The sequence below is a fragment of the Phytohabitans maris genome (genome assembly GCF_031085175.1).
Classification (GTDB): domain Bacteria; phylum Actinomycetota; class Actinomycetes; order Mycobacteriales; family Micromonosporaceae; genus Phytohabitans; species Phytohabitans maris.
The window spans coordinates 56956-99179 of record NZ_JAVHUY010000039.1; the positions used below are offsets into that span (position 1 = coordinate 56956).

Below are 42224 nucleotides of genomic sequence, written 5' to 3' on the forward strand. Positions count from 1 at the left end.
GTCACCGCGTGCCCGCGGGACAGCGCCTCCCGGGCCAGCTCGCGACCCAACCATGCCGTGCCACCCAGGACCAGGACCTCCATGGGACCAGACAACCAGCCGGGTACGCGGCGGCCCAGACCTGTTCACCCAGAGCGCAAGCCCGGGGCCTACAGGCGTGCGATCAGCAGGGCGGCGACGAGCAGCGAGAACCAGTGCAGGGCCTGGTCGGCGACGTACATGCCGCAGACCGGCGAGGTCTGCTCGGCGAAGACCGGGGATCGGGTCAGCCGCAGCAGCTGGCGCACCGGGGTGCGGCGGTCCAGGATCGCGTGGCTGACGACGGAGAAGCCGAAGCCGGCGACCACGCCGGTCGCCGATAGCGGCAGCTCCAGCGTGAACGCGGTACCGGCGAGCACCACGCCGGCGGTCAGGTGGTACGTCAACAGGTGGCCGACCATCGCCCGCAGCCCGGCCTGTCCCTTGGCGGCCTTGTTGTCGGCCTGCTTGTCGGTCTGCGCGATGTGGTCGCCGAGCTGGTGCCCGATCAGTAACGCGAGAAGGGCCACCCCGAATGTGGCCTGGATGGTCAGTTGCTCGGCGTTCATCATGGCATCCTGCGCGACGGCTCAACTTCGATCAGCGTGCTACCTGACAGTTCCCTGGATTGTGGTAAAGGTCGCGCAGGTTTGAAGTATCGGGCCGGTGGGGACAGGGCCGCATGACACAGACGGCTGCCGATCGATTTCCCACCCGGCACCTGCCCCGGGTGACCGTACGAGAGCTGCCCGACCCGCCCCGGTCGCCGTGGCGGATCATCGGACCCGGGGTGGTGGCGGCCGGCGTGGGGCTGGCTTCCGGCGAGTTCGTGCTCTTCCCGTACATCGCCTCGCAGGTCGGGCTCGTCTTCCTCTGGGCGGCCGCGGTCGGCATCATCACCCAGTACTTCCTCAACATGGAGATCGAGCGGTACACGCTCGCGACCGGGGAGACCGCGCTGACCGGCTTCTCCCGGTTCTGGCGGCACTGGGGTCTGGTCTTCGCGATCATGGTGTACTTCGCGAACCTGTGGCCCGGCTGGTCCACCAGCTCGGCCACCATGGTCACGTACCTCTTCGGCGGCGACGCCACCTGGATCGCGGTCGGCATGCTGCTGGTCATCGGCGCCACGCTGACGCTCGCGCCGGTCGTCTACAACGCGCTGGAACGGGTCGAGTTCGTCAAGGTCGCGCTCGTCGTGGTCTTCATGGTGGTGGCGATCGGGTTCGCCATCTCGGCGAGCGCGTGGGGCGACCTGCCGGACTCGGTCACCGCGCCGGAGTTCCCGACCGAGCTCGGCTTCGCGCTCATGCTCTCCGCGCTCGTCTTCGCCGGTGCCGGCGGCGGCCAGAACCTCTGCCAGAGCAACTGGATCCGGGACAAGCGGTACGGCATGGGCGCCTACGTCCCGCGCCTGACCAGCCCGGTCACCGGCCACGAGGAGGCGGCCGCCGGCGGTGGCGGGTACGTCTTCGAGCCGAGCGAGGACAACCTGGGCCGCTGGCGCCGGTGGTGGAAGCTGGCCAACCAGGAGCAGCTCGCCACGTTCGTGCTGATCTCGTTCGTGACGATCGTGCTGATGTCGCTGCTGGCCTACTCCACCGTGTACGGCGTACCGGGCCTTTCGAACAGCGTCTCGTTTCTGGAGGTGGAGGGGGAGCGGCTCAAGCAGATCGTGGGCGGCTGGTTCGGCGTACTCTTCTGGGTGGTCGGCGCGCTGTCGCTCTTCGCCGCCGCGATGGGCATCGTCGACTACACCAGCCGGCTCGCGGCCGACGTGCTGAAGACCTCGTACCTGCCCCGGGTGTCGGAGAGCAAGCTCTACTTCGGACTCGTCTGGGGCCTGGTGGCGATCGGGTGCGGCATCCTCGTCGCCGGTTTCGACCAGCCGCTGCCGCTGCTCGTCATCTCCGCCTGCGTCGGCGGGCTGATGATGTTCTTCTACTCGATCCTGTTGCTGGTGCTCAACCGCAAGGTGCTGCCCAGCCAGATCCGGCCGCGTGCCTACCGGGTCGCGGCTCTGATGTGGTCGGTGGCCCTCTTCGGCGTCTTCTCCGCGCTCACCGTCTGGCAGCAGGGGGACAAGCTGCTCGACTGGCTGCGCTGACGCTCCGCGTTCGTGATCGAAGCTCCCGCCACGTCGTTAGAACGACATGAGGGGAGCTTTGATCACGAGCTAGACGATCTCTTCGGGCCGGGGCTTACGCACCACGTCCCGGTACTTGGGATGGCTGGCACCGTAGAGCGCGAAGTTGAGCTTGGCCTCGCTCAGCGTCAGATCGCCGTTTGGCCCGCCCACCGCGACGAACGCCCCCGGATCCGCCTGCGCGGGGTCGGTCCAGAAGCAGACCGGGCATGTCACGCACCCGGTCCGGTAACCACAACATGGACAGCGGCTTACCACCGCAGCCTGACCCTTACCACCCACGCGCTCTAGCCTTTCACGCCACCCGCCCCCGGCGTAACCCGGGGACGGGTGATCGTATGGCCGATCTTTCAGCTACAGGTGGCGCCGTTCAGGGTGAACAGGCCGGGTCGCGGGTTGGGTCCGCTGGTCGTGGCATTGAAGCCGAACGTTTTCGACACGCCCGGTTCGATGCGGCGGTTGTGCGACTGGTTCCGCGCGGTGACCACGGCGCCGGACTGGGTGGTGTCGGCCAGCCACGACTGGGTGACCTTCTGTCCACCTAGGAACGCCCAGCGCAACGACCACCCGTCGATCGCGGTCGTGCCGGCGTTGGCGACCGTGACCTGCGCGGTGAAGCCACCGGTCCAGGTGCCGTGCACGACGTAGCTCACCCGGCAGCGGGTCGCCGGGGTCGAGCCGGCCGCGCCCTGGTCGGCCAGGAACGAGGCGACCCAGGCCAGGGCCGAGTTCCAGTTGATCGCCACCTCGTTCGTCGCGTACGACTCGATGTGGTCGACGTAGCAGAACATCGGCGCGCAGCCGTCCAGCAGCTGCTTGGCGTACGGGTCGTCGAGGCTGGCGTTCGCCCCGCCCGCGATCGAGCCGGCCGGCGGGTGCGGCAGTGCGGCGTCCGCCTGGTTGGCGAAGATCCGGCTGTGCTGGTTCTGCGACGCCTTCTCGCCCCAGCCGGTCACATAGGACTGGTTGAGCGCGTTGCGGCCCAGGACGTAGTCGATGCCCTGGATCGTGCCGTCCCGGTACTTCGCCGCGCCGGAGAGGTCGTACGCGGTGGCGAGCACCACCATGTTGTTGAGGATGTTGCTGTTGGCGCCCCAGAAGTAGGCGCCGCGGTGGCCCGGCATCGGCAGGCCGTACGCCTGGCCGGCCTGGGTGGCGAGGTAGGCGTCCGCGGCGGCGAGCACCGAGGCGCGCAGCCGGTCCCGCTCGGCGGCTGGCAGTCCACTCGGGACGGTGGCCAGGTCGAGCCGGCCGAGCGCGGCGGTGCTGCCCCAGCCGAAGCCGGTCAGGCCGAACACCTCGTCGCTGGTGTGGTGCGGTGAGGCGGTGACGTCCGCCAGGTACCCGGCCTCGCCGGTGGTGAGGTACAGCTCGGCGGCCGCCCAGTAGAACTCGTCGGTCACGTCACCGTCGCTGTACGTGCCGCCGCCGTTGCCGTCCTGCGGGTCGGCGTACACGGCCGGGTTGGCCTCGGCCGCCGCGTACGCGGTCTTCGCCGCCGCCAGCGCCCTGTCCGCGAACGCCGCGTCGTACGGCGCGAAGAGGCGGGCGCCCTGCGCGGCGGTGGCGGCGAGGTTGAGCGTGGCTGCGGTGGACGGCGCGTGCAGCTCGCGCTGCTGCGGGTCGTCCTGCGGGGCCATCGGGATGCCGGTCCAGTTGGCGTCGTGCATCTTGTGGTGCGCCATCCCGGCGAGCGGCTCGCCGGCCGGCACCTGCATCCGGAGCAGGAACTCCAGCTCCCACCGCGCCTCGTCCAGCACGTCCGGCACGCCGTTGCCCCGCTCGGGTACCCGCAGGGTGCCGTCGGCCAGACCCGCGCCACCGCCGGCGCTCGGGGCGGTCTTGGTCCGCTCGAACGTGCTCAGCAACTGGGCGGTGGCGATGCCGCCGTTGACCACGTACTTGCCGTGGTCGCCCGCGTCGTACCAGCCGCCGCGCACGTCCAGCCGGTAGTCGCAGACGCCGGCCTGGCAGGGTACGTCGGTGTCGCCCTTGTTGGGGGCCACGCCGAGGTGGCCGGCGGGGCGGGCGTACTCCGCGCCGATCAGGCCACCGTCGATCTCGATGCCGCTGCGCTGGGCGTAGAAGAACTGGAGCGAGTCGGACCGGAGCTGCTTGAAGACGTCAGACGATATGTCGAACGGGTGGCTGGTCTCGCCGTCGGCGGTCAGCGTGTACCCCGTTCCCGCGGTCGTGAAGGAGCCGAAGTCGACGGTGTGGACGTTCTGCGCGGAGGCCTGGTCGGTGCCGCGCGGCGTGGTCTGGCCGCTGGCCACGACGGTGCCGGCGCTGTCCTTCAGCTGCCAGGGCAGCGCCTCGGTGGCGGTGGTGACGAGCGTCGCGCCCTTCGGGCCGGACGGGAGGTAGCCGACCTGGTTGACCCGGACGCGTGGCCCGGTCTCCGGCACGTACGGCGGCTCCTCCTCGCCGCCGAGCAGGGAGACGTTGTCGAGGCAGAAGGTGTACGCGGTGGCGTTGGCGCCGACCTGGAACGCGACCTGCGCCTGGTCGGTGTCGACCGGTGCGGTGAAGGTGAACTCCAGGCGCTGGCTCTCGGCGGTCAGCTGCACGTCCCGGCTCAGGTACGAAGTGAACGGGTCCACGCCGAGCTGCACGGCGGCCCGGACGGTGGCGCCCGGCGTCGCGCTGGCGTCGAAGGCGAACGTGTACGCCGCGCCGGCGATCAGCGGTACGTCGTTCTGGCCGACGCCCGCGTCCCACGGGTTGGCCAGGCCGCCGGGCACCTCGGAGCAGAGCTTGCCGTCGACCACCGCCGTGGAGGTGGTGCCGTACGAGTACCAGCCGCTCGTGCCGTCGTCGAAGTCGCCGTTCTCCACCTGCTCCGGCGCGCCCCCGTTGCCGCCGCCGGACTCGCTGGTCAGCGAGACGTCGTCCAGGCAGAACGTGAACGGGTCGGCCGAGCCGCCGAGCTGGAACGTGAAGACGCCGTTCGCGGAGTCGAGGGAGCCGGTGAAGTCGTACCCGAAGGTCTGGGGTGTGGTGGTGAGGGCGACGTCGCGGGACAGGACGGTGGTGTAGGGGACCTCGTCGAGCTGGACGTTCGCGCGGACGGTGACCGGCGCGGTGGCCCAGGCGGTGAAGGTCAGCCGGTATGCGTCGCCGTCGACCAGCGGGATGTCGCCGTGGCCGAGGCTGGCGTCCCAGGGGTTGGCCTGGCCGCCCGGCACCTCGGCGCAGAGGCGGTCGCCGGCGGCGGAGATCGGGGTGTTTTCGGTGCTCCACCAGGGCACGGTGCTGCCTTCGAAGGTGCCGTTGTCTATGTGCTCGACCTCTTCGGCGTAGGCCGTGGCGGTGAGTCCGGTGGCGGTGAGGAGGGCGGCGGCGAGGACCGCGAGGAGGCGTCGGGGCACGGCGGATCCCTTCCAGATGTGGGAGCGCTCCCATTGGGCATCGATGTTGCCAGCGCGTTTCGGTGATGTCAATCGATGTCTTGGCCCGCCCTGGCGTCCAGCGCGTGACTGCCCGGCCGGCCCCGGAACAAAAAGGAATTTAACCCCGTAGCGGGCGGGAGCGGTGATCTACTAGAGACATCCAAACGTCGCCCTGGCAGGCTCCCAGCCATGACCCTGAAGCTGCGCTACGCGGCGGTGAGTGATACCGGCCTGGTTCGGCCCGCGAACCAGGACTCGGTGCACGCCGGGCCGCGCCTGCTCGCCGTCGCCGACGGCATGGGCGGGATGGCCGCCGGTGACCTCGCCAGCCGCATCGTCATCGAGTCCGTGGCGCCGCTGGACCGGGAGATACCGGATGACGGGTTGATCGACGCGTTGCGCGAGGCGCTCGCCACCGCCAACGGCCGCATCCGCGAGGCGGTCGCCGAGGATCCGAGCCGCGACGGCATGGGTACCACGCTCACCGCCGTGCTGTTCACCGGCACCGCCCTGGCCCTCGGGCACGTCGGAGACTCCCGCGCGTACCTGCTGCGCGAGGGGGAACTGCAGCAGATGACCAGGGACGACACGTTCGTGCAGATGCTCGTGGACGAGGGCGTGATCACCCCGGAGCAGGCCAGCCACCACCCGCGGCGGGCGGTGGTCACCCAGGCGCTGCAGGGCGGGGACGCCACCCCGGCGTACACGTTCATGCGCCCCACCGCCGGTGACCGGTGGCTGCTGTGCAGCGACGGCCTGTCCAATGTGGTCACCGCGGAGACGATCGGGGAGACGCTCGGCGGGTACCCGGATCCGGGCGAATGCGCGCGGCGCCTGGTCGACCTCGCACTGCGGGCCGGCGGGCCGGACAACATCACCGTCGTGATCGCCGACGTGGTCGAGGAGGGCTGATCCTCCGGCGTCGCCGACGCTTCTCCTTTGGCTTGGCCCGACGGTGCTTCTTGCGGCGCAGCCGATGCGCGGCCCTCGCGCCGTGGCCCGATGCGGCGCGGACGGGATACGGTTCCGTCCATGCATCCCGGCTCGCCGCCGCCACCCCCGCCCAACAACCAGGTGGGCGCCACCCTGCCGATCCTGGTCGGCGGGCTCGCGCTGCTGCTGCTCGCCGGCATCATCGCCGGCGCGATGATCATTTCTTCCGACCTGGAGAACGGTGGCCCGGGGCTCTCGGCCGCCTCTTCGTCACCGTCCTCCGTGCCCTCCGCCACGTCTTCACCTTCCGCTCCGGCTGCGCCCGCCTCGGCGTCGCCGTCCCCGACACCGTCCACTTCGGAGGACCCGCTGCACGACTCGTGCCTGATCGGCACCTGGCAGGAGACCTCGCACGACACCGACACGACGATCGACGGGGTGAAGATGCGCCTGCACAGCTGGGGAGCCGTCCAGCACTTCCGGGCCGACGGCACGCTCGAGGTCAGGTACGGCGACCGCGGCATCAACGCCCGCGCCAAGGTCAACAATCGCACGTACGAGGTGATCACGACCGGCCGGATGACGTACAACTGGCAGACCAACGGCGGCCAGATCCTGTACAGCAACTCGAAGGCGACCGGCACCGTGATCTGGCGGCAGAGCGGCAAGGAGACCGGCCGCGCGCCGCTGAGCGGCAGCATCGACCCCGAGCGCTACACGTGCGGCGGCGACTCGCTGCGCCAGTTCGGCCCGACCTGGACCATCGAACTCCGCCGCATCAACACCGCCCCCCTGTGAAGCTCCACCGGCGGGGCGGCGGGGCGGCGGGGCCGCGGGGCCGCGGGGCCGCGGGACGCGACGGGCCGCGGGGCCGCGGGACGCGACGGGCCGCGGGGCCGCGGGGCGCGACGAGGCGCGATCTATTCCAAGAAGAGGTGAGCTACCGCGACGTCCGCGGTGGTCCACACCCAATGCCACTCAGCCCAAGCCCGATCACGGGCCAGCCCGTCCTGGCCGGAACGGCTTGACACCCCAAACCCGGCGGACACGCGGCGATCGTGGTATTCCGGTGCCTCCCCGAGGGCACCTGGATACCACGATCTCGACGACCGCCCGGTGCTCGTCGGCCAGGCCGATCGGGAGGAGGGTGAGGCGGCTTGTGCACCACGCACGACCGGGACGGTCGCCTGCTCGATCGACAGTGCCGGATACGCACGCGCCGATCCCGCCGAGCCAGCCCACCCCGACGGCGTTCAAAGGGCGGACGGAACCTCGACCCCGAGAGTTCAGGGCTCAACAGCGGAGCGTCCCGGCAGATCGTGGTACGGATCCGCCCGCCCGAGGGCACCTGCGTACCACGATCTCGACCACCCGCCCGGTGGTGACCGCGGGCCGCCGGGCCGGGCGACGGCCTGACGCTCCCGAGCGTGCCCAGCTCACAGCCTTGATCGGATTGGCGTGAGTGGCATGGGTCAGGACCGCCTCACCCTCCGCGTGACAAGGCGGCCGGTCCGCCGCTGAGCGGATGGGCAGACCCCGCCCTGGACCGGCGGCCGGCGGCCGGGTACCTCGGCGGTCGGGCCCCACCACGACCCGAGGTTGCCAACCGCGGAGGGTGAGGCCGCGGGAACGCACCCCAGGAAACGCTCCACGTTTCCCCGGGACCCCGCGCAACTACCGCGGACATCGCGGTAGCTCATGTCCTTGGAATGGGTCCTTTGGATCAGCGGGCGCCGCAGGGGGCGCGGCGCCCGGGATGTGTCAGCGGTCGAAGCGGCAGCAGGCGATCACCGCGGCCGACTCGCCGGGCAGGTCGGCCGCGTCGTGGACCAGGACCAGGCCGGGCTCGGTCGCGGCCAGCACCGAGCGGGCGGTGCCGCGCAGGTTGATGCGCTGGGTGGTGCGGCCCAGGTTGGCCACCACCACGCACGAGCCGCGGCGGATGGCGAGGAAGCTGCCGCCGTGCCACACCTCGCTGCGCCGAAGCACCGGCGCGGCCAGGTCGGGGTGGCTGCCGCGCAGCATGATCAGGCGGCGGTGCAGGTCGAGCATGTCGCGGTGCTCGGCCTTGTCGAGCTCGGACCAGTCCAGGGCGCCGAGCGTCGGCACCCCGTCGGGCACGAACGGCACCCGCGCCGCCCACTCCTCGCCCATCTGCAACACCGGCGTGGAGGGGGCGGTGAGCAGCAGCGTCGCCCCGATCCGGAGCAGGCCGGGGGAGAGGGCGGCGGTGGGGCGGTCGGTGGTGAGCACGGTCGAGAAGCCGGCGCGGAGGATGCCGAAGAGCTGCTCCAGCGACCCGAACTCGGCCCGGTAGTCGCGGTCGAGCGCCGGGATGCCGGCCGCGCCGCCGGTGGAGGGGGCGAGCAGTTCGGCGAGGTCGGCGCCGGGTCCGGGGATGAACCGCGCGCCGGCGAGGCCCGAGCCGGCGATCAGCGCCAGCGGCCGGCCGAGGCTGATCGAGAGCGCGGAGACGGCGGTGGAGAGCTCGTCGAGCAGCAGCATCGCGTCGCGGTCGATGAGCGTGTGCGCGGCGTCCAGCCGTACCCCGTCGGCGTGGTAGTCGCGCAGCCACATCAGCACGTTGTCGGTGATGAAGCTGCGCATGCCGGCGCCGTGCGGGCCGTCGAGCGCGAGCGTGTGGCCCCAGGTGTTGGCCACCTCGGCCAGGTACGGCCCGATGCGGTGGGCGCCGGCGCCGGGCTGGAGATGGTCGTACGCCAGGTCGAGCACCACCGCGATGCCGCGCTCGTGGCAGGCGTCGACGAAGCGCTTCAACCCGTCCGGCCCGCCGTACGACGGGTGCGGCGTGTACCAGCAGGCGCTGTGGTGGGTCGAGCCGCGCTCGACGTTGACCGGGTGCAGCTCGACCGCGCTGACGCCGAGCTCGGCGAGGTGGTCGAGGCGGGCGATCGCCGCGTCGAACGTGCCGTCCGGGGTGAAAGCGCCCACCCGTACCGAGTAGATGACACCGCCGGACAGATCGCGCCCGGTCCACTGGTCGTCGGTCCACGGGAAGGCGGCGTGGTCGTAGGTGCGGCTGGGGCCGTGCACACCGTACGGCTGCCAGCGCGAGCGCGGGTCGGGCAGCGGCTCGTCGGAGTCGTCCAGCAGGTACATGTAGTCGGTGCCGTGCGCGGCGCACTCCACGTGGGTGCGCCACCACCCGCCGGCGTCGAGCGCCATGGAGTGGTCGATCCCGCCGATGCGCACGCGAAGCCGCGAGGCCTCCGGCGCCCACACACTGAATCGAGTCATCATGTGGCAGCCACCAAGAGAGCTACTGGATAGGCGGACAGCACTTCGGACAGCGGCACCCGCCGGGCCTGCCACGTGCGCCCTGTCAACGCGTCGGTCCAGCGCCCCGGAGCCAACGCCAGCTTAGTGCCGCCCCAGCCCCCACGAAATGCCAACTTCGCTGGCAATCTGGTGGCTACCGCCACGACACCATCCCGGTCGAACGCCACCGCGTGCTCGGCCGCGGACCCCTCCACCGACACCGGTGAATAGCCGGTGAACGGGCGGTCGCGCCGGGCCCGCAGCACCCGGCTCGTCACGAGCAGCTTGGCCGCGCCGGTCTCGTCCACCGGCGGCAGCCACCCCGCGTCCAGGCGGGCGAGCAGGTCGCGCCGCGCGCCGAAGTCGACCGGCCGGCGGTTGTCCGGGTCGACCAGCGAGTTGTCCCACAGCTCCGTGCCCTGGTACGTGTCCGGCACGCCCGGCATCGCGAGCTGCACCAGCTTCTGGCCGAGCGAGTTGGACCAGCCGTACCCCGTGATGCTCACGACGAACGCCGTGATGTCCGCGCGCAGCGCCTCGTCGTCGTAGGCCCGGTCGACGGCGCCGTGCATCGCCGCCTCGAAGTCGCGGTCCGGGTCGCTCCAGCTGGTGGAGACGGAGGCCTCGCGCGCCGCCTTCTCCAGGTAGGCGTGCAGCCGCTCGCGCTCGATCGGCCACGCGCCGGCCACGGTCTGCCAGAGCAGAAGGGCAAGAGCCCCACGGTTTGAATCGGGCCCAGCTGGGAGCGGCGCGGCCTTCGTCCACCGGCGCAGCGCCGCCGCCCATTCAGCCGGCATTTCCGTGAGTACGGCGAGCCGGGCCCGCACGTCCTCCGAGCGCTTGGTGTCGTGTGTGGACAGCGTGGTCATCGAGTGTGGACAGTCCCGCTCGCGCATGGCGGCCGCCCGGTGGAACGCCTCCGGCGTCACGCCGAAGCGACCCGGGTCGCCACCCACCTCGTTGAGCGCGACGAAGCGGGTGTACCGGTAGTAGGCGGTGTCCTCCACGCCCTTGGCCATCACCGCGCCGGTGTACTGCTGGAAGCGCGCCGCCAGCTCGTCCTCCGGGTCGCCGAGCCGGGTCGTGACCGCGTCCAGCGCCTCGGTCAGGTCGGGGCGGCGGTGGCCGGCCTCGACGCGAGCGGCCGCGAGGTGGCGGGCGCCGCTGGGCAGGTACGAGCGGTAGACCTCGAAGCAGGCGGCCAGCTCGGCGAGGGCCTCCGCGGCGCGCGGGATCTCCGGCGCGAGCCGGGCCAGCCGGTCGCGCTCGGTGGCCAGCAGCGTGGTGGCGGCCTCCACTTTGGACTGGTACGCGACGTCGGGCCACCTGGCGGTCCCGGCGAGCCGGCTGAACGTCTCCTCCCCATCCGGGTCGACGAAGAGGCCGCACACCTCACCCAGCGCGTCGTACCCGGTGGTGCCGTCCACCGGCCAGGAACGGGGGAGCCGTTCGCCCGGCCGCAGGATCTTCTCCACCAGCAGCCACGCGGAGGGCGCCGTCCCGCGCAGCCGGGCCAGGTATGCGCCCGGGTCGCGGAGCCCGTCCGGGTGGTCGACCCGGATGCCGTCGGCGTCCCAGCGCAGGATCTCCGCGTGTGTCGCGTCGAACACGTCCGGGTCCTCGACGCGCAGTCCGGCCAATGTGGACACCGCGAAGAAGCGGCGGTAGCTCGGCCCCTTGCGCCACGAGACGAGCCGGTAGTGCTGGCGGTCGTGCACCTCGCGCGGCTCGCCGCCGCCGGTGCCGTCCGCGATCGGGAAGCACTGCTCCTGGTACACCAGCTCGTCGCCGACCACCTTGAGGTCGTCGAGCGCGGCGGGGTCGTCGGCGAGCACCGGCAGCCGGATCCGCCCGCGCGCCCAGTCGATGTCGAACCACGGCGCGTACGGCGAGCCCTGCCCCCGGCGCAGCACGTCCCACCAGGCCGGGTTGGCCGAGGGCACCGCGACGCCGGCGTGGTTGGGCACGATGTCGACCACCAGGCCGAGGCCGGCCTCGCGGAGCGCCTCGCGCAGCCGGTCGAACGCGGCCGGCCCGCCCAGCTCCGGGTTGACGCGGGAGTGGTCCACGACGTCGTACCCGTGGGCGGAGCCGGGCGCGGCGGCGAGCAGCGGCGCGCTGTAGAGGTGGCCGACGCCGAGCGCCGCGAGGTAGTCCACCTGCTCGGCGGTCGCGAGCAGGTCGAAGTCCGGCCGCACCTGGATGCGGTAGGTGGGGCGCGGCCGGCCGCGCTCGTCGCTTCGCTCCTCGGACCGGACCTCGCCGGCCTCGGGGCGCGGCCCGGTCATTAGAGCGCCCGGTCCAGCACGAGCAGCGATCTCTCCAGCACGCGCACCCGCGCACCCGCGCCCACCGTCTCCGGGCTGACCGGTCCGGCCTCGGCGGTGTCGATGACCGCCTGCCACTTCTCGCCGTACTCCTCCGGTGGCAGCACGAACTCGACCGGCTCGTGGTGGCCGTTGAAGCAGAGCAGGAACGAGTTGTCCGACTGGCGCTCGCCGTACCGGCCGCGCTCGCGGATCCCCTCGCCGTTGACGAAGACCGCCAGCGCGCCGACGTCGCTGTCCCAGTCGGTGCCCTGCATCTGCCGCCCGTCCGGCGTGAACCACTCCATGTCGGCCACCGGCGTCGACGCGCTGCGCGTCTTGACCGGGTCGCCGGTGAAGAAGCGCCGCCGCCGGAACACCTTGTGGCGGGCCCGGAACGCGGTCAGGTGACGGACGAAGTCGAGCAGCCGCTCGTCGACGTCCTCCCAGTCCACCCAGGAGAACTCGTTGTCCTGGCAGTACACGTTGTTGTTGCCGCGCTGGGTGCGGCCCAGCTCGTCGCCGTGGCTGAGCATCGGCACGCCCTGGGAGAGCAGCAGCGTGGCGAGGAAGTTGCGGCGCTGCCGGGCGCGGAGCGCGAGCACGTCGGCGTCGTCGGTGGCGCCTTCCACACCGCAGTTCCACGAGCGGTTGTAGCTCTCGCCGTCGCGGTTGTCCTCGCCGTTCGCCTCGTTGTGCTTGTCGTTGTACGACACCAGGTCGGTGAGGGTGAAGCCGTCGTGGCAGGTGACGAAGTTGATGCTGTGGAACGGCCGCCGCCCGTCGTCCTGGTAGAGGTCGGCCGAACCGCTGATCCGGCTGGCGAACTCGGCGAGCACCGGCTGCGAACGCCAGAAGTCGCGGGTGGTGTCGCGAAACTTGCCGTTCCACTCCGTCCACAAGGGAGGGAAGTTGCCCACCTGGTAGCCGCCGGGCCCGATGTCCCACGGCTCGGCGATGAGCTTGACCCGGCTCACCACCGGATCCTGCTGCACCACCTCGAAGAACGTGGAGAGGCGGTCGACCTCGTAGAACTCCCGGGCCAGCGCGGCGGCCAGGTCGAACCGGAAGCCGTCGACGTGCATCTCCTGCACCCAGTACCGCAGCGAGTCCATGATGAGCTGGAGCGTCTGCGGGCCGCGCATGTTGAGGCTGTTGCCGCAGCCGGTGTAGTCCAGGTAGGACTGTGGCGCGTTGTCGGCGAGCCGGTAGTACGCGGCGTTGTCGATGCCCTTGAAGCCGAGCGTCGGTCCGAGGTGGTTGCCCTCGGCGGTGTGGTTGTAGACCACGTCGAGGATGACCTCGATGCCGGCGGCGTGCAGCGCCCGCACCATCCCGCGAAACTCCTGCACCTGCTGCCCCAGCGGGCCCATCGCCGAATACCCGTGGTAGGGCGCGAAGTAGCCGATGGTGTTGTAGCCCCAGTAGTTGCGCAGGCCACGCTGGTCAAGGTGGTGGTCGTGGATGAACTGGTGCACCGGCATCAGCTCGATCGCGGTCACGCCCAGCCGCGTGAGGTGTTCGATCATCACCGGGTGGGCGATGCCCGCGTACGTGCCGCGCAGCTGCTCGGGGATGTCCGGGTGGCGCCAGGTGAGCCCCTTGACGTGCGCCTCGTAGATGAGCGTGTCGTGGTACGGCCGGCGGGGCGGGCGGTCGTTGCCCCAGTCGAAGTACGGGTTGACCACGACCGCCTTCGGCATGAACGGCGCCGAGTCCACTTCGGACATCCGCTCGGGGTGCTCCAGGTCGTACCCGTAGAGGGCCGGATCCCAGCGCACGTCGCTGTCGACGGCCTTCGCGTACGGGTCGAGGAGCAGCTTGTTGGGGTTGCAGCGGAGCCCGCGCCCCGGGTCGTACGGCCCGTGCACCCGGAAGCCGTAGCGCTGGCCGGGCTCGACGCCGGTCAGGAAGACGTGCCAGACGAACGCGTCGACCTCGGGCAGCTCGATCCGCCGCTCGGTGCCGTCGGAGTCGAAGAGGCAGAGCTCGACGGCCTCGGCCACCTCGGAGTAGATGGCGAAGTTGGTGCCCACACCGTCGTACGTCGCGCCCAAGGGGTATCGGCGCCCAGGCCACACCAGCATAGCCACACAGTACGGCGTGACCTGGGCGTTTAGTCGTGCTTTAGCGGTATCCCGTGACGTCGGCGGGTCGGCCCGCGTCCTCGGTCACGCCGAAGATGCCGAGCATGATCTCGGAGCGCAGCCACCCCGGCGTCAGCGAGACCGCGGTGCCGCCGACGGCCGCAGCTCCTCGGCGAGCGTGAAGCCCATCCGGTTGACCGCCACCTTCGCCAGGTCGTAGAAGAACGACACCCGGTAGTGGGCGTCGTTGTACGCCTTCGTCCCATCGGTCACCTCGATCACCAGCCCGCCCGGCCGCCGGGTCAGCAGCGGCAGCGCGGCGTGGCTGGTGACGATGTGGGTCTCGATCGCCAGCCGGAGCATGCGCAGCCCCTTGTCGAGGTCCTGCTCCCACATCCGGCGCTCCCAGGTCACCAGGTTTTCGGCGCCCCAGATGTCGTTGACCAGGATGTCGAGCCGCCCCTGCTCGCGCTCGACCCGCCCGACCAGCTCCCGCACCTGGTCCGGCTCCAGGTGGTCGACCCGCACCGGGATCGCCACCCCGCCGGCCCGCTCCACCAGCTCCGCGGTCTCTTCGATCGTCTCCGGCCGGTCGTACTCCGAGCGCCGCTCCCGGGTCGAGCGCCCGGTCACGTACACCGTCGCGCCGGCCGCGCCCAGCTCCGTCGCGATGCCCCGCCCCGCGCCCCGCGTGGCGCCCGCGACCAGGGCGACCTGGTCCGTCAAGCTCCTGGCAGTCATGCCGCGATGCTCACACGAACCTCCGACAGAACCAGCGGCGAACCGTGATCAGGGGGCGAGGAGCTCGACAACGACCTTGGCGGTGTCGCCCTCCGCCAGTGACTCGGCCTTGCGGATGGCGCGCTTGATGGGCAGCACGTATGCGCCACGGCCGGCGTCCGGGAAGATCGAGGTGGTCCAGGTGCTGGTGCCGATCGTGACCCGGACGCGGACCGAGCCGAAGCCGCGCCGAGGACCGGTCGCGACCGCGCTGTCGCGGATCTCGTCGGAGACGTCGGTGGGCAGCGTGACGAAGGTCCAGCTTTCGTCTCGCCGCGCGTCCCAGATCCACAGCTCGGCATCGAACTCCACCAGCATGTGCCGAGCATCGCATCCGGGTCCGACAGGAATCGGGCCGCGTGTAGCGGGGAGTCGCTCGTCACGTCCTGCGGTGATAGAGATTGCGGCGGGGTCGTCGCCCCGGGTCCACATGGGCGGGTGGGACGAACTCGGGCAGCCCGCCGGCGCCGAGCCGGACCGCCCAGTGCCCGCGATGGATGACGCCGTGGTGGTAGCCGCAGAGCAGGACGCTATTGTCCAAAGTGGTCGGCCCACCGTCAGCCCAGGCGCGGATGTGGTGGCCGTGGCACCAGCGTGGCGGCCGGTCACACCCGGGAAAGGCGCATCCGCGGTCGCGGACCTCCAGCGCTCGCCGCAGCGGCCCGGTGATGAGTCGACGGCCGCGGCCCAGGTCGAGGACCTGGCCGTCGCCGCCGAGCACCGCCGGGATCAGGTGGGCGTCGCAGGCCAACTGGCGCACCTGCGGCGGACTGAGCCGCCCACCCGTGTCCAGCATGCCGGCGCCGAGCTGTCGGTCGAGCAGGTCGAACGGGACGGTAACCACTACATGCGGCCGCTGCCCGCCGCCGCTGTCGGGCAGGTGGTCGCCGCGGGTCGCGAGGTCGCAGACCTCGACAAGCGCGTCGGCCCGGCGCTGGGCAGGAGTACGGGGCTCGTCGTTGTCGTGGCGGGGCGCGCACAGCGGGTCGATGGCGGCGTCGACGGTGGCGGCGCCGGCCTCGTCCAGCCAGCCCGTCACGCGAACCCGGCCGTCACCTTGACGAGTCAGCTGGAACGCTCGGCCCTGCCAGGCCCGGGCCTCCAGGCGCCGCAAGGCCGCAGCGTCAGCGGCGTCGGCCAGCTCTGGTGCGACGTGGGCGAGGATCCGCTCCCCGGCCTTGCGCAGGATAGCCGGCTCGAACTCGGTGGCCTGGCCGATCAGCACGGCTTCCGCCTTGTCGACCAGCTCGGGGCCGAGGTCGGTGGGAAGGCCCTGGGTCGCGGCGGCAACCACCGTCGCCTGCTCCACGTTTAGCGTGCCGGCGACCAGCGCCGCGTCGAGGGCGGGACGGTGGTCGACCGCCTGGGCCAGAGCGACGGACCGCTTCGCGGTGTGAATGCTGATCCGTAGGCGCTCTCGGAGCCACACGGCGGTGCTGGAGGAGCCGTGCGCGACGGAAAGGCCGCGACCGTCGATTTCCCGGATAAGGTGCAACTCAGTCGCGTGATGGTTTGTGTGATCTGGTGAATCGCGTCCAGACAATCGACGAGCGCGTCGTCCGCAAGAGGCCAGGTCGGTGCGTCAGCGCATTTAGCGGCGAGGGACCTGAGCTCGGCTAACGCATCCGCCAACACCCTCTAATTGTCGCGCGCAAAAACCAAGACCACCAGTTATCTTCGTCGATCTAGGAATCTTTCGGAGTCGCGGTGATTTATTTGTGATCAAAGCTCCCTTCAGGTCGCTAGAACGACGTGAGGGGAGCTTTGATCTTGTTCCACTGACCCGGGGAGGCGGGATGGGTTACGGCGTTGAGAGGGACCCGAAGAAGGCGGCGATGTCGGCGGCCAGCAGCGCCGGCGCCTCGGCGGCGGCGAAGTGCCCGCCCCGGGGCATGGGTGTCCAGCGGCGGATGGCGAAGAGGCGTTCGAGCCACTCGCGGGGGATGTCGCCCTCGTCGGCCAGGTGGTGGTCGAACTTGGCGAAGCCGGTGGGGACGTCCACGAAGTCGTCCGGCCCCAGCGGCTCGCGAAACCAGCGGTTGTCGAAGTAGTCGCGCATCGAAGACGTGATCGTGCCGGTGACCCAGTAGAGCGTGACGGTGGTGAGCAGCAGGTCGCGGTCGATCGCGCGGGCCGGGTCGGACCAGGCGCGCCACTTCTCCAGGATCCAGGCGGCCAGGCCGGCGGGGGAGTCGGCGAGGCCGTACCCGAGCGTCTGCGGCCTGGTCGACTGGATCTGCTGGTAGCCGCGTTCGGTGAGCGACCACCGCGCGAAGCCCTCGCGGTAGGCGCGTTCGGCGTCGGAGAGCGGGCGGGAGCCGGGGCCGGTGTAGGGCGGGATCTCGGGCGTGCTGAGGTGCAGGCCGATGAGCGGGGCGGGGTCGTCGAGCCCCATGTACGTGGCGACGCCGGCGCCGAAGTCGCTGCCGCCCGCGGCGTAGCGCTCGTACCCCAGCTCGCGCATCAGGCGGTGCCACAGCCCGGCGACATAACGGTACGTGATGCCGGTGCGGGGCGGGCGCGGCGAGAAGCCGTAGCCGGGCAGCGAGGGGAGCACCAGGTCGAACGCCGGGCCGTCGATGCCGTGCGCGGCCGGGTCGGTGAGCAGCGGTACCAGCGGGAGCAGCTCGGCGAAGGTGCTCGGCCAGCCGCTCGTGAGGACCAGCGGGATGCCGCCGCCACCCTCGGCGCGGGCGTGCACGAAGTGGACTTGCGTGTCGTCGAGCGTGGTGCGGAAATGGGCGAATCGGTTGAGGTCGCGCTCCTGGGCCCGCCAGTCGTAGCCGTCCGCCCAGTAGGCGAGCAGCTCGCGCAGGTACGCCTCGTCGGTGCCCTGGGACCATGGCTCGCCGGGCGCGGGCTCGGGCCACCGGGTGCGGCGCAGGCGGTCGCGCAGGTCGGTGAGGACGGCTTCGTCGACGTCGATCTCGAACTCCTCCACGGGAATACAGTAGGGCGATGACCGTCGCCGGACTGCTGCTTGCCGCGGGTGCCGGCCGGCGGTACGGCATGCCGAAGGCCCTCGTCCGGATGGGTGGGCACCTGCTCGTGGAGCGGGGCGCGCAGACGCTGCGCGAGGGCGGGTGCGATCCGGTGGTCGTGGTGCTGGGTGCGGCCGCCGACCGGGTGCGCGCCGAGGCGAGGCTGGGCACGGCGATCGTGGTCGAAAATCCGGAGTGGCCGACGGGCATGGGTTCCTCGCTGGGGAGGGGGCTGCGGGCAACTCTGGAGCTTGGCGTGCAGGCGATTCTCGTACTCCTTGTTGATCTTCCTGGAGTGACGCCCGCGGCGGTCCGGCGGGTCGCGGCGCTGGCCTCGCCCGACGCGCTGGTCATGGCGGGTTATGGCCCCCGCAGGGGGCATCCGGTGCTGCTCGGCCGCGAGCATTGGGCGGGCGTCGCGGCGGCCGCGACGGGCGATGTCGGCGCGCGGCCCTACCTCGCCGCCCACGCCGCGGCCGTGCGGGTCGTCCCGTGCGACGACGTGGCCGACGACCGTGACGTCGACACACCCGAGGAGCACACTGGTTCTCATGCGTGACGTCCTTGACGACCTGTTGCGCTGGTGGCAGGAAGACCAGCCGGTGGGGATGGCGACGGTCGTCGCCACGTGGAAGAGCGCGCCGCGTCCGCCGGGCGCGACCATGCTGGTCGGCCCGGACGGCACGGCGGTCGGCAGCGTCTCCGGCGGCTGCGTCGAGGGCGCGGTCTACGACCTCTCCAAGGAGGCCATCGCCGACGGGGTGCCGCGCCTCCAGCGGTACGGGGTGAGCGACGACGACGCCTTCTCGGTGGGTCTGACCTGCGGCGGCACGATCGAGCTATTCGTGGAGCGGGTCGACCGGGAGAGCTTCCCGTGGCTGGCGCGGGTGGCCGAGTCGATCGACAAGGGCGTGCCGGTCGCGGTGCTCACCTGCATCGAGGGGCCGCCCGACCGGATCGGCCGCCACCTGGTGATCGGGGCGTCCGGGGCCACCGGCGAGCGAGGCGAGCAGAGCAAGCACGGCCCCGGCGAGCGGGAGGGGACGCTCGGCTCCGCGCGGCTGGACGACGCGGCCACCGACGACGGGCGCGGGCTGCTCGCCGCCGGCCGCACCGGGGTGCTCCACTATGGACCCGACGGGCAGCGCCGGGGCAGCGGGCTGAGCGTGCTGGTGCGGGCGTACGCGCCGCGGCCCCGCATGATCGTCTTCGGCGCGATCGACTTCGCGGCGGCGGTGGCCCGGGTCGGCACCTTCCTCGGCTACCGGGTGACGGTGTGCGACGCGCGGCCGGTGTTCGCGACGGCCAAGCGCTTTCCGGAGGCCGACGAGGTGATCGTCGACTGGCCGCACCGCTACCTGGCCGCCGAGGCCGAGGGTGGGCGGCTCGACGAGCGCACGGTGGTGTGCGTGCTGACCCACGACCCGAAGTTCGACGTGCCGGTGCTGCGGGCCGCGCTCGACCTGCCCCTGGCGTACGTGGGCGCGATGGGCTCCCGCCGCACCCACGACGACCGGCTGGCGCGGCTGCGCGAGGCCGGCGTGGGCGAGGAGGCGCTGGCCCGGCTCTCTTCGCCGATCGGGCTCGACCTGGGCGCGCGTACCCCCGAGGAGACCGCGGTCAGCATCGCCGCCGAGATCGTCGCGCGCAAGTGGGGTGGCCGCGGGGCCCGGCTCTCGGAGACGAGCGGGCGGATCCACGGGTAACCCGCCGCCCTGGTTCGCTGCCTTTCGTGACGTGCGTTTCCGCTGCTGACGGGGCGTCGGAGCCTACCGACACTTTTCCGGAAACTGTTGACTCTGTTTCGGTCCCGGTGTGATACTCGCTATCCACCGGCGTCGATCGCGCCGGTGCCCGGGCACTCCTCGATGGGAGAGTGGCGTGGCGACTTTCGGCGGTCGCCACGCCACGCCTGCCCTTCCAGCGCAGGCGCGCGCCCTCAAGGTCCGCGCAGAAACCTAGTTTCTGCTCTTGAACCCAAGGGCGTCCGTAGCAGCAGAAACCTGGTTTCTGCTGTATCCCGACCCCACCGCCGAAGGCGAAACGATCATCGCCCCGTCCGGGACCCGGCAACGCTCCCGGTGTGTGGTCCGCGGCTGGGGTGTGCGGGCCGAGCCGCCGGGGGCCCGCCGCGGCGCCGGCCGAGGTCTCAGGGTGACCGCCGCTGGAGGCCTGGGGTCGCGGGGACGGGCCAAGGCGACGGTGAGCTGAGGCGCGGGCGGAGGGTATGGAGCGCGGAGGGTGAGGCCCCGGGAGCAACGGGCTGGACCCTATGCCACTCACGTTAAGTCGATCATGGGGCTGGGTCCGTGCCTAGGGGCCGCGCCGTCCGAGCTTGTCCACGGCTGTTGGGCCGCAAACCTTGATCGACGCGGGAAGGCGGGGGTTCGTACGGCTTGCCCTGCGTCAAATCCGGTCGGCGCACGGTGATCGTGGTATTCCAGTGCCCCCTGCGGGGCACCTGAGTACCACGATCTCGGCGAACGGCCCATTGTCCGCGCGGACCGCGGGCCGCGGGCCGCGGGCCGAACGGACGGGCTGGTGAATGTGGACGGTAGAGCCCGGCAAAGGTCAGGGGCCGCCGTGCTAGCGGGACAGGCGGAGGGCGAGGAAGAAGTCGACGCGGTCCTCGAAGCGGCCCAGGTCGCGGCCGGTCAGGGCCTCGACCCGGCTGATCCGGTAGCGGAGGGTGTTGACGTGCACGTGGAGGCGTTCGGCGCACCGGCTCCACGAGCCGCCGCACTCCAGAAACTCGGCGAGCGTGCGCACCAGGTCGGCGTCGTGGGCCTGGTCGTACGCCACCAGCGGGCCCAACAGCCGCTCCCGGAACGCCTCGCGCGCGTCCGCCGGCACCCGCGCGAGCAGGAGCTGGTGGGAGGCGAGCTCGGTCGAGCAGACCACCGCCGTACGGCCGTGGGCGGAGCGGTGGGCGTGCCGGGCCTCCGCGACCGCGCCCGGCAGCGTCGCCACGCCGACCGCCGGCGCGCTCACGCCGATCGCCAGGCGGCCGGTGCCGAGGCCGGGGGTCAGCGCGTCGACCGCGGCGCGGAGCGCGGCCGGCACGTCGACCCCGGGCGGAGCCGTCACCAGGCCGAGCACGGCCTGGTCGGGGAGGGGGGTGACGGCCGCGTGTGCGGACACCGCGCGCAGGGCCTCCTCCAGCACCGCGACGGTCAGGTCGGGCGGCGTGCGCAGGCCGGTCAGGGCGGCCACCACCGCCACGAACGTCGACTCCGGCTCCAGCCCGCACGACAGCGCGCCGGCCCGCAGGTCGGCCGCGCCGGCGCCGGTGGCGAGCTGGCGGCCCAGGCTGTCGGCGAGGCGCCGCTCCACGCGCACCACCTCGTCCAGCTGCGCGCGCTCCAGCGCGACCAGGCTGACCAGCTCCTCCGCCCCGTCCGGCAGCCCGGACGGGGCCTCCGGGTCCGCCTCGAACGCCACGAACCACGACGCCAGCCGGTGCTCCGGCCGCCCGGGCACCCCCACCAGCGCGTACCGCCCGTCGCCCGCCGTCCTGGGCAGCCGGGTGGCCGCCAGGAAGGCGCGGGCCAGCTCGCCGCCGGGCGGCGCGGCCTCCGTGCCGGCGATGGGGCGGCCGGTCGGCGAAAACACCCAGCAGGCCAGGCCGAGGTCGGCAGCCACAGGTGGGAGCAGGTCGGCCAGCCGGGCCCCCGCGGCCATCGCCGCCACAAGACCTCTTTGACGCCCGAGTACGGTGGCCAGTCCGCTCGCCCGCTGCGCCCAGAGTGACGGGTTGACCGCGTCGACGATCTCCCGGAACGACACCTCGACCGGTACCTCGAAGAGCGGGATCCCGTGGCGGGCGCACGCCTCGACAAGGTCGGCCGGGATGCTGCCGAAGACCGCGTCGCCCGCGCCGATGGCGGTGACCTTGCCGGCCGCGCACGCCGCCACGAACACCTCGGAGTCTTCCGGGCCGCGCCGCCACATCAGGCCGGTCAGCACGACCTCGCCGCCGGCCAGGTAGCGGCTGGGGTCGGGCAGGTCGGTGACGTAGACCCGGGTGACCGGGGCTTCGCGCCCTTCCACGCCGGTGAGCAGGGCAAGCTTCAGCCGAGGCTGGTCGAGCACCTCGCGCAGCAGCATCGCGTACGTCTCCCGGTGGCGGTTGTAGGAACCTACGAAAACCCTACGGCGCTCATGTTGCGGTTTCGGTGTCGACACCGCTTCATGGCCGGTTGGCGGACTGGTCTACTGACCGAATGGCAGACAGCCTCGCCGAGTTCAACGCGCTCCCGCCCGCCGAGGCCGAGCACGAGCTCCTCGCGTGCTGCGCCGCCCCAGCCTGGGCGGAGGCGGTCGCGGGCGGCCGGCCGTACCCGGACCGGATGGCGCTCAAGGCGGCGGGTGACGCCGCCGCACGGGCCCTGACCTGGGCGGACGTCGTGCTGGCCCTGTCCGCGCACCCCCGGATCGGGGAGCGCCCGGCCGGCGCGGGGCGGGAGGCGGCCTGGTCGCGGCGGGAGCAGGCGGGCGCGGACGACCCGTCGGTCGCGGCGGCGCTGGTGGCGGCCAACCGGGAGTACGAGGAGCGGTTCGGGCACGTGTTCCTGATCTTCGCGACCGGCAAGAGCGCGCCGGAGATGCTGGCGGCGGCGCGGGCGCGGCTGGCGCACGACGAGGCGACCGAGCGCCCGGTCGTCCAGGAGGAGCTTCGCAAGATCGCGCTGCTGCGGCTGGAGAGGCTGGTTTCGGCATGAGCCTCTCCACCCATGTGCTCGACAACGCGACGGGGGAGCCCGCGCGGGGGGTGCCGGTGCGGCTGGAACGGCGGGACGGTGACGGCTGGACGCCCGTCGCCGACGGCCGCACCGACACTGACGGGCGGCTGCGCGACTGGGTGCCGGCGGGCGCATGGGGTGCGGGTGTGTACCGCCTGGTGTTCGACACGGCCGCCCACAGCGCCTTCTTTCCCGAGGTGGCGGTGGCCTTCCGGGTGGCCGACGCCGCCCGTCACCACCACGTGCCGCTGCTGTTGAGCCCGTATGGCTACACGACTTATCGGGGGAGCTGAGCCCATGGGAATCGTGCTGGGACCCAACCGGTACGGCAAGGCGGAGACCCGCGTCGTCCGGGTGGTGCGCGACGGCGAGCGGCACGAGCTGCGCGACCTCAACGTGAGCGTGGCGCTCTCCGGCGACCTCGACGCCACCCACGTCTCCGGCGACAACGCGGGCGTACTCCCCACCGACACCCAGAAGAACACCGTGTACGCCTTCGCCAAGGAGCACGGCATCGACCAGCCGGAAGACTTCGGGCTGCGGCTGGCCCGCCACTTCGTCGCGACGCAGCCCACCGTCCACAGTGCCCGCGTCCACATCGAACAGTACGGGTGGCACCGGCTCGGGCCGCACTCGTTTCAGCGCGACGGCGCCGAGACCCGTACCGCCACGGTCACCGTGGACGGTGCCGGCGAGTGGGTGGTGGCCGGCCTCGCCGACCTGGTGCTGCTCAACTCGACCGACTCGGAGTTCTGGGGGTACGTGAAGGACCCGTACACGACGCTGCCGGAGACGAAGGACCGGGTCCTGGCGACGGCGGTGTCGGCCCGGTGGCGCTTCGCGTCGACCACAGTGGACTGGGCCGCCTCGTACGCGGGGGTGCGGGCGGCGCTGGTCGCGGCGTTCGTGGAGACCTACAGCTACTCGCTGCAGCAGACGCTCTACACGATGGGGCGGCGCGCGCTGGAGGAGCGCCCCGAGGTGGTCGAGGTGCGGCTGGCGCTACCCAACAAGCACCACCTGCTGGTCGACCTGTCGCCGTTCGGGCTGGACAACCCCAACGAGGTCTTCGTCGCGGCCGACCGTCCATACGGGCTGATCGAAGGCACAGTCCGCAGGTCCGACGCGCCCTCGTACGACGGAGCGTTCTGATGGACTTCCTGCGACCCTCCACATGGGAGGAGGCGCTGGCCGCCAAGGCCGCGCACCCCGAGGCCGTGCCGATCGCCGGCGGCACCGACGTGATGGTCGAGCTCAACTTCGACCGCCGCCGCCCGCCCGCGCTGCTCGACCTGACCCGGGTCGCGGCGCTCACCGAGTGGGGCGGCGACGGCGACCTGCTGCGGGTGGGCGCCGGCGTGCCGTACCGGCGGATCATCGAGGAGCTCGGCGGCCGGCTGCCCGGGCTCGCGATGGCGGCGCGCACGGTTGGCTCGCCGCAGATCCGCAACCGCGGCACGGTCGGCGGCAACCTAGGTTCGGCGTCCCCGGCCGGCGACGCGCACCCGCCGCTGCTGGCGGCCGGCGCCGAGATCGAGCTCGCCTCGGTGCGCGGCGTGCGGCGGGTACCGGTCGACGAGTTCTTCACCGGCCCCAAGCGGAGCGTGCTGGCGCCGGACGAGCTGATCGCCGCGTTCTGGATGCGCCCCGCCCGGACCGGAGACCAGTTCGCGAAGATCGGCACCCGAAACGCGATGGTCATCGCGGTGTGCTCGTTCGCGCTGACCCTGGACCGGGAGCGGCGGACGGTCGGCACCGGCATCGGCTCGGCGGCCCCGACCCCGGTGCGCGCGCCGGCGGCCGAGGCGTTCCTGGCCGCGTCGCTGGACTGGGACTCGCCCGGGGCCGTGCCGCCGGCGGTGGCCGCCGAGTTCGGGCGCCTGGTCGCGGCCGCCGCCGCACCGATCGACGACGTACGGGGCACGGCGGCGTACCGGCGGCATGCGCTGTCGGTGCTCGCCCGCCGCACGCTCACCTGGGCCTGGGAGGGGTCGCGATGAGGCTCAACTGCACGGTCAACGGCGAAAAGCGCCAGGCCGACGACGTATGGCCGGGGGAGAGCCTGCTCTACGTGCTGCGCGAGCGGCTCGGCCTGCCCGGCTCCAAGAACGCCTGCGAGCAGGGGGAGTGCGGCTCGTGCACGGTGTACCTCGACGGCACGCCGGTCTGCTCCTGCCTCGTCGCCGCGGGGCAGGCCGAGGGGCGTGCCGTGGTGACGGTGGAAGGGCTGGAGTTCGGCCGGGTGCAGGAGGCGTTCCTGGCGGCCGGTGCCGTCCAGTGTGGATTCTGCACGCCCGGGCTCGTGGTGGCGGTGCACGACCTGCTGGCCCGCGCCGACAAGCCCAGCGACCCGGACATCCGCGAGGCGCTGGCCGGCAACCTCTGCCGGTGCACCGGGTACGAGAAGATCCTCGACGCGGTGCGGCTGGCGGCCCAATGATCGTGATCGAGGGGTGTGCGGTCGCGACGGTGGACGCGGACGGCACGGAGTTCGCCACCGGGTACGTCGCCGTCGACGGGGACCGGATCGTCGCGGTGGGCCCGGGCCGCTACCCGGGCGCGGGGGAGCGGGTCGACGGCACCGGCTGCCTCGCCACTCCCGGCCTGGTCAACACCCACCACCACCTGTACCAGTGGGCCACCCGCGGCCTCGCCCAGCAGGAAAACCTCTTCGGCTGGCTGACGGAGCTCTACCCGGTCTGGGCCCGCCTCGACGAGGAGGTGGTGGCGGCGACGTCCGCGGCCGGGCTCGGCTGGCTGGCGCTCTCCGGCTGCACGACCAGCACGGACCACCACTACGTGTACCCCTCGGGGGTGGGCGACATCATGGCGGCGCAGGTGGCCGCGGCGGGCGAGATCGGGCTGCGCTTCCACCCGTGCCGCGGCTCGATGGACCTCGGCGCCTCCGCCGGCGGGCTCCCGCCGGACGAGGTCGTGGAGGAGACCGAGGCCGCGCTCGCCGCCACCGAGGAGGCGATCGACCGCTTCCACGACCCGTCGCCGGGCGCGATGGTGCGGATCGCGGTGGCGCCCTGCTCGCCGTTCTCGGTCACCGCGGAGCTGATGAGCGAGTCGGCCGCGCTGGCCCGCCGCCGCGGCGTACGGCTGCACACCCACCTCGCCGAGACGGCCGAGGAGGAGGAGTACTGCCGGGAGAAGTTCGGCTGCACCCCGGTCGAGTACGCGGACCGGCTCGGCTGGCTCGGCGGCGACGTGTGGCTCGCGCACGCGGTGCACCTCGACGCCGAGGCGGTCGCCCGCTTCGGCGCCACGGGTACCGGCGTGGCGCACTGCCCCAGCTCCAACGCGCGGCTGGGCGCGGGCGTCGCACCCGTACCCGACCTGCTGGCCGCCGGCGCCCCGGTCGGGCTCGGCGTCGACGGCGCCGCCTCGCAGGAGGGCGGGCAGCTCGGCGCGGAGCTGCGCATGGCCCTGTACGCGGCGCGCCTGCGCGGTGGCCACGAGGCGCTCACCGCCCGCCAGGCCCTGTCGCTCGGCACGATGGGCGGGGCGCGCTGCCTGGGGCGGGCCGGCGAGCTGGGTTCGCTGGAGCCCGGCAAGCTCGCCGACGTGGCGCTGTGGCGGATCGACGACCTCGGCCACGCCGGCATCGACGATCCGGTGGCCGCGCTGGTGTTCGGCCCACCCGCCACTGTGGAGCTGTTGCTGGTCGGCGGGCGGCCGGTGGTCGAGCGGGGCGAGCTGCGCACCGCCGACACCCGGGAGCTGGCCCGCCGCGGCGTCCGCGCGCACGAAAGGCTCGTCAAATGACCACTGTGGACGTCTCGGTGCTGGACGGCGTCGGCACCAGCCCGCGCCGCCCGGACGGCACGCTGAAGGTGCGGGGCGAGTTCGCCTTCTCCTCCGACCTGTGGCACGAGGACATGCTGTGGGGTGCGACGCTGCGCAGCCCGTATCCCCACGCGGAGATCCGCGGCATCGACCTGACCGCGGCGCTCGCCCTGCCCGGGGTCTACGCCATCCTCACGTACCAGGACGTGCCGGGCGCCAAGCGGTACGGCCTGGAGATCGCCGACCAGCCGGTGCTCGCCATGGACGAGGTGCGCTACCAGGGTGAGCCGGTCGCGATCGTCGCCGCCGACCACCCGGAGACCGCCCGCCGCGCCGCCGGGCACATCGCCGTCGACTACCTGGAGCTGCCGCCGGTCACCGACCCGGAGGAGGGCGATCTGCTGCGCCGCGTACCGGTGCGCACCGGCGATCCACACCCGACGGCTGACGTGGTGGTCACCGGCGAGTACCAGGTCGGCATGCAGGACCAGGCGTTCCTCGGCCCCGAGTCGGGGCTCGCGGTGCCGGCCGAGGACGGCGGCGTCGACCTGTACGTCGCGACGCAGTGGCTGCACGTCGACCGCAAGCAGGTCGCCGCCTGCCTCGGGCTCCCCGAGGAGAAGGTGCGGCTCAGCCTGGCCGGGGTGGGTGGCGCGTTCGGCGCCCGCGAAGACCTGTCGATGCAGGTGCACGCCAGCCTCCTCGCGCTGCACACCCGCAAGCCGGTCAAGATGGTGTACGGGCGCGAGGAGTCGTTCTACGGCCATGTGCACCGGCACCCGGCCACCCTGCGGTACGAGCACGGCGCCACCCGGGACGGCGACCTGGTGTACGTGCGGGCGCGCATCGTGCTCGACGGTGGCGCCTACGCCTCCAGCTCCACCGCCGTGGCGGCCAACGCGGCCACGCTCGGCATCGGCCCGTACGAGGTGCCCAATGTGGACATGGTCGCGGATGTGTACTACACCAACAACCCTCCGTGTGGGGCGATGCGCGGCTTCGGGGCGGTGCAGGCCTGCTTCGGGTACGAGTCGCAGATGGACAAGCTCGCAGCCGCGCTCGGCATGAGCCCGGTCGAGCTGCGCATCCGCAACGCGCTGACCACCGGCTCCCGCATGCCCACCGGCCAGGTGGTGGAGGGCCCGGCGCCGGTCGCCTCGCTGCTCGCCCGGGTCCGGTCCCGCCCAGCGCCGCCACCGTCCACGCCGGACCTGCGCGAGCTGCCCGGTGGCGTCTCCAACACCACCCACGGCGAGGGCGTGGTGCGCGGCGTCGGCTACGCGATCGGCATCAAGAACGTCGGCTTCTCCGAGGGCTTCGACGACTACTCCACGGCCCGCGTGCGGCTGGAGCTGGTCGGCGGCGAGCCGGCCGCGCTGGTGCACACCGCGGCCGCCGAGGTGGGGCAGGGCCTGGTGACGGTACAGGCGCAGATCGCCCGCACCGAGCTCGGCGTCGAGCGGGTCACGGTCGCTACGGCCGACACGAGCGTGGGGAGCGCCGGCTCCTCGTCCGCCTCCCGCCAGACGTACGTGACCGGTGGCGCGGTGCGGGCGGCGTGCCAGGCCGTCCGCGCCACGCTGCTGTCCCGGGTGGCGGGCGCCACCGACGTGGTGGGCGGCAAGCTCGTCAACGCGGCCGGCGTCGTCGTGGCCGACCTGGCCGAGGCGATCGGCGACGAGCCGGTCGAGGAGACGGTGGAGTGGCGGCACCGCCCGACGTACCCGATCGACCCGAAGACCGGGCAGGGCGATGCCCACGTGCAGTACGCGTTCGCCGCCCACCGGGCCACCGTCGACGTCGACGTGGAGCTGGGCCTGGTCAAGGTCGTGGAGATCGCCACCGCGCAGGACGTGGGCAAAGCGGTCAACCCGCTCGCCGTCGTGGGCCAGATCCACGGGGGTACGGCGCAGGGGCTGGGGCTGGCGCTGATGGAGGAGATCCAGATCGTCGACGGCGTGGTCCGCAACCCGTCCTTCACCGACTACCTGATCCCGACGATTCTGGACATGCCCCCGATGTCGGTGGATGTCCTGGAGCTGGCCGACCCGCACTCCCCGTACGGCCTGCGTGGCGTCGGCGAGCCCCCGACGATCTCCTCCACGCCCGCGATCGTGGCAGCGGTACGGGCCGCGACCGGCAAGGCCCTGGCCAGGGTCCCCATCCGCCCCGAACACATCACCACCTGACGCCGACCCGCGTTGGATCTAGAACGTTTAGGGCTGATATGGCGCCCTAAACGTTCTAGATCCGTATCTACGTTTGGTGGGAACGGCGGCCGGGAGATGTACCGGCGGTTTCGGACCGCAGCGCCCGGTTAGCGCCCCCTTATGCGTCCCTTAAGACACGCAGGATCTCCAAACTCGGTTCAACCAAGCACGACCCCCGGTACGTACACGTGGGGCGGAGACGTCTGCGTGGAGCGAGGTGAGCACCCGATGCAGTGAGCGCGATCGGACCGGGTGAAGGGCAAGTCACTAGGTTGCGGAAGGTCGGTAAGTCTTGCTGAAGCGGAAGTACGAAGAGCGCTCCGTGGAACGCGACGAAGACACGGGAACGGTGGAGACGACGAGTAGCACGACCGGCACGAAACGGAAGCTTCCGCGGCTCCCGCTGCTCGGTGGTGTCATCTTCGTCGCGCTGGCCATGTGGGCCGCGAGCAGCACGTTCGGCGGGGCGCTGGCCTCGGTGTACGTGTACGCGTTCCTCAACTTCTTCGCCGGCGTGGTCACGTTGGTGTCGCTCTCGCTGACGGTCATGTGCGGCCTGGTCGCCACCGACCGCTTCTTCCTGAAGATCGGTCATCGGGTCTTCTTCCAGGGCCTGCACCGGGCGACGGCGATCATCGCGATGGTCTTCCTCGGGCTGCACATCGCGATGAAGGTGCTGTCCGGGTCGGCGACGGTGATCGACCCGTTCGTGCCGTTCGCCAACCCGCTCGACCCGATCTACGTCGGGCTGGGCACGGTGGCCAGCTACCTGATGATCACGACGTTCTGGACCGGCCTGATTCGGGCGCGCTTCGCCGGCAGCGGCAAGCCGTGGATGTGGCGCACCCTGCACGCCACCTCCTACGTCGCCTGGCCGGCCGCCCTCGGCCACGGCCTCAACGCCGGCCGGCCGGCCGCCACCTGGGTGATCCTGAGCTACGCCGCCTGCGTGGTCGGCGTGCTGATCGCGCTGCTGGTCCGGGTGTACGTGAGCCTCGGCCGCCGCACCACCGGCAAGACCGGGCCGTCCGCGGTCGGCGTCAACGTCGAGACCGCGATCATCCCGCGGGTCACCGACGGCGGGTTCCGGGAGGGGCTGATGAGCTCGACCCGCGAGCAGCGCGCGATCCGCGACGACGAGCTGGAGAACACCGCCACCCGGATGATGACCACCGCCCGCCCGCCGCGCGAGCGCGACGAGCAGGAAACCCGCGTCGGGTACGCGATGCCGCCCGAGCCGCGCCGCCCCCGCGAGGAGGAGCGGGCACCGGACGAGCTGGTCTCGCCGGGCGAGCGGCGGGCGTCCCGGTCGGGGCGGTCCGAGCGGGAAGAGGCGCGGCGTTCCCGGCTGGAGCAGATGGACGAGCGGGCCGAGGAGCGGCGCGTCCTGGAGCGGGCGCCGGCCCGCCGGGAGCGCGTCGACGTGGGCGAGCGCCTCGACGACCTGCGCCAGCAGGAGCGGCGGGCGTCCCGGTCGGGTTCGCGCTCGGAGGACAAGCGGAGCGCGACGCAGTGGCGCCGCCGTTCCAAGAGCGGGAAGAAGGACGAGGCCGAGGCGACCGAGCGCGAGTGGTACGAGAGCCTGCGCGGCGACGAGCCGGTCTCCGGGTACGGCCCGGTCTCCGGTGCCTACGCGCCCTCGTCGCCGGCGCCCGCCCCGCAGCCGGAGCGCGAGCGGTACGGCCGCGGCGAACCGAGCGGCGGCCGGCGCCGGGCGGAGGCGCGCGACGAGCGGTGGACCTCGCCGGCCGACGAGCGGTACGCGGACATCGACCCCGTGTCGGCCCCGGTCGGCCGGTACGACCAGGGCCGCGAGCCGGTCTCCGGTCCGGCACCTCGCTACGACCAGAGCCGTGAACCGGTCTCCGGTCCGGCGCCGCGCTACGACCAGAGCCGCGAGCCGGTCTCCGGTCCGGCGCCGCGCTACGACCAGAGCCGGTACGACGAGCCCCGGTACGAGGACGAGCGTCCCCGCCGGGCCGCGCTCCGCCTGGTCACCGACGAGGACTCGCCCCGCCGTTCGCGCCGCTCGCGCTCGTCGCGTGCGGAGGAGTCGCGGCACAGCCGCCGCGAGGACGGCCGGCACAGCCTCGGCGAAGACGACGAGGGCCCGATCCAGTACGCCTCGGAGCCCGGGTACGACCGCCCCGGCCCGTACCCACCGGCGGTGGACCCGGTGCCGTCGCAGCGGTCCCGGTCCCGCCGTGGCCGCCGCGCCGCGGGCGGTGAGGACATGGACAACGGTGCCTACTGGACTCGACCGAGGGAAGGGTATGGGAGGTGAGTGGAGGGATGGTTCCGGCCGTCGGTCGCGCCGGCCCGGCCCGGCTGACCGCGGGCTTTGAACAGTTCGGGCGCTTGGACCTGTGGGACCACCAGCAGATGCACGGTGACCTGCGCCCGATGTCGAGCGCGGAGCTCATCTCCCTCGCCGAACAGATCAAGCTCACCGGGCGGGGCGGGGCGGCGTTCCCGTTCGCCCGCAAGGTCAAGGCGGTCATCGACTCGGCGATGCGGCAGGAGAAGCCGATCGTCGTGGTCGTCAACGCCACCGAGGGCGAGCCGGCCGCGTGGAAGGACAAGGTGCTGCTCGCCCGCGCGCCGCACCTCATCCTCGACGGCGCCTCGCTCGCCGCTTGGGCGCTCGAGGCCGACGAGATCGTGATCGGCGTGGAGAAGGACCACGTCGGGCACGAGTCGCTGCGGCGGGCGCTCGCCGAGCGGCGGATGCCGGCGCCGACCCGGATCGTCGGCGTACCCCACCGGTTCATCTCCGGCGAGGGCGGCGCGCTGGTCCGCGGCATCAACGGCGAGGCGCACATCCCGCCCGGCCGCAAGATCCGGTCCAGCGACTCCGGCGTCGACGGGCTCCCCACGCTGCTCTCCAACGCCGAGACGTACGCCCAGCTCGCGTTCGCGGCGAGCATCGGGCCGCGCGAGTACGCCGCGGTCGGGACCAGCAAGGAGCCGGGCACCGTCCTGCTCACCATCACCGCCAACGGCAAGCCGAGCGTGGTGGAGGCGCCGACCGGCGTACCGCTGAAGGAGGTCCTGCGGATGTGCGGGACCACCCCCGGCCAGGGGCTGCTCCTCGGCGGGTACCACGGCAAGTGGATCACTGCGGAGGCGGCGTCGCGGGCGGAGATCTCCCGGGAGAGCCTCACCGAGGTCGGCGGCACGCTCGGCGCGGGCATCATGGTCCCGCTGCCCGAAGACACCTGCCCGCTCGGCGAGGTGGAGCGGGTCATGCACTACATGGCGGCCGAGTCCGCCGGCCAGTGCGGCCCCTGCCGCCTCGGCCTGCCCGACCTCGCGCGTACCGTCTCCAAGCTGGTCCAGGGCGGTGGCGGCGCGGCTGCCGTGCGCGCGGCGGCCAGCGTGGTGAAGGGTCGCGGGGCGTGCAGCCACCCCGACGGCACCTCGCGCTTCGCGCTCTCCGCGCTGGAGGTCTTCGCCGAAGACATCGCCACCCACGCGTACAGCGAGGGTTGCGGGCGCCGGGTCAAGGGCGTGCTCCCGCTCTCCAGCTCGCCGGAGACCGAGGGTACGGCCGGCGGCGTCGGCAAGCTCGTCGTGGACTGGACCCGCTGCGACGGGCACGGGCTCTGCGCCCACCTGGTGCCCGAGCTGATCCGGCTGGACGGCAACGGGTACCCGGCGATCGCCGACACCCCCGTCCCGGCCTGGCTGGAGGCGGACGCCCGGCGGGCCGTCGACATGTGCCCGGGCCTCGCGCTGCGGCTCACCGGCGTCACGCCGGGCGGCAAGCGCGGCAAGACGAAGGAACCCAAGCGGAGGCCGTCCAAACCGCTGCGGTAGAGGTTACCGTGCTTACGTGACCGAGATACCCAGCGAGCCGCTCGCCCGCTTGGCGGTGCCGGCGTATGAGCTGATCGACTAGTGCATCCCGACTCCTTTCTGGACTCCGTCTTCGCCGAGCTGGACGACCTGCTCGGCCGGGTCGACGCGGCGCTGGCGGAGCGCTACCCGGGCGACCCGGGCGGCCGGCAGCCGGTGCACACCGTGTACGTGCCGGCCGACCGGATGCACCCCGCCCTGCTCCACGAGTGGGGGGCGGCCGCGCGGGAGGCGTTGACGGCACACCCGCCGCTGCCGTTCGGGGAGGAGCTGCGCGAGCGGGTGCTGTCCAAACTGGAGCGCGAGCCGATCGAAGACCTGCGGATCGACTTCGAGGACGGGTACGGCATCCGCGACGACGCCACCGAGGACGCCGACGCGGTCGCCGCCGCCGCGGCACTGCGCGACGGTCCGGCACCGCCGTTCGTGGGGCTGCGGGTCAAGAGCCTGGAGGCGCCCACCCGAAAGCGCGCGGTCCGCACGCTGGCCGTCTTCCTCTTCTGGTACGGCGGCCTGCCGCCCGGCTTCGTCGTGACACTGCCCAAGGTGAGCGCACCCGAGCAGGTCGCCGCGATGGCGGTCCTGTGTGGACGGCTTGAGGAGGCGTACGGGCTGCCGGCCCGGGCGCTCCGCTTCGAGGCGCAGGTGGAGACGGCACCGGCGGTGCTCGGCGCGGACGGGCGGGCCACGGTCGCGCGGCTGATCGGGGCGGCCGAGGGGCGGCTGACCGGGCTGCACTACGGCACGTACGACTACAGCGCCGGCCTCGGCATCGCCGCCGCGCAGCAGAGCCTCGAGCATCCGGCGGCCGACCACGCCAAGGCGGTCATGCAGGTGGCGGCGGCCGGCACCGGCGTACGCCTCTCCGACGGCTCCACCAACGTGCTCCCGGTCGGCGACACCGCGGCCGTGCAGGCGGCCTGGGCGCTCCACTCCCGCCTGGTGCGCCGCTCGCTGGAGCGCGGCTTCTACCAGGGCTGGGACCTGCACCCGGCGCAGCTGCCCACCCGCTTCGCGGCGACGTACGCGTTCTTCCGCGACGGGGCACCCGCCGCCCGCGCCCGCCTCGCGGCGTACCGGGAGCGCCGCTCCGGCGGGATCCTGGACGAGCCGGCGACCGCCCGGGCGCTGGAGGGCTTCCTGGCGCGCGGTGTCCACTGTGGTGCGCTCGACCCCTCGGAGGCGGACGTTGAGCTTTGATCTGATCGTGCGGTCGCGGCGGACGGTCCTGCCCGACGGGGAGCGGCCGGCCTCGGTCTGCGTGTCGGACGGGCGCATCGCGGCGATCGGGCCCTACGAGGGGGTCGACGGAGTCGACCTCGGCGACGTGGCGCTCCTGCCCGGGCTCGTCGACACCCACGTGCACGTCAACGAGCCGGGGCGCACCGAGTGGGAGGGCTTCGCCACCGCCACCCGCGCCGCCGCGGCCGGTGGCGTGACGACCATCGTGGACATGCCGCTCAACTCACTGCCTCCCACCGTCGACGTGGAGGCGCTGGCGGTCAAGCGGGCCGCCGCGACCGGGCAGTGCCATGTGGACACCGGCTTCTGGGGCGGTGCGATTCCGGGCAACGCGGCCGACCTGCCGGCGCTGCACGAGGCCGGGGTCTTCGGTTTCAAGGCGTTCCTGGTCGACTCGGGCGTGCCGGAGTTTCCGCCGCTCTCGCCGGCCCAGCTGCGCAAGGCGCTCTCCGCCGTGGACGCGCTCTTCGTCGTACACGCCGAGGACCCGGACGCCATCGCACCGGCCGCCGCCTCGCCGCACTACGCCGACTTCGTCGCCTCGCGGCCGCCGAGCGCGGAGACCGGTGCGGTCGGCACGGTGGTGGCCGCGGCCCGCGAGACCGGCCGGCGGCTGCACGTGCTGCACCTCTCCGCCGCCGCGGCCCTGCCCTCCATCGTGGACACTCCGAACGTCACGGTGGAGACCTGCCCGCACTACCTGACGCTGAGCGCGGAGGAGGTGCCGGAGGGTGCTACCGAGTACAAGTGCTGCCCGCCGATCCGGGACGCGGCCAACCGCGACGCGCTGTGGCAGGGGCTGGCGAGCGGCGCGATCGACTGCGTCGTCTCCGACCACTCACCCTGTACCCCGGAGTTGAAGCGCGCCGACACCGGCGACTTCGCGGCCGCGTGGGGTGGCATCGCCTCGCTCCAGCTCGGCCTGCCGGTGGTCTGGACCCAGGCGGCCGTGCGCGGCTTCGGCCTGTCTGACGTGGTGCGCTGGATGGCCGCCCGTCCAGCCGAGATCGCCGGCCTGACCCGCAAGGGGCGCATCGCGCTGGGGTGCGACGCAGACCTGGTCGCCTTCGAGCCGGACACGGCGTTCGTGGTCGACGCGGGGCGGCTGCGGCACCGGCACGCGGTCACCCCGTACCACGGCCGCGCCCTGCTGGGCAAGGTCCGCACCACCTGGTTGCGCGGCACCATTGTGGACGGTGTGACCCCGCGTGGCCGCCTGCTGTCCCGGGGCGAGGCATGAGCTGGCGGCTGCTGCCCGACCTCGCGGCCCGGTCGCTGGGCGGCGGCGTGCCGTACGTCTCGGACGAGCTCTTCGCCGCCGGCGACAACCTGGTCACCGACGCGCCGCCGAGCTTCCAGGCGCAGACGTTCGGGCCAAAGGGCCAGGTCTACGACGGCTGGGAGACCCGCCGGCGCCGCGAGCCCGGGCACGACCACGCGATCGTCCGGCTCGGCGCGCCCGGCATCGTACGCGGCGTCGTGGTCGACACCGCGTTCTTCACCGGTAACTACCCGCCCCACGCGTCGGTCGAGGGCGTGGCGGTCGACGGCTACCCCGGCCCGGCCGAGCTGGCGTCCGCGCCGTGGGCCCCGCTGGTGCCGAGGTCACCGCTCGCCGGGGACACGCGCAACGAGTTCGAGGTGACCGAACCGTACCGCTGCACCCACGTACGCCTCACCATCTACCCGGACGGGGGCGTGGCCCGCCTGCGCGTACACGGGGAGGTGGTGCCCGACCCGGCCCTGCTGCCGGGCGTGCTCGACCTGGCCGCGATGGAGCACGGCGGGCAGGTGGTCGAGTGCAGCAACATGTTCTACGGCCCGCCGCACCGCCTGATCGCACCCGGCCTCGCGCGGGTGATGGGGGAGGGCTGGGAGACCGCCCGCCGCCGCGACGGCGGCAACGACTGGGTGCTGGTCAAGCTGGCCGCGCCGGGCGTCGTGCGCATCGCCGAGCTGGACACCAGCCACTTCAAGGGCAACGCGCCGGGCGCCGCCAGCCTGCGCGGCGTGGACGCCCGCACGTCCGATATAGACGATCCGGCCGCCTGGTTTGATATTTTGCCCCGCACCCGGCTCCAGCCCGACACCCGTCATCGTTTCCCGGTCTCGCCGGTGCCACAGGCCGCCACCCACGTACGCCTGGACGTCTTCCCGGACGGCGGCATGGCCCGGCTCCGCCTGTACGGTGAGCTCACCGAAGATGCCCGGGCCGCGCTGTCCGCCCGTTGGCGAGCCACGACCACATCTTCCAGGAGAGGTGACATCCAGTAATGTCCACATTGACTATCCGTCAGGTGACCGAGCGCGTCGTCGAGCTCGGCCTCGTGGACGCCGAGGCGGCGGCGGCCCTCGGCCGGGAGGTCCCGCTGGACCAGACGTTGGACTACTTCGCCGAGTCCGACGGCCAGGCGGTGCTCAGGGTGCTCGACGCCCTCGAGATCTGGTACGACATCGGCTACAAGACCTTCCGCGGCGTGTGTGAGTTCGAGGACCAGCTGTACCGGGAACAGCTGGACCGGATCGCCGCCCGCACGCGCGGCCTGCTCACTGTCACCGACGTGGAGTTGGTCGACGACGAGGACGGCGACCACCTGCTGCGGTTTCGCTGCAACGGGGAGCCGCGCGAGTGGCGGATCCCGCACGACGACGAAGAGGAGGAGGAGTTCAGCGCGACGATGGAGTTCACCATGGGCATCTCCAAACTCGTGCCGGCCGGCTCACCCGCGCGATGGTGCGGCGTCGACATCGACGATGCCGACTTCGGGCCGCAGTTCGTCTTTGGGGATCCCGTGGCGCTGCGGCAGCTCGGGTCGGAGTTCGGCCTGAAATTCAGGGCCTGATCCGAGGGAGGACGTCGAGTGCGGATCGTCGACGCCCGGGTGATCGTGAGCTGCCCCGGCCGCAACTTCGTCACGTTGAAGCTGGTCACCGACGAGGGCGTGACGGGCGTCGGCGACGCCACGCTCAACGGGCGCGAGCTGGCCGTCGCGAGCTACCTGAGCGAGCACGTCGTGCCGCTGCTGATCGGGCGGGACGCGGCCCGCATCGAAGACACCTGGCAGTACCTCTACAAAGGAGCCTACTGGCGGCGCGGGCCGGTCACGATGAGCGCGATCGCCGCGGTCGACACCGCCTTGTGGGACATCAAGGGCAAGGTGGCCGGCCTTCCCGTCTACCAACTGCTTGGTGGGCGGTCGCGCGAGGGCGTCACGGTGTACGGGCACGCGAGCGCGGACACAGTGGACAGTGTGCTGGAGCGGGTGGCCGACTTCGTGCGGCGGGGCTACAAGGCGGTGCGGGTGCAGAGTGGCATTCCCGGACTCTCCGATGTGTACGGCGTGCACACCGGCCCGGGCGTCTACGAGCCGGCCAGCGCCGCCGTCCCCGCCGAGACGGTCTGGTCCACTGAGCGCTACCTCGACCACGTGCCGGGGGTGTTCGCGCGGGTGCGGCAGGAGTTCGGGCCGCACCTCAAGCTCCTGCACGACGTGCACCACCGGCTCACGCCGATCGAGGCGGCGCGGCTGGGCAGGAGCCTTGAGCCGTACGCGCTGACCTGGATGGAGGACCCGGTGCCGGCCGAGCTCCAGGAGGGGTTCCGGCTGATCCGGCGGCACACCACCACGCCGATCGCGGTGGGCGAGGTCTTCAACAGCGTGTGGGACTGCCAGCAGCTGGTGAGCGAGCAGCTCGTCGACTACGTACGGGCGACGGTGGTGCACGCGGGCGGCATCACCCACCTGCGGCGGATCTTCGACCTCGCCGCCCTCTACCACGTGCGCAGCGGCTCGCACGGCGCCACCGACCTGTCGCCGGTCTGCCTCGCGGCGGCGCTGCACCTCGACATCAGCATCCCCAACTTCGGGCTCCAGGAGTACATGCCGCACGCGGACGTGACCGACGAGGTCTTCCCGCACACGTACCGGTTCGAGGGCGGCTACCTGCACCCCTCCGAGGAGCCCGGGCTCGGCGTCGACATCGACGAGGAGCTGGCGGCGCGCTACCCGTACAAGCCGGCGGCCCTGCCGGTGAGCCGCCTCGAGGACGGCACGCTGCACAGCTGGTGACCGGCGCGGGCCTACCGGGCGTGGGCCCGCGCCCCAGCTGCGTTAAAGATACTTGACATGATGTCTGGTCCGCTTTACCTTTGTCGGCATGTCCTTCGAGGAGAAGCGGGCGTGGATCTACGCGGCGATCGCGGTCGTCGTGCCGGTGGTCTACGTGGTAGTGGTCCTGCGGCGGCTCGCCGACGCCGACGTCGCCGACGTGGCGTACGTGCGGCCCCTGATCACCGCGATCGTCGCCGCGATGGTGCTCAACATCGTGGCCAACATCGTCGCCGGCATGTTCTCCCGCCGCGGAGACGTGGACAAGAAGGACGAGCGCGACCACCAGATCCACCGTATCGGCGAGTGGGTCGGCTTTCACGTCATGAGCCTCGCCGCGCTGGTGCCGCTGGTGCTCGCGATCACCGAGGTCGACTACTTCTGGATCGCCAACGCCCTCTACCTCGCATTCTGCCTGGCCGCCTTCGGCTCGTCGGTCGCCAAGATCGTCGCATACCGGCGGGGCTTCTGATGGTCAAGCCCACCCGGGTCACCAACTCGATCCGCACCCTGCGCTTCAACCACGGCGAGATGACCCAGGCCGACCTCGCCGACCGCATCGGCGTCACCCGCCAGACCGTCATCGCGATCGAGCAGGGACGTTACTCGCCGTCGCTGGAGATGGCCTTCCGCATCGCCCGCGTCTTCAAGGTCTCGCTCGACGAGGTCTTCCAATACCCGGACGAGACCGAGTAGACAGTCCACTCCATTCAGCTGAGTCGATCGCGGGAGAGTCTCGGTGAGCGGGGAGGATCCGTGCGTCCGTGAACCCCTGCCAAACCTGTCGGCACACGGTGGCGGTCGGCCCTCACCCTACGCGTCCACGACCTGCGGGGCCGCCTGCCCAAGTAGCTTGGGCTACCGCGACGTCCGTCGTGGCCCAGACCGGTGCGCGGGGTTCCCGCGTCTCACCCTGCGCGGTCGGCGATCTCACCCCGGCCCCTGTGGGCAGGGCGGCCCGTCCGGGGTCTGTGTGTCCACCACCCTTTCACCACCGCGCCGGCGGGCGGGCGGATGTGTGTGCGGGAAGCTCTGGAGCTGCCCCGTCTGTGCTCCCACTGGGGTGGGCTTGTGTCGCGGGGCCGGCAGCGGAGGCCGGGGTTTCGGCGAGCGCCAGCTCGTCGCCGGCCGTAGCGGTGCCCGCGGGAGAGCAGCCCAAGAAGACGTTTCCCCGGGGACCCCGCGGAGCCGGACACGCGAAAACCGGGCGGTGCGGGTGATCGTGGTATTTCAGTGCCCCTCTGGGGGCACCTAGTTACCACGATCTGACTCCGCGACCCGATGTCGATCGCCAGCCAGGTATCGGCGTGCCGGTTTGCTATGTCATCACAGCCCATCACCCCGACTCCGGAAGCTCTGTATGGCCGGCCCGGCCCGGACGCGTCCGGGCCGGACAAGCTCACCCGGACCCGCCGCGGCGCGAGGTTGCCGGCACGATCACCCATGCCGCCCGGGCCGGGCTCGCGCCGCTAGCGGGCGGCGACGAAGGCGCGGCCTACCGCGGTCGGGGTGGTGCCGGTGCGGAAGAGGCCGGACTGGTCCTTGTCGGTCGCGGGCAGGCCGAACCAGGCGTACCGGTGCAGGAAGGAGAGGCCGCCGAGCATCTTGGCCGCCGCCGTCACGAACGCCGCCTGCTGCGCCTGGCTGGGGAAGCGGGCGCCACCGCCGGAGAAGTCGATGAGCGCGAACTCGGTCAGCCAGATCGGCTTGCCGTACCGGTCGTACACCGCCCGCAGGTAGCGGCGGAGCTGGTCGACCGCGTTGGAGGTGTCGAAGTCGCCGCCGTACCAGTGCAGGGCGACGAAGTCGACCCGGTAGCCGCGGGACTTGGCGCCGGACATGAAGCGGTCGAGCCAGCCGCCCGGGTCGGCCCCGCCGAACGCGACCGCCGGGCTGCTCAGCTTGCTGCCGGTGGCCTGGAGCCGGGGCCACAGGTCGAGCGCCTGCTCCACGCTCATGTCGGCCTGGCCACCCATGTCGGGCTCGTTGAAGGCGAGCAGGTACGGCCCGGCCGCCTTGGCCGCCGCGAGCGCCGAGTCGTTGACGTCCTTGGTGCCCCAGATCATCGGCACGAACTGCGCGCCGCGCGGGGTGGTGACGCCCTCGTGGCGCGGGTTCCAGGTGTAGTACCAGCTCGCCGTGGAACTGGCGAGGGCCTGGCTGACGCCGTTGAAGTTCCACACCGCGACCCCCTTCTTCGGCGACGTGGCGGCCGGGGGCGCGGCGGGCGCCCTGGTGGTGCTGCGGGCCTTGGGCGTCGGTGTGGGTGTGGCGGGCGGTCTGGTGGTCGCTGGCGCCGGCGTGGGCGAGGCAGCCGGTGCCACCGCCGCGGGCAGGGGATTGGCCGCCGGTTCGGGCGAGGGGGAGCGGTTGAGCTTCACCCCGATGAGGGTCGCGGTCACCAGCACGACGACGGTGGCCGCGGCGGTGACCGGCACGGCGAGCCCGCTGCCGGTACCGGCGGCCGCCGCGACCTTCGCCGTCGCCGCACCCGCCTTGGCCGCTAACGCCGCGGGGCCGGACAGCTTGCCGGCGAGCGCGGCCGGCACCGGCAGCATCGAGATGCCGGCGAGCAGGCGGTCGATCGGCACCAGGTCGCCGGAGGTAGGCGCGCAGGTGCCGCAGTCGCGCACGTGCCGGGCCAGCCGCTTGCGCCAGAGCGAGTCCGGCTTGCCGTTCCACGATGCGGCGACCGAGCGGAGGGCGGTGCAGGCGGGCCGCGCGCGGAGGGCGCGCACGACGGTGCGGGCGGTCTGGATCTGCTCCTTCATGCGGTGGATGCGCACGCCGGCGTGGTTCGGGGAGAGGCCGAGCGCGCCGGCGAGGTCGGAGCGCTCCAGCTCGCCCGCCTCCTCCAGCCACCAGAGCGCGATCAGCTCCTGGTCGTCGGCGTCCAGCCAGCGGGTCGCCTCGGCCACCTCGCGCCGCTGGTCGGTCAGGCCGAGCCGGGCGATGGTGAGGTCGGCGAAGTCGGGGCCGGGATCGGGTACGTCGTGCATCGCCTCGACGCCCACCGGCCGGGCGGGTGTGGTGCGCCGGTGCAGCTCCCAGTCGCGCACCTGCCGGATCGTGATCGCCACCAGCCAGGGGCGGTAGGCGCCCGGGTCACGCAGGTCGGGCAGGTGGCGCACCACCCGTACCAGCGTCTCCTGGACCACGTCGTCGACGTCCGCGTGACCGCGCAGCGCGCGCCCGACGATGTTGTAGACCAGCGGGAGCGAGGCGGCGACCAGCGCGTCGAGCGCCTGCGCGCCGCCCTGCTGCGCCGCGCTGACCAGCGCGGCGTCCGGTGTGGCCCGACCGGTACGGGACATCCGCCTGCCTCCCTCTCCGCGGCACGCCACGCGTGCCGGTGCCGACCCTTCCTTAGAGGGCATCTGATCTCAATACGGGATAATTTGGTATAGGCGCGACGATGTATTCGAAAACAACATCCCACACGTAGTCCATCTGGTCTGGTACAGCACGTGGGTGACCGCTTCCCGACGCCCGTACCGAACCGACCTGTCCGACGCGCGCTGGGCGTTGATCGAGCCGATCCTGACGCGGTGGCGGGCGGACCGGGTCGGGTTGGGGATAGCGCCGATACAACATGACCTACGCGAGATCGTGAACGCGGTCCTGTACATCAACCGGACCGGGATTCCATGGGAGTACCTGCCGCACGACTTCCCTCCACATAAGACGGTTTACCACTACTATGCGTTGTGGGAAAAGGACGGCACGACTGAAGCGATCCACGAGGCGCTGCGCCGCAGGGTGCGGCGGGCCGCCGGGCGGGCCGAGGAGCCCAGCGCGGCGATCATCGACGCGCAGACGGTCAAGACCTCCAACAATGTTCCAGAGTCATCGCAAGGAATCGACGCCGGCAAGCGGATCAAGGGCCGGAAACGGCACATCGCCACAGACGTGCTCGGCCTGCTGCTGGTCGTGTTGGTCACTGCGGCGAGTGTGCACGACACGGCCGGCGGCCGATACGTGGTCGACGAGCTCGCCGCCCACCGACCAGATGTGGTCAGGGTGTGGGTGGATGCCGGCTACAAGCAGAGCGTCATCGACCAGGGCGCGGCACACGGCATCGATGTCGTGGTGGTGACCAAGGATCCCGACCAGCGCGGGTTCAAACCGCAACCCAAGCGGTGGGCGATCGAGCGGACCTTGGGCTGGCTGATGCTTCATCGCCGGCTGGTCCGGGACTACGAGGCCGACCCGGCCCGATCCCGGACGATGATTCTCTGGGCAATGATCGACAACATGTCCCGGCGGTTAACCGGAGAATCAACATCGACGTGGCGCACCACCCCAACAAATACGGACATTATCTGTCAGTTATAGATCAGATGCCCTCT

The 42224-nt window shown here is 72.1% G+C and carries 34 protein-coding genes and 1 pseudogene (1 of these 35 running past the window's edge); 22 read left to right on the forward strand and 13 right to left on the reverse strand.

Features of this window, described 5'->3' with window-relative positions:
* Together RB614_RS32500 and RB614_RS32505 are read right to left on the reverse strand one after the other, a co-directional pair.
* Positions 1 to 83: the 5' portion of an NAD-dependent epimerase/dehydratase family protein gene (locus tag RB614_RS32500; RefSeq protein ID WP_308716508.1), read on the reverse strand. Its footprint begins 910 nt before the window's first position; only the first 83 of its 993 coding nucleotides appear in the window; its start codon is at positions 81 to 83; its stop codon lies beyond the left edge, outside the window.
* 66 nt (positions 84 to 149) lie between these two features.
* Positions 150 to 587 carry a DUF3307 domain-containing protein gene (locus tag RB614_RS32505; RefSeq protein ID WP_308716509.1) on the reverse strand — a complete coding sequence of 146 codons (438 nt, stop codon included), beginning with the start codon at positions 585 to 587 and terminating at the stop codon, positions 150 to 152.
* A 113-nt stretch (positions 588 to 700) separates the two neighbouring features.
* On the opposite strand from RB614_RS32505, the gene RB614_RS32510 reads away from it, so the two are divergent.
* Positions 701 to 2125, forward strand: a complete 1425-nt coding sequence (locus RB614_RS32510; protein ID WP_308716510.1) for an Nramp family divalent metal transporter — start codon at positions 701 to 703, stop codon at positions 2123 to 2125.
* Between the two features lie 69 nt (positions 2126 to 2194).
* On the opposite strand, the gene RB614_RS32515 is transcribed toward RB614_RS32510, so the two are convergent.
* Positions 2195 to 2446 carry a CPCC family cysteine-rich protein gene (locus tag RB614_RS32515; RefSeq protein ID WP_308716511.1) on the reverse strand — a complete coding sequence of 84 codons (252 nt, stop codon included), beginning with the start codon at positions 2444 to 2446 and terminating at the stop codon, positions 2195 to 2197.
* Positions 2447 to 2514: 68 nt separating this feature from the next.
* A complete protein-coding gene (locus tag RB614_RS32520; protein ID WP_308716512.1) occupies positions 2515 to 5535 on the reverse strand; it encodes a glycoside hydrolase family 9 protein in 3021 nt (1006 codons plus the stop codon).
* Positions 5536 to 5745: 210 nt separating this feature from the next.
* Here RB614_RS32520 and RB614_RS32525 point away from each other — a divergent pair, with 210 nt between their 5' ends.
* Complete coding sequence (locus RB614_RS32525) at positions 5746 to 6468, forward strand: PP2C family protein-serine/threonine phosphatase (RefSeq protein WP_308716513.1); 723 nt, start codon at positions 5746 to 5748, stop codon at positions 6466 to 6468.
* Between the two features lie 120 nt (positions 6469 to 6588).
* Positions 6589 to 7287, forward strand: coding sequence for a hypothetical protein (locus tag RB614_RS32530; RefSeq protein ID WP_308716514.1), 699 nt, complete (start codon positions 6589 to 6591; stop codon positions 7285 to 7287).
* 963 nt (positions 7288 to 8250) lie between these two features.
* On the opposite strand, the gene RB614_RS32535 is transcribed toward RB614_RS32530, so the two are convergent.
* The 7 genes and pseudogenes from RB614_RS32535 to RB614_RS32565 all read right to left on the reverse strand — a co-directional run bounded on the left by RB614_RS32535 (position 8251) and on the right by RB614_RS32565 (position 17882).
* Positions 8251 to 9747 (reverse strand): alpha-amylase family glycosyl hydrolase, encoded by a 1497-nt coding sequence (locus RB614_RS32535; protein WP_308716515.1) that lies wholly within the window; start codon positions 9745 to 9747, stop codon positions 8251 to 8253.
* Positions 9747 to 12056: a malto-oligosyltrehalose synthase gene (gene treY, locus RB614_RS32540; RefSeq protein WP_308716516.1), complete on the reverse strand. Its 2310-nt coding sequence runs from the start codon at positions 12054 to 12056 to the stop codon at positions 9747 to 9749. The genes RB614_RS32535 and treY overlap by 1 nt, the downstream gene beginning before the upstream one ends.
* Positions 12056 to 14161, reverse strand: coding sequence for a glycogen debranching protein GlgX (gene glgX / locus RB614_RS32545; RefSeq protein WP_308716517.1), 2106 nt, complete (start codon positions 14159 to 14161; stop codon positions 12056 to 12058). The genes treY and glgX overlap by 1 nt, the downstream gene beginning before the upstream one ends.
* Before the next feature lie 61 nt (positions 14162 to 14222).
* Positions 14223 to 14902: pseudogene (locus tag RB614_RS32550) on the reverse strand (SDR family oxidoreductase); the annotation flags it as partial.
* A gap of 48 nt (positions 14903 to 14950) precedes the next feature.
* Complete coding sequence (locus RB614_RS32555) at positions 14951 to 15259, reverse strand: DUF1905 domain-containing protein (protein ID WP_308716518.1); 309 nt, start codon at positions 15257 to 15259, stop codon at positions 14951 to 14953.
* 61 nt (positions 15260 to 15320) lie between these two features.
* Positions 15321 to 16484: an HNH endonuclease signature motif containing protein gene (locus RB614_RS32560; RefSeq protein ID WP_308716519.1), complete on the reverse strand. Its 1164-nt coding sequence runs from the start codon at positions 16482 to 16484 to the stop codon at positions 15321 to 15323.
* Positions 16485 to 16742: 258 nt separating this feature from the next.
* Positions 16743 to 17882, reverse strand: coding sequence for an epoxide hydrolase family protein (locus RB614_RS32565; RefSeq protein WP_308716520.1), 1140 nt, complete (start codon positions 17880 to 17882; stop codon positions 16743 to 16745).
* Positions 17883 to 17899: 17 nt separating this feature from the next.
* Here RB614_RS32565 and RB614_RS32570 point away from each other — a divergent pair, with 17 nt between their 5' ends.
* Positions 17900 to 18481, forward strand: a complete 582-nt coding sequence (locus RB614_RS32570) for a nucleotidyltransferase family protein (protein WP_308716521.1) — start codon at positions 17900 to 17902, stop codon at positions 18479 to 18481.
* Positions 18474 to 19628 (forward strand): XdhC family protein, encoded by a 1155-nt coding sequence (locus RB614_RS32575; protein WP_308716522.1) that lies wholly within the window; start codon positions 18474 to 18476, stop codon positions 19626 to 19628. Before RB614_RS32570 ends, RB614_RS32575 begins: the two co-directional genes overlap by 8 nt.
* 880 nt (positions 19629 to 20508) lie before the next feature.
* On the opposite strand, the gene RB614_RS32580 is transcribed toward RB614_RS32575, so the two are convergent.
* Entirely contained in the window at positions 20509 to 22029 is a 1521-nt protein-coding gene (locus RB614_RS32580; RefSeq protein WP_308716523.1) for a PucR family transcriptional regulator, read from the reverse strand.
* Between the two features lie 116 nt (positions 22030 to 22145).
* Here RB614_RS32580 and uraD point away from each other — a divergent pair, with 116 nt between their 5' ends.
* The 16 genes from uraD (at position 22146) to RB614_RS32660 (ending at position 38571) form a co-directional block, all read left to right on the forward strand.
* The gene (uraD, locus tag RB614_RS32585) at positions 22146 to 22643 is read left to right on the forward strand and encodes a 2-oxo-4-hydroxy-4-carboxy-5-ureidoimidazoline decarboxylase (protein WP_308716524.1); all 498 of its coding nucleotides are present in this window, start codon (positions 22146 to 22148) and stop codon (positions 22641 to 22643) included.
* A complete protein-coding gene (gene uraH / locus RB614_RS32590) occupies positions 22640 to 22957 on the forward strand; it encodes a hydroxyisourate hydrolase (protein WP_308716525.1) in 318 nt (105 codons plus the stop codon). The genes uraD and uraH overlap by 4 nt, the downstream gene beginning before the upstream one ends.
* A gap of 4 nt (positions 22958 to 22961) precedes the next feature.
* Positions 22962 to 23816, forward strand: a complete 855-nt coding sequence (gene pucL, locus RB614_RS32595; RefSeq protein ID WP_308716526.1) for a factor-independent urate hydroxylase — start codon at positions 22962 to 22964, stop codon at positions 23814 to 23816.
* Complete coding sequence (locus RB614_RS32600) at positions 23816 to 24664, forward strand: FAD binding domain-containing protein (protein WP_308716527.1); 849 nt, start codon at positions 23816 to 23818, stop codon at positions 24662 to 24664. The genes pucL and RB614_RS32600 overlap by 1 nt, the downstream gene beginning before the upstream one ends.
* A complete protein-coding gene (locus RB614_RS32605; protein ID WP_308716528.1) occupies positions 24661 to 25104 on the forward strand; it encodes a (2Fe-2S)-binding protein in 444 nt (147 codons plus the stop codon). Before RB614_RS32600 ends, RB614_RS32605 begins: the two co-directional genes overlap by 4 nt.
* Positions 25101 to 26435 (forward strand): 8-oxoguanine deaminase, encoded by a 1335-nt coding sequence (locus RB614_RS32610; RefSeq protein ID WP_308716529.1) that lies wholly within the window; start codon positions 25101 to 25103, stop codon positions 26433 to 26435. Before RB614_RS32605 ends, RB614_RS32610 begins: the two co-directional genes overlap by 4 nt.
* Positions 26432 to 28645 carry a xanthine dehydrogenase subunit D gene (gene pucD, locus RB614_RS32615; protein ID WP_308716530.1) on the forward strand — a complete coding sequence of 738 codons (2214 nt, stop codon included), beginning with the start codon at positions 26432 to 26434 and terminating at the stop codon, positions 28643 to 28645. Before RB614_RS32610 ends, pucD begins: the two co-directional genes overlap by 4 nt.
* A 343-nt stretch (positions 28646 to 28988) precedes the next feature.
* The gene (locus tag RB614_RS32620; protein ID WP_308716531.1) at positions 28989 to 30950 is read left to right on the forward strand and encodes an MFS transporter; all 1962 of its coding nucleotides are present in this window, start codon (positions 28989 to 28991) and stop codon (positions 30948 to 30950) included.
* A gap of 8 nt (positions 30951 to 30958) precedes the next feature.
* Positions 30959 to 32485: a ferredoxin gene (locus RB614_RS32625; protein ID WP_308716532.1), complete on the forward strand. Its 1527-nt coding sequence runs from the start codon at positions 30959 to 30961 to the stop codon at positions 32483 to 32485.
* An 81-nt stretch (positions 32486 to 32566) separates the two neighbouring features.
* Complete coding sequence (locus tag RB614_RS32630) at positions 32567 to 33724, forward strand: DUF6986 family protein (protein WP_308716533.1); 1158 nt, start codon at positions 32567 to 32569, stop codon at positions 33722 to 33724.
* Positions 33714 to 35006, forward strand: coding sequence for an allantoinase AllB (gene allB / locus RB614_RS32635; protein WP_308716534.1), 1293 nt, complete (start codon positions 33714 to 33716; stop codon positions 35004 to 35006). The genes RB614_RS32630 and allB overlap by 11 nt, the downstream gene beginning before the upstream one ends.
* A complete protein-coding gene (gene alc, locus RB614_RS32640; protein WP_308716535.1) occupies positions 35003 to 36040 on the forward strand; it encodes an allantoicase in 1038 nt (345 codons plus the stop codon). The genes allB and alc overlap by 4 nt, the downstream gene beginning before the upstream one ends.
* Positions 36041 to 36063: 23 nt before the next feature.
* Positions 36064 to 36609, forward strand: a complete 546-nt coding sequence (locus tag RB614_RS32645) for a hypothetical protein (RefSeq protein WP_308716536.1) — start codon at positions 36064 to 36066, stop codon at positions 36607 to 36609.
* A gap of 18 nt (positions 36610 to 36627) precedes the next feature.
* Positions 36628 to 37836, forward strand: a complete 1209-nt coding sequence (gene manD, locus RB614_RS32650; RefSeq protein ID WP_308716537.1) for a D-mannonate dehydratase ManD — start codon at positions 36628 to 36630, stop codon at positions 37834 to 37836.
* Between the two features lie 88 nt (positions 37837 to 37924).
* Positions 37925 to 38347, forward strand: coding sequence for a hypothetical protein (locus RB614_RS32655; protein ID WP_308716538.1), 423 nt, complete (start codon positions 37925 to 37927; stop codon positions 38345 to 38347).
* A complete protein-coding gene (locus tag RB614_RS32660; RefSeq protein WP_308716539.1) occupies positions 38347 to 38571 on the forward strand; it encodes a helix-turn-helix transcriptional regulator in 225 nt (74 codons plus the stop codon). The genes RB614_RS32655 and RB614_RS32660 overlap by 1 nt, the downstream gene beginning before the upstream one ends.
* A 773-nt stretch (positions 38572 to 39344) precedes the next feature.
* Here RB614_RS32660 and RB614_RS32665 read toward each other — a convergent pair.
* Positions 39345 to 41189 carry a sigma-70 family RNA polymerase sigma factor gene (locus RB614_RS32665; protein ID WP_308716540.1) on the reverse strand — a complete coding sequence of 615 codons (1845 nt, stop codon included), beginning with the start codon at positions 41187 to 41189 and terminating at the stop codon, positions 39345 to 39347.
* A 157-nt stretch (positions 41190 to 41346) separates the two neighbouring features.
* On the opposite strand from RB614_RS32665, the gene RB614_RS32670 reads away from it, so the two are divergent.
* Positions 41347 to 42210 (forward strand): IS5 family transposase, encoded by an 864-nt coding sequence (locus tag RB614_RS32670; RefSeq protein ID WP_308711415.1) that lies wholly within the window; start codon positions 41347 to 41349, stop codon positions 42208 to 42210.
* Positions 42211 to 42224: the final 14 nt, after the last annotated feature.

Bases quoted from the DNA above. Each gene is read 5' to 3' on its own strand.
- RB614_RS32580 (WP_308716523.1), bottom strand. From the start codon at position 22,029: ATGCTGCTGCGCGAGGTGCTCGACCAGCCTCGGCTGAAGCTTGCCCTG.
- RB614_RS32570 (WP_308716521.1), top strand. From the start codon at position 17,900: ATGACCGTCGCCGGACTGCTGCTTGCCGCGGGTGCCGGCCGGCGGTAC.
- RB614_RS32665 (WP_308716540.1), bottom strand. From the start codon at position 41,189: ATGTCCCGTACCGGTCGGGCCACACCGGACGCCGCGCTGGTCAGCGCG.
- RB614_RS32600 (WP_308716527.1), top strand. From the start codon at position 23,816: ATGGACTTCCTGCGACCCTCCACATGGGAGGAGGCGCTGGCCGCCAAG.
- RB614_RS32655 (WP_308716538.1), top strand. From the start codon at position 37,925: ATGTCCTTCGAGGAGAAGCGGGCGTGGATCTACGCGGCGATCGCGGTC.
- RB614_RS32605 (WP_308716528.1), top strand. From the start codon at position 24,661: ATGAGGCTCAACTGCACGGTCAACGGCGAAAAGCGCCAGGCCGACGAC.
- RB614_RS32660 (WP_308716539.1), top strand. From the start codon at position 38,347: ATGGTCAAGCCCACCCGGGTCACCAACTCGATCCGCACCCTGCGCTTC.
- RB614_RS32610 (WP_308716529.1), top strand. From the start codon at position 25,101: ATGATCGTGATCGAGGGGTGTGCGGTCGCGACGGTGGACGCGGACGGC.
- RB614_RS32625 (WP_308716532.1), top strand. From the start codon at position 30,959: ATGGTTCCGGCCGTCGGTCGCGCCGGCCCGGCCCGGCTGACCGCGGGC.
- RB614_RS32535 (WP_308716515.1), bottom strand. From the start codon at position 9,747: ATGACTCGATTCAGTGTGTGGGCGCCGGAGGCCTCGCGGCTTCGCGTG.
- uraH (WP_308716525.1), top strand. From the start codon at position 22,640: ATGAGCCTCTCCACCCATGTGCTCGACAACGCGACGGGGGAGCCCGCG.
- RB614_RS32555 (WP_308716518.1), bottom strand. From the start codon at position 15,259: ATGCTGGTGGAGTTCGATGCCGAGCTGTGGATCTGGGACGCGCGGCGA.
- RB614_RS32575 (WP_308716522.1), top strand. From the start codon at position 18,474: ATGCGTGACGTCCTTGACGACCTGTTGCGCTGGTGGCAGGAAGACCAG.
- RB614_RS32510 (WP_308716510.1), top strand. From the start codon at position 701: ATGACACAGACGGCTGCCGATCGATTTCCCACCCGGCACCTGCCCCGG.
- glgX (WP_308716517.1), bottom strand. From the start codon at position 14,161: ATGCTGGTGTGGCCTGGGCGCCGATACCCCTTGGGCGCGACGTACGAC.
- RB614_RS32525 (WP_308716513.1), top strand. From the start codon at position 5,746: ATGACCCTGAAGCTGCGCTACGCGGCGGTGAGTGATACCGGCCTGGTT.
- RB614_RS32505 (WP_308716509.1), bottom strand. From the start codon at position 587: ATGAACGCCGAGCAACTGACCATCCAGGCCACATTCGGGGTGGCCCTT.
- treY (WP_308716516.1), bottom strand. From the start codon at position 12,056: ATGACCGGGCCGCGCCCCGAGGCCGGCGAGGTCCGGTCCGAGGAGCGA.
- RB614_RS32530 (WP_308716514.1), top strand. From the start codon at position 6,589: ATGCATCCCGGCTCGCCGCCGCCACCCCCGCCCAACAACCAGGTGGGC.
- alc (WP_308716535.1), top strand. From the start codon at position 35,003: ATGAGCTGGCGGCTGCTGCCCGACCTCGCGGCCCGGTCGCTGGGCGGC.
- pucD (WP_308716530.1), top strand. From the start codon at position 26,432: ATGACCACTGTGGACGTCTCGGTGCTGGACGGCGTCGGCACCAGCCCG.
- uraD (WP_308716524.1), top strand. From the start codon at position 22,146: ATGGCAGACAGCCTCGCCGAGTTCAACGCGCTCCCGCCCGCCGAGGCC.
- pucL (WP_308716526.1), top strand. From the start codon at position 22,962: ATGGGAATCGTGCTGGGACCCAACCGGTACGGCAAGGCGGAGACCCGC.